The 54180-nt window shown below is 74.9% G+C and carries 60 protein-coding genes and 2 pseudogenes (1 of these 62 only partly in view); 33 read left to right on the top strand and 29 right to left on the bottom strand.

The window, feature by feature from the left end; genetic code table 11:
* The 8 genes from ACWD4P_RS18330 to ACWD4P_RS18295 form a co-directional block, all read right to left on the bottom strand.
* A protein-coding gene (locus ACWD4P_RS18330; RefSeq protein WP_449780246.1) for an ATP-binding cassette domain-containing protein crosses the window boundary here: on the bottom strand, window positions 1–589 show its 5' portion. 257 nt of this gene lie to the left of the window's left edge; only the first 589 of its 846 coding nucleotides appear in the window; its start codon is at window positions 587–589; its stop codon lies off the left edge, out of view.
* 105 nt (window positions 590–694) lie between these two features.
* Complete coding sequence (locus ACWD4P_RS18325; protein WP_449780245.1) at window positions 695–1795, bottom strand: substrate-binding domain-containing protein; 1101 nt, start codon at window positions 1793–1795, stop codon at window positions 695–697.
* A gap of 168 nt (window positions 1796–1963) precedes the next feature.
* Window positions 1964–2917 (bottom strand): DUF4331 family protein, encoded by a 954-nt coding sequence (locus ACWD4P_RS18320; protein ID WP_449780244.1) that lies wholly within the window; start codon window positions 2915–2917, stop codon window positions 1964–1966.
* Window positions 2918–3127: 210 nt separating this feature from the next.
* The gene (locus ACWD4P_RS18315) at window positions 3128–4363 is read right to left on the bottom strand and encodes a cytochrome P450 family protein (RefSeq protein ID WP_449780243.1); all 1236 of its coding nucleotides are present in this window, start codon (window positions 4361–4363) and stop codon (window positions 3128–3130) included.
* Window positions 4364–4581: 218 nt separating this feature from the next.
* Window positions 4582–6924 carry a protein translocase subunit SecD gene (gene secD, locus ACWD4P_RS18310; protein WP_449780242.1) on the bottom strand — a complete coding sequence of 781 codons (2343 nt, stop codon included), beginning with the start codon at window positions 6922–6924 and terminating at the stop codon, window positions 4582–4584.
* Between the two features lie 178 nt (window positions 6925–7102).
* Entirely contained in the window at window positions 7103–7528 is a 426-nt protein-coding gene (locus ACWD4P_RS18305; RefSeq protein ID WP_449780241.1) for a hypothetical protein, read from the bottom strand.
* A gap of 261 nt (window positions 7529–7789) precedes the next feature.
* Complete coding sequence (locus ACWD4P_RS18300) at window positions 7790–8830, bottom strand: hypothetical protein (protein ID WP_359818074.1); 1041 nt, start codon at window positions 8828–8830, stop codon at window positions 7790–7792.
* Window positions 8830–9399 (bottom strand): RNA polymerase sigma factor, encoded by a 570-nt coding sequence (locus ACWD4P_RS18295; RefSeq protein ID WP_449780240.1) that lies wholly within the window; start codon window positions 9397–9399, stop codon window positions 8830–8832. Before ACWD4P_RS18295 ends, ACWD4P_RS18300 begins: the two co-directional genes overlap by 1 nt.
* On the opposite strand from ACWD4P_RS18295, the gene ACWD4P_RS18290 reads away from it, so the two are divergent.
* The gene (locus ACWD4P_RS18290; RefSeq protein ID WP_449780239.1) at window positions 9398–9529 is read left to right on the top strand and encodes a hypothetical protein; all 132 of its coding nucleotides are present in this window, start codon (window positions 9398–9400) and stop codon (window positions 9527–9529) included. The genes ACWD4P_RS18295 and ACWD4P_RS18290 overlap by 2 nt on opposite strands.
* Before the next feature lie 766 nt (window positions 9530–10295).
* On the opposite strand, the gene ACWD4P_RS18285 is transcribed toward ACWD4P_RS18290, so the two are convergent.
* Both ACWD4P_RS18285 and ACWD4P_RS18280 read right to left on the bottom strand, forming a co-directional pair.
* Complete coding sequence (locus ACWD4P_RS18285; protein ID WP_359818079.1) at window positions 10296–10841, bottom strand: GNAT family N-acetyltransferase; 546 nt, start codon at window positions 10839–10841, stop codon at window positions 10296–10298.
* 8 nt (window positions 10842–10849) lie between these two features.
* A complete protein-coding gene (locus ACWD4P_RS18280; RefSeq protein WP_449780238.1) occupies window positions 10850–12298 on the bottom strand; it encodes an ATP-grasp domain-containing protein in 1449 nt (482 codons plus the stop codon).
* A gap of 163 nt (window positions 12299–12461) precedes the next feature.
* On the opposite strand from ACWD4P_RS18280, the gene ACWD4P_RS18275 reads away from it, so the two are divergent.
* The 6 genes and pseudogenes from ACWD4P_RS18275 to ACWD4P_RS18250 all read left to right on the top strand — a co-directional run bounded on the left by ACWD4P_RS18275 (window position 12462) and on the right by ACWD4P_RS18250 (window position 16856).
* On the top strand, window positions 12462–13103 hold the full coding sequence (locus tag ACWD4P_RS18275; protein WP_449780237.1) for a putative glycolipid-binding domain-containing protein: 642 nt from the start codon (window positions 12462–12464) through the stop codon (window positions 13101–13103).
* An 81-nt stretch (window positions 13104–13184) separates the two neighbouring features.
* Window positions 13185–13682 (top strand): SRPBCC family protein, encoded by a 498-nt coding sequence (locus ACWD4P_RS18270; RefSeq protein ID WP_449780236.1) that lies wholly within the window; start codon window positions 13185–13187, stop codon window positions 13680–13682.
* 148 nt (window positions 13683–13830) lie between these two features.
* Window positions 13831–14064: pseudogene (locus ACWD4P_RS18265) on the top strand (helix-turn-helix domain-containing protein); the annotation flags it as partial.
* A gap of 270 nt (window positions 14065–14334) precedes the next feature.
* The gene (locus ACWD4P_RS18260) at window positions 14335–15444 is read left to right on the top strand and encodes an RCC1 domain-containing protein (protein WP_359818087.1); all 1110 of its coding nucleotides are present in this window, start codon (window positions 14335–14337) and stop codon (window positions 15442–15444) included.
* 86 nt (window positions 15445–15530) lie between these two features.
* A complete protein-coding gene (locus ACWD4P_RS18255; RefSeq protein ID WP_449780235.1) occupies window positions 15531–16031 on the top strand; it encodes a peptidylprolyl isomerase in 501 nt (166 codons plus the stop codon).
* A 162-nt stretch (window positions 16032–16193) separates the two neighbouring features.
* The gene (locus tag ACWD4P_RS18250) at window positions 16194–16856 is read left to right on the top strand and encodes a GNAT family N-acetyltransferase (RefSeq protein WP_449780234.1); all 663 of its coding nucleotides are present in this window, start codon (window positions 16194–16196) and stop codon (window positions 16854–16856) included.
* Between the two features lie 33 nt (window positions 16857–16889).
* Here the strand turns inward: ACWD4P_RS18250 and ACWD4P_RS18245 are convergent, their stop codons facing one another.
* Complete coding sequence (locus tag ACWD4P_RS18245) at window positions 16890–17069, bottom strand: hypothetical protein (protein ID WP_359818095.1); 180 nt, start codon at window positions 17067–17069, stop codon at window positions 16890–16892.
* Between the two features lie 1042 nt (window positions 17070–18111).
* Here ACWD4P_RS18245 and ACWD4P_RS18240 point away from each other — a divergent pair.
* Window positions 18112–18708, top strand: a complete 597-nt coding sequence (locus ACWD4P_RS18240) for a TetR/AcrR family transcriptional regulator (protein WP_359818101.1) — start codon at window positions 18112–18114, stop codon at window positions 18706–18708.
* A gap of 283 nt (window positions 18709–18991) precedes the next feature.
* Here ACWD4P_RS18240 and ACWD4P_RS18235 read toward each other — a convergent pair whose 3' ends face one another.
* Window positions 18992–19792 (bottom strand): SDR family NAD(P)-dependent oxidoreductase, encoded by an 801-nt coding sequence (locus ACWD4P_RS18235; RefSeq protein ID WP_449780233.1) that lies wholly within the window; start codon window positions 19790–19792, stop codon window positions 18992–18994.
* Window positions 19793–20069: 277 nt separating this feature from the next.
* Here ACWD4P_RS18235 and ACWD4P_RS18230 point away from each other — a divergent pair, with 277 nt between their 5' ends.
* Window positions 20070–20285, top strand: a complete 216-nt coding sequence (locus ACWD4P_RS18230; RefSeq protein ID WP_449780232.1) for a hypothetical protein — start codon at window positions 20070–20072, stop codon at window positions 20283–20285.
* Window positions 20286–20323: 38 nt separating this feature from the next.
* On the top strand, window positions 20324–21070 hold the full coding sequence (locus tag ACWD4P_RS18225) for an RNA polymerase sigma factor (RefSeq protein ID WP_449780231.1): 747 nt from the start codon (window positions 20324–20326) through the stop codon (window positions 21068–21070).
* An 83-nt stretch (window positions 21071–21153) separates the two neighbouring features.
* On the opposite strand, the gene ACWD4P_RS18220 is transcribed toward ACWD4P_RS18225, so the two are convergent.
* From ACWD4P_RS18220 to ACWD4P_RS18210, 3 genes are all read right to left on the bottom strand, one after another.
* The gene (locus ACWD4P_RS18220; protein ID WP_449780230.1) at window positions 21154–21531 is read right to left on the bottom strand and encodes an SCO4402 family protein; all 378 of its coding nucleotides are present in this window, start codon (window positions 21529–21531) and stop codon (window positions 21154–21156) included.
* Window positions 21532–21607: 76 nt separating this feature from the next.
* Entirely contained in the window at window positions 21608–21985 is a 378-nt protein-coding gene (locus ACWD4P_RS18215) for a hypothetical protein (RefSeq protein WP_359818114.1), read from the bottom strand.
* Between the two features lie 32 nt (window positions 21986–22017).
* The gene (locus ACWD4P_RS18210; protein WP_449780229.1) at window positions 22018–22413 is read right to left on the bottom strand and encodes a copper chaperone PCu(A)C; all 396 of its coding nucleotides are present in this window, start codon (window positions 22411–22413) and stop codon (window positions 22018–22020) included.
* 294 nt (window positions 22414–22707) lie between these two features.
* On the opposite strand from ACWD4P_RS18210, the gene ACWD4P_RS18205 reads away from it, so the two are divergent.
* Complete coding sequence (locus ACWD4P_RS18205) at window positions 22708–23382, top strand: CAP family protein (RefSeq protein WP_449780228.1); 675 nt, start codon at window positions 22708–22710, stop codon at window positions 23380–23382.
* Window positions 23383–23400: 18 nt separating this feature from the next.
* Here ACWD4P_RS18205 and ACWD4P_RS18200 read toward each other — a convergent pair.
* The 4 genes and pseudogenes from ACWD4P_RS18200 to ACWD4P_RS18185 all read right to left on the bottom strand — a co-directional run.
* Window positions 23401–23568: pseudogene (locus ACWD4P_RS18200) on the bottom strand (DUF397 domain-containing protein); the annotation flags it as partial.
* A 132-nt stretch (window positions 23569–23700) separates the two neighbouring features.
* Complete coding sequence (locus ACWD4P_RS18195) at window positions 23701–23949, bottom strand: hypothetical protein (RefSeq protein ID WP_359818124.1); 249 nt, start codon at window positions 23947–23949, stop codon at window positions 23701–23703.
* Window positions 23950–24115: 166 nt separating this feature from the next.
* A complete protein-coding gene (locus tag ACWD4P_RS18190; protein WP_449780227.1) occupies window positions 24116–24325 on the bottom strand; it encodes a DUF397 domain-containing protein in 210 nt (69 codons plus the stop codon).
* Window positions 24310–25149 (bottom strand): helix-turn-helix domain-containing protein, encoded by an 840-nt coding sequence (locus ACWD4P_RS18185; RefSeq protein ID WP_449780226.1) that lies wholly within the window; start codon window positions 25147–25149, stop codon window positions 24310–24312. The genes ACWD4P_RS18190 and ACWD4P_RS18185 overlap by 16 nt, the downstream gene beginning before the upstream one ends.
* Before the next feature lie 119 nt (window positions 25150–25268).
* Here ACWD4P_RS18185 and ACWD4P_RS18180 point away from each other — a divergent pair, with 119 nt between their 5' ends.
* Genes ACWD4P_RS18180 through ACWD4P_RS18170 form a run of 3 tightly spaced genes read left to right on the top strand, consistent with a single transcriptional unit; the run spans window position 25269 to window position 26206 of the window.
* Window positions 25269–25469: a hypothetical protein gene (locus tag ACWD4P_RS18180; protein WP_359818131.1), complete on the top strand. Its 201-nt coding sequence runs from the start codon at window positions 25269–25271 to the stop codon at window positions 25467–25469.
* Complete coding sequence (locus tag ACWD4P_RS18175; protein ID WP_449780225.1) at window positions 25469–25711, top strand: hypothetical protein; 243 nt, start codon at window positions 25469–25471, stop codon at window positions 25709–25711. Before ACWD4P_RS18180 ends, ACWD4P_RS18175 begins: the two co-directional genes overlap by 1 nt.
* A gap of 27 nt (window positions 25712–25738) precedes the next feature.
* Window positions 25739–26206, top strand: coding sequence for an NUDIX hydrolase (locus ACWD4P_RS18170; protein ID WP_359818136.1), 468 nt, complete (start codon window positions 25739–25741; stop codon window positions 26204–26206).
* Between the two features lie 108 nt (window positions 26207–26314).
* Here ACWD4P_RS18170 and ACWD4P_RS18165 read toward each other — a convergent pair whose 3' ends face one another.
* Complete coding sequence (locus tag ACWD4P_RS18165) at window positions 26315–27442, bottom strand: hypothetical protein (RefSeq protein WP_449780224.1); 1128 nt, start codon at window positions 27440–27442, stop codon at window positions 26315–26317.
* Window positions 27443–27698: 256 nt separating this feature from the next.
* Between ACWD4P_RS18165 and ACWD4P_RS18160 the strand changes: the two genes are divergently transcribed.
* The 6 genes from ACWD4P_RS18160 (at window position 27699) to ACWD4P_RS18135 (ending at window position 31925) form a co-directional block, all read left to right on the top strand.
* Window positions 27699–28244, top strand: coding sequence for an NUDIX hydrolase (locus ACWD4P_RS18160; RefSeq protein ID WP_359818141.1), 546 nt, complete (start codon window positions 27699–27701; stop codon window positions 28242–28244).
* Between the two features lie 58 nt (window positions 28245–28302).
* Complete coding sequence (locus ACWD4P_RS18155; RefSeq protein WP_449780223.1) at window positions 28303–29169, top strand: sugar phosphate nucleotidyltransferase; 867 nt, start codon at window positions 28303–28305, stop codon at window positions 29167–29169.
* Between the two features lie 15 nt (window positions 29170–29184).
* Complete coding sequence (locus ACWD4P_RS18150) at window positions 29185–29916, top strand: phytanoyl-CoA dioxygenase family protein (RefSeq protein WP_449780222.1); 732 nt, start codon at window positions 29185–29187, stop codon at window positions 29914–29916.
* A 59-nt stretch (window positions 29917–29975) separates the two neighbouring features.
* On the top strand, window positions 29976–30167 hold the full coding sequence (locus ACWD4P_RS18145; protein WP_449780221.1) for a hypothetical protein: 192 nt from the start codon (window positions 29976–29978) through the stop codon (window positions 30165–30167).
* Between the two features lie 257 nt (window positions 30168–30424).
* Window positions 30425–31033, top strand: a complete 609-nt coding sequence (locus ACWD4P_RS18140) for a DUF2306 domain-containing protein (protein WP_449780220.1) — start codon at window positions 30425–30427, stop codon at window positions 31031–31033.
* A gap of 502 nt (window positions 31034–31535) precedes the next feature.
* Window positions 31536–31925, top strand: coding sequence for a hypothetical protein (locus tag ACWD4P_RS18135; protein ID WP_359818149.1), 390 nt, complete (start codon window positions 31536–31538; stop codon window positions 31923–31925).
* A gap of 81 nt (window positions 31926–32006) precedes the next feature.
* On the opposite strand, the gene sigJ is transcribed toward ACWD4P_RS18135, so the two are convergent.
* Complete coding sequence (sigJ, locus tag ACWD4P_RS18130) at window positions 32007–33020, bottom strand: RNA polymerase sigma factor SigJ (protein WP_449780219.1); 1014 nt, start codon at window positions 33018–33020, stop codon at window positions 32007–32009.
* 173 nt (window positions 33021–33193) lie between these two features.
* Here sigJ and ACWD4P_RS18125 point away from each other — a divergent pair, with 173 nt between their 5' ends.
* Together ACWD4P_RS18125 and ACWD4P_RS18120 are read left to right on the top strand one after the other, a co-directional pair.
* Window positions 33194–33670: a carboxymuconolactone decarboxylase family protein gene (locus tag ACWD4P_RS18125; RefSeq protein ID WP_449780218.1), complete on the top strand. Its 477-nt coding sequence runs from the start codon at window positions 33194–33196 to the stop codon at window positions 33668–33670.
* A 100-nt stretch (window positions 33671–33770) separates the two neighbouring features.
* Window positions 33771–34157, top strand: a complete 387-nt coding sequence (locus ACWD4P_RS18120) for a DoxX family protein (protein ID WP_449780217.1) — start codon at window positions 33771–33773, stop codon at window positions 34155–34157.
* A 125-nt stretch (window positions 34158–34282) separates the two neighbouring features.
* Here ACWD4P_RS18120 and ACWD4P_RS18115 read toward each other — a convergent pair whose 3' ends face one another.
* The 3 genes from ACWD4P_RS18115 to ACWD4P_RS18105 form a co-directional block, all read right to left on the bottom strand.
* Window positions 34283–34741 carry a hypothetical protein gene (locus ACWD4P_RS18115; RefSeq protein WP_359818155.1) on the bottom strand — a complete coding sequence of 153 codons (459 nt, stop codon included), beginning with the start codon at window positions 34739–34741 and terminating at the stop codon, window positions 34283–34285.
* A gap of 351 nt (window positions 34742–35092) precedes the next feature.
* Window positions 35093–35896: a hypothetical protein gene (locus ACWD4P_RS18110; protein WP_449780216.1), complete on the bottom strand. Its 804-nt coding sequence runs from the start codon at window positions 35894–35896 to the stop codon at window positions 35093–35095.
* A 178-nt stretch (window positions 35897–36074) separates the two neighbouring features.
* The gene (locus ACWD4P_RS18105) at window positions 36075–36671 is read right to left on the bottom strand and encodes a histone deacetylase (RefSeq protein ID WP_449780215.1); all 597 of its coding nucleotides are present in this window, start codon (window positions 36669–36671) and stop codon (window positions 36075–36077) included.
* 554 nt (window positions 36672–37225) lie between these two features.
* On the opposite strand from ACWD4P_RS18105, the gene ACWD4P_RS18100 reads away from it, so the two are divergent.
* The 7 genes from ACWD4P_RS18100 (at window position 37226) to ACWD4P_RS18070 (ending at window position 45294) form a co-directional block, all read left to right on the top strand.
* A complete protein-coding gene (locus ACWD4P_RS18100) occupies window positions 37226–41215 on the top strand; it encodes a Pls/PosA family non-ribosomal peptide synthetase (protein ID WP_449780214.1) in 3990 nt (1329 codons plus the stop codon).
* A gap of 98 nt (window positions 41216–41313) precedes the next feature.
* Entirely contained in the window at window positions 41314–41559 is a 246-nt protein-coding gene (locus ACWD4P_RS18095) for a DUF4287 domain-containing protein (RefSeq protein WP_449780213.1), read from the top strand.
* A gap of 469 nt (window positions 41560–42028) precedes the next feature.
* Complete coding sequence (locus tag ACWD4P_RS18090) at window positions 42029–42151, top strand: lasso RiPP family leader peptide-containing protein (protein ID WP_359818167.1); 123 nt, start codon at window positions 42029–42031, stop codon at window positions 42149–42151.
* A gap of 10 nt (window positions 42152–42161) precedes the next feature.
* A complete protein-coding gene (locus ACWD4P_RS18085; protein ID WP_449780212.1) occupies window positions 42162–44036 on the top strand; it encodes an asparagine synthase-related protein in 1875 nt (624 codons plus the stop codon).
* Window positions 44021–44278 (top strand): lasso peptide biosynthesis PqqD family chaperone, encoded by a 258-nt coding sequence (locus ACWD4P_RS18080; protein WP_359818172.1) that lies wholly within the window; start codon window positions 44021–44023, stop codon window positions 44276–44278. The genes ACWD4P_RS18085 and ACWD4P_RS18080 overlap by 16 nt, the downstream gene beginning before the upstream one ends.
* On the top strand, window positions 44275–44784 hold the full coding sequence (locus ACWD4P_RS18075; protein WP_449780211.1) for a lasso peptide biosynthesis B2 protein: 510 nt from the start codon (window positions 44275–44277) through the stop codon (window positions 44782–44784). Before ACWD4P_RS18080 ends, ACWD4P_RS18075 begins: the two co-directional genes overlap by 4 nt.
* A 36-nt stretch (window positions 44785–44820) precedes the next feature.
* Window positions 44821–45294, top strand: coding sequence for a hypothetical protein (locus ACWD4P_RS18070; RefSeq protein ID WP_449780210.1), 474 nt, complete (start codon window positions 44821–44823; stop codon window positions 45292–45294).
* 82 nt (window positions 45295–45376) lie between these two features.
* Here the strand turns inward: ACWD4P_RS18070 and ACWD4P_RS18065 are convergent, their stop codons facing one another.
* On the bottom strand, window positions 45377–46402 hold the full coding sequence (locus tag ACWD4P_RS18065) for a questin oxidase family protein (RefSeq protein ID WP_449780209.1): 1026 nt from the start codon (window positions 46400–46402) through the stop codon (window positions 45377–45379).
* Between the two features lie 152 nt (window positions 46403–46554).
* Window positions 46555–47817, bottom strand: a complete 1263-nt coding sequence (locus ACWD4P_RS18060; protein WP_449780208.1) for an alpha/beta hydrolase — start codon at window positions 47815–47817, stop codon at window positions 46555–46557.
* An 85-nt stretch (window positions 47818–47902) separates the two neighbouring features.
* On the opposite strand from ACWD4P_RS18060, the gene ACWD4P_RS18055 reads away from it, so the two are divergent.
* Window positions 47903–48856: an ArsR/SmtB family transcription factor gene (locus ACWD4P_RS18055; RefSeq protein WP_449780207.1), complete on the top strand. Its 954-nt coding sequence runs from the start codon at window positions 47903–47905 to the stop codon at window positions 48854–48856.
* Between the two features lie 584 nt (window positions 48857–49440).
* Window positions 49441–50031 (top strand): hypothetical protein, encoded by a 591-nt coding sequence (locus ACWD4P_RS18050; RefSeq protein ID WP_359818186.1) that lies wholly within the window; start codon window positions 49441–49443, stop codon window positions 50029–50031.
* Window positions 50032–50212: 181 nt separating this feature from the next.
* Here ACWD4P_RS18050 and ACWD4P_RS18045 read toward each other — a convergent pair whose 3' ends face one another.
* From ACWD4P_RS18045 to ACWD4P_RS18035, 3 genes are all read right to left on the bottom strand, one after another.
* Window positions 50213–50845 carry a flavin reductase family protein gene (locus ACWD4P_RS18045; RefSeq protein WP_359818188.1) on the bottom strand — a complete coding sequence of 211 codons (633 nt, stop codon included), beginning with the start codon at window positions 50843–50845 and terminating at the stop codon, window positions 50213–50215.
* Window positions 50846–51086: 241 nt separating this feature from the next.
* Window positions 51087–51665 (bottom strand): carbonic anhydrase, encoded by a 579-nt coding sequence (locus ACWD4P_RS18040; protein ID WP_359818209.1) that lies wholly within the window; start codon window positions 51663–51665, stop codon window positions 51087–51089.
* Between the two features lie 216 nt (window positions 51666–51881).
* Window positions 51882–53081: a PP2C family protein-serine/threonine phosphatase gene (locus tag ACWD4P_RS18035; RefSeq protein ID WP_449780206.1), complete on the bottom strand. Its 1200-nt coding sequence runs from the start codon at window positions 53079–53081 to the stop codon at window positions 51882–51884.
* A 247-nt stretch (window positions 53082–53328) separates the two neighbouring features.
* On the opposite strand from ACWD4P_RS18035, the gene ACWD4P_RS18030 reads away from it, so the two are divergent.
* Together ACWD4P_RS18030 and ACWD4P_RS18025 are read left to right on the top strand one after the other, a co-directional pair.
* Window positions 53329–53766, top strand: a complete 438-nt coding sequence (locus ACWD4P_RS18030; protein ID WP_449780261.1) for a helix-turn-helix transcriptional regulator — start codon at window positions 53329–53331, stop codon at window positions 53764–53766.
* 5 nt (window positions 53767–53771) lie between these two features.
* On the top strand, window positions 53772–54180 hold a 409-nt coding region (locus ACWD4P_RS18025), incomplete at its 3' end, for a VOC family protein (protein ID WP_449780205.1).

Genomic DNA, 54180 nt, shown 5'->3' with positions numbered 1-54180 from the left:
CGACCGCCAGGCCGCGTTCGCGCAGCCGCTCCACCAGGTCGAGGACCTGGGCGGTCTGCTCGACGCCGAGCGCCGCGGTGGGCTCGTCGAGCACCACCAGGGCCGGTTCGCCGACCAGGGCGCGGGCGATGGCCACCACCTGCCGCTGCCCGCCGGACAACGCCGCCACGGGGGTGCGCACGTCGGGGATGCGGATGGCGAGGGTGTCCAGCAGCCGGCGGGCCTGCTGCTCCATGGCGACCTCGTCGAGCAGGCCGCGGCGGCGTTTCTCGCGGCCGAGGAAGAGGTTGGCGATGACGTCGAGGTTGTCGCACAGCGCGAGGTCCTGGTAGACGGTCGCGATGCCGAGGGCGGCGGCGTCCTGGGGACGGGCCAGGCGTACGGGCTCGCCGTGCCAGGCGAGGGTGCCCTCGTCCACGGGGTGGACGCCGGCGATGGTCTTGACGAGGGTGGACTTGCCGGCGCCGTTGTCGCCGACGAGGGCGAGGACCTCCCCGGCGTGGACGGCGAGGTCGACGTCGGTGAGGGCCTGGACGGCCCCGAAGCGCTTGGAGACCGAGCGCAGCTGCAGGACGGGTGCGCCTGTCACGGGAACAACCACCTTGGGAGAGCGGCTACTTGGGGGATACCTACGTGCTCGGGCGGGGCGTGCCCGGGAGGGCGGGGCGTGCCCGGGAGGGCGGGGCGTGCCGGGCTACTTGAGGCCGGCGGCGGCGCACGCGGCGGCGTAGTCGGCGGTGCAGATGTCGGAGGCCTTGTAGATGCCGTCGGCCATGACGGTGGTGGCGATGGTGTCCTTGGTGACGATCTTGGCGTCGAGCAGCTTGGTGGGGATGTTCTTGGCGGTGGCGCTGTCGACGCTGGAGGTGGCGACGGCCTTGACGTCCTTGCCCTGGAGCAGGGCGACGGCCAGTTCGGCGGCGGCGTCGGCCTGCTGGCGGTACGTCTTGTAGATGGTGTACGCCTGGTCGCCGGCCACGACGCGCTGGACGCCGTCCAGGCTGGCGTCCTGGCCGCCGACGGGCACCTTGATGCCGGCGCCCTTGAGCTGGGTGATGATGGCCGCGGCCATGCCGTCGTTGGCGGAGTAGACGGCCTGGAAGCCGCTCTTGCCGAACTCGGTGACGGCGGCGGAGATCTTCTGTCCGGCGACGGTGGGGTTCCACTGCCCGGACTGCTCGTAGACGACCTTCTTCACCTTGCCGTCGAGGGCCTTGTGCGCGCCGGTCTTGAACTCCGCGGCGTTCGGGTCGGCCTCGTCGCCGTTGATCATGACGATGTTCGCCTCGCCGGCCTGCGGGCCGAGCGCGGCCAGCAGGGCCTGGCCCTGCAGTTCGCCGATCTTCTCGTTGTCGAAGGAGGTGTACGCGGCGATCGGGCCGGCCGCCAGCCGGTCGTAGGCGACGACCTTGACGCCCTTGGCGGCGGCCTCCTGCACCCAGCTCTGGGTGGAGGCGGCGTCGTACGGGTCCAGGACGATCACCTTGACGCCCTGGGTGAGCAGGGTGTCGAACTGCTGCTTCTGCTTGGCGGCGCTGCCCTCGGCGTTGTTGTACAGCACCTTGCACTGCGCGCACAGCGCCTTGACCTTGGCCTCGATGAACGGCCGGTCGAAGGACTCGTAGCGCACCGAGGAGGCGTTCTCCGGCAGCAGCAGGCCGATGGCGTTCGGGTCGCCGGCGGCCGAGGAGGAGCCGGACTTGGCGCCGCCGGCCTTTCCGCAGGCGGCGGTCACGGACAGGGTCATGGCGAGGCCCACGGTGCAGACGAGGGCGCGACGCAGGACGGCGTTCATACGGGTTGCCTCTCCCTGGGGTCGCCGCGGCGGTGCGGCGGGGTGGGGGGAGTCAACCCTGGACGCGTACATGACGTCAATAAGTAAAACCAGACTGCCGGGAATCCACCTCCACTCGTTATCTTCGTGAACACGCCATGGAGACAAGCACCCGAACGACGCCCGCACTCAGTGCGGGTGCCCCAGATACGGGAACGCCGGCAGCAGATCGGTGTGCGGGCCGATGCGGTCACCGGAGACCGCCCCGTCCGTCAGCATCGTCAGCCGCGCCGAGGTGACGTCGTCCGTCAGCGTCCGCCCGTTGGGGTAACCCGCCGGACGGGAACGGTCGTAGCGCAGGACGTCCGGCAGCACGATCCGCAGCTGCGCCCGCGCCGCGTCCGTCGTGTACCCGCCGAAGTGCTGCAGCTTCGCCGTCCACGGATCCCGGTAGTTCTCCCAATCGTCCACCGGATCACCGGCGTTGTACGCGTCCTTCACGTCCTCCTCGTTGAAGTACGCCGTCAGCGACGGATGCGCGCCCCGGTCCACCGACACCAGCCCGCCGTCCTCGCGCACGCTCACCCGCGCCCACACCCCGAACTCCGCGGCCTCCCCGAACGCCGCGTCCGGAGCCTCCAGCACGATCCCGAACACGTTCTTGTCCGCGCCCCAGTCCACGCCCGTCCACTGGAAGTCCTTCACGATCCCGTCCAGGTCCGCGAAGAACGGGTCGCTGCGCAGCCCCGCACTCACCCGGTACGACCCCGCCTCCACCACCTGCGGCGCCCTGGAGAAACTCACCGGCGCGTCCGCCACCAGCACCTCGCCGACCGCCTCCAGCCCGCGCGCCCCCTCACCCGTCGCACGGCGCACCGTCATCGTCTGCGCCCCGCCCACCGGCTCGGAGAACGTGAAGGCGTACGCGATGTCCGAGCGGTTGTCGCCGTCGGTGTCGATGTCGATCCGGTACACCGCCCGCGGGTGGAAGGCCTGCCCGCCGGACGGCGCGACCGGGTTCACGTTCATGATCAGCACCGTCCGGCCCGGCTCCGGCGCGGCGAACGCGAACAGATCGGTCAGGTCCAGACGCGCGTCACCCCGCGGTGAGCGCAGGTTCGGTCCGCTGAGGTGGTGCGACAAGACGGCCTCCGGTCTCGAGTGCTCCGCGCGCGTCCGCACGCGCACCCCCCGCCCCCGGCCAATTGCTAACACGCCCCGCCCGCCACCGGCCCGCCGCGCTGCGCCACCCGGACGACGGCGACGACGACGGCGACGACGACGGCGACGGCGACAATGACGGCGACGACGGCGGGCGGGCGGGAGGGGGCCGGGGGGCGGTTCGGCGCGCGGTCAGCAGGCCCGCGGCGCCTGCGGGCCGAGCAGCACCGGCAGCGCCCGGTGCCCGTTGGAGATCAGCGAGTCGACCGGCTCCAGCCGCGCGCCCGGGGCGAACGCGAGGTCGGGGAAGCGCTCGAACAGCCGGCTCAGCGCGGTGCGCCCCTCCAGACGGGCCAGCGGCGCGCCCAGGCAGAAGTGCACGCCGTGCCCGAAGGCCAGGTGGTCCTTGACCGGCCGGGTGACGTCGAAGTCGGCGCCGGTGTCGCCGTAGCGCGCCGGGTGGCGCCCGGCGGCCGCGTAGGCGGCCAGGATCGCCTCCCCGCGGCGCACCGTCACCCCGCCGGGCAGCTCGATGTCCTCCACCGCGTAGCGCATCGGCAGGTGCGCCACCGGCGCGTTGCGGCGCAGCGCCTCCTCCACCACGTCGTCCCAGCCGGCCTTGCCCGCGCGCACCAGGGCGAGCTGGCCGGGGTGGGTGAGCAGGTCCGTGATGCCGTTGTCGATCAGGTTCACGGTCGTCTCGTAGCCGGCCGAGACGATCAGCAGCACGGTGTCGCGCAGCTCCTCCTCGCTCAGCGCCCGGGAGTCGCCGTCGCTCTCGGCGTCGCGGGCGGCGATCAGCGCCGAGGTCATGTCCTCGCCCGGCTCGCGGCGCTTGGCGGCGATCAACTCCTCCAGCAGGCCCAGGAACGTGGCCGCGGTGGCCGCCGACTCCTCGGGGGACAGCACGGTGGAGAAGACCTTGTCGACCAGGCGCCGGAAGGTGTCCGTCAGGTCGTCGGGCAGGCCCAGCAGCCGGGAGATGACCTGGATCGGCAGCGGGTAGGCCAGGCGCTCGCGCAGGTCCACCACCTCGCCGGGGGCGGTGGCGGCTAGGCCGTCCAGCAGGGTGTCGGTCAGCTCCTCGACGCCTGCGGTCATGGTGGCGACCTGGCGGGCGGTGAAGGCGCTGCCCACCAGGCGGCGCAGCCGCCGGTGGTCGGCGCCGTGGGCGTTGAACATGTTGTGCGCGCTCACCCAGATCGCCAGCGGCCAGGTCCGCACCACCTCGGCGAAGTCGGGCCAGTGCCGCAGGCCGTCCTTGGAGATACGCGGGTCCTTGGTCAGTTCCTCCAGCAGCTCCGGGTCGGACACCGACCAGGCCCGCACACCCAGGATGTCGACGGGCGTGGCCGGTCCGCGCGTGCTCAGCTCGATGCTCTCGGCATCGCGGGCACGGCCGGTCGGGTCCAGTACGAGACGCTCCACGGGGGTTCCTCCACTCGGCGCGGCGACGGCGCGCGCGGCCGCACGCCGCGCACCCGGGACACGATGCTCCCGGGCGCCGGGGCGCGTCGAGAGGGCGCGTGCCGCCCGCACCCGGCGCGCGAACCGCCGTACCCGCCTTCCGCGTTCGTGGTGCGCCCGGCGCCCGGCGCCCGGAGCCGGGCGCCGGGCGGGGTTTGTCACGCGGCGGGCGGGGCCGCTCAGACCACCGCCCCGTTGTGGTCGCGCCCCCGCGCCGGGCCCGCCGCGTGCGGCGCCCGGGCCTCCCGGGCCCGTCCGGGCTCGCGCGGCTGCTCCGGGGAACGCCCCTGGAGCAGCACGACCACCGGCATCGCGGTGAACACCGTCGACGCCGTGCCCAGCAGGACCCCGGCCAGCAGCGCCACCGAGAAGTCGGCGAGCGAGTCGCCGCCGAGGAACGCCAGGGCCAGCAGCACGAACAGCGCCCCCATGCCGGTGTTCACCGTCCGGGGGAGGGTCTGCGCCACGGCCCGGTCCGCGAGGTCCGCCCAGCTCGCCTTCGTCCCGGTGCGGCGCAGCTCGCGCAGCCGGTCCAGGACCACCACCGTGTCGTTGACGGAGTACCCGACGATGGTGAGCAGCGCGGCGAGGAAGACGCTGTCCACCGGCCTGCCCAGCCAGGCGAAGAGGCCGAGGACGAGCAGCAGGTCCTGCGTCATCGCGACCACCGCGGCCGCCGCGAAGGTCCACCGGAAGCGGACCGTGAGGTAGAGCAGCTGGGCGGCGACCGCCAGCCCGAGCGCGGCCAGCGCGTAGCCGCGCAGCTCGCTGCCCAGGATCGGGCCGATCAACTCGTCGCGTTCCACGGACAGTTCGCCCGCGACGCCGGTGAGCGCCGCCCGGATGCGCTGCTGCTCGTCGTCACCGGTCTCCTTGGTGCGCACGGACACGCCGGTGTCGCCGGTGGTCTGCACCACGGCCTGCGGGAACCCGGCGCCGACCACCGCCGTACGGGCGGCGTCCGCGTCGACCCGCTGCGCGGCGGTGTACTGCGCGACCCGGCCGCCGGTGAACTCCACGCCGAAGTCCAGGCCGCGCCCGCCGATCCCGGCCAGGGCGAGCAGCAGCAGCCCGGCGCAGGCGCCCAGCCAGCGCCGCCGGTGGCGCATCAGCCGGGGCGGCCGCCGGGTCAGCCGGGTCCGCAGCCGCCCGACGCCGGCCATGCCGGTCAGGGCGGGGCGCCGGGCGACGGCGGGCCGGCGCACCGCCCACTCGGCGAGCAGCCGGGTGATCAGCATGGCCGAGAACATCGAGGCCAGCACGCCGATCGACAGCGTCACCCCGAAACCCTTGACCGGGCCGGTGGCGAACACGAAGAGCAGCCCGGCGGCGAGCAGCGTCGTCACATTGGAGTCGGCCACCGCGCTCCACGCCTTCGCGAACCCGACGCGCAGCGGGCGCCGCAGGTCGCGCTCCCGGCCCCGGCCGGGCACCCGGGAGGCGGCGTACTCCTCCCTGGCCCGTTCGAAGACCAGCACGTTGGCGTCCACCGCCATGCCGACGGCGAGCACGAAGCCCGCCAGCCCCGGCAGGGTGAGCGTCGCGCCGAGCGCCACCACGGCGGCGTACGAGATCAGCCCGTACAGGACGAGCGCGACGGTGGCCAGCACCCCGAGCAGGCGGTACACCGCGATGATGAACGCCGCGGTGCACAGCAGGCCGACGGCCGCGGCCAGGGCGCTGGCCCGGATCGCCTCGGCGCCCAGGGTGGGGCCGACCGTGCTCTGCTCGATCACCGTCACCGGTACGGGCAGGGCGCCGCCCTTGACCAGGGCGGCGAGGTCGCGGGCCTCGTCGGCCGAGAAACCGCCGGTGATCTGCGTCGAACCGCCGGTGATCCCCTGCCCGCAGGGCACGCTGTCCTGCACACCGGGGGCGGACAGGACCCGGTCGTCGAGCACGATGGCGACCCGGCGGGCCGGATCGCCCGGCGCGGCGCACGCCGCCGCCCCGGTGAGCCGGGCCCAGGCGTCGCCGGCCGAGCCGCGGAAGGACAGGTCGATGCTCCAGCCCAGGCCCGTCCGGGTGTCGAGGACGGCCGAGGCGTCCTTGACGCCGTCCCCGCTCAGCGCCGGCGGACCCAGCCGCAGGTGGCCGCCGGGCAGGGCGGGGTCGGCCAGGACCAGGGAGCCGTCCGCCGCCGGGGGCCGGGCCGGGCCGTCGGCCGTCGCGGTGACGGGGTGGAAGGTGAGCTGGGCGGTGCGGCCGATGACCCCGGCGGCCTCACGGGGGTCCTGCACACCGGGGAGCTCGACGACGATGCGCCGCTCCCCGGCGCGGGCGAGCGAGGCCTCGGCGACACCGAGGCCGTCGACCCGGCGGCGCAGCACCTCCAGCGCCCGGTCGGTGGCGTCCGCGTCGGCGCGCACGGTGGGCGAGTCCTGGGTCTCCAGGACGATCCGGGTGCCGCCGCGCAGATCGAGACCGAGGCGCGGCGGGGTGGTCAGGGCGATGCAGAGCGAGACACCGACGACGGCGAGCGCGACGAGCGCGCGCCAGAACACGGCACGGCGAGAAGACATTGGGTACTCCACGGGCGGTCCGCGGGAGCCGGGCGTCCACGGCGGGACGCCGCACCCGGGACGGGCGGACGCGAGGGGACGGCGCGCCGCCGGGAACGCTCCGGGCGCGGTGGCCGGAGCCCTCCCGCCCGGGCCGCGGGCAGGCCGCGGCACCCGGGTCGGCGGGCGCGGTGGAACGTCAGCTGGACCGGGTGGAGGGGGGACCGCGGGTGTGGCGGGGATCGTAGCGGCCGGCCGGCGGCGCCCGCTCCTGGCGCGGCCCCGCGGCGTACAGTCCGGGTTGCGGCGGGGGGACGTCCGTCCCGGTGGCCGGGAGCGCGGCCGGCGGCAGCGCGGGCAGCCGCACGCCGGGCTCGGCGGCGACCGTCCGCCGCTGGACGGCGTCGACCCGGGGACGCTCCGCGGCCCGCCGGACCTCCGCGCCCGCCGGGCCGGGCCGTCCGGCCGCCGGTGCGGCGAGGGCGGCCGGGGCGGCGAGGGCGGCCGGGGCGGCGCCTGGCGCCGTGCCTGGCGCCGTGCCCGTCACCGTGCCGAGGAGGACCTGGCAGACGGCCCAGACCGCGAGGAACGCGCAGGACAGCGCGGCCGCCGCGGCCCGACGCACGCGTCGCTCCACTCGGTCCCCCTCCCCGCTCGTGCCGTCACCCGGTCCCGTCCGCAAGAAGCCCCCACTCTAGGCGACGGCCCCACCGCGCAGGGAAGCCCGGGCGACGCACCGGAGGGGCCGGGACCGACGCCGGGGCCGAAGCCGGGGCCGAAGTTGGGGCCGACGCCGGGGCCACGGACCGGCCGTGGCCCGCGCGGTGGCCTCCGCGCGCAGGGCGGCCGGCCGGGGCAGGTCGGCGGGCACAGCGGTGGCGGGAGGTCAGACCCTGGTCACGTCCCGCGTTCCGGTTCCCGGTCGGATGATGTAGACCCCGGAGCCGGGCAGCGTTTCTCGCGAGTCCTCCCGGAGCCGGTCGATGCTGACTTCGGTCGGCCACCGCGTGCGCAGCTCGGACCAGCGCACTCCCGCGAGGTCGACGTGCGTGAGGTCGGCGGTGCTCAGGTCCGCGGTGGTGAAGTCGTCCAGGATCTCGGAGAGGAATTCCAGGTCGAGAGCCTCGGGTTCGCCGAGCCCGAAAAGTTCTCCGACCCGGGAGGCCAGCGCCCGGGCGAGGTACTCCACTTCCTGGACGGCGCGGATCAGATCGCCACCGCGTACCGCGTACGTGAACACCTGGCAGGCCCGGAGGAACTCCGCGATCGCCGGATGATCCGCACTCCGCACGCGCTGGTCGATCGTCGAGACCATTTCCCGGACGAGAACCCTTCCGACCCTGCTCGCCTGGTCGATCGCCGGATAGTGGGGTTCGAGCAGAGCCACGATCTCGTGAGCCATGTCCCGTAGTCCCCAGGCCAGAGCGGCCCGCCCGTCCAGCCCCTGGGCGATTCCTTCCGCGATTCCCTGCGCCGCGAAAGCAGCCCTTTTCAGGGGCATGCCGTGATAGCGGCCGAAGCCGAGGCCGTCGGTGAGATCCTGGGCCAGCGTGACCGTCCGGATCAGGAGATCGGCCAGGATGGCCGCTGTGACCAGGGGATGCTCGCGCAGTTCGAGCCGGCGCTCAGGGCCGAGCAGCTCGAAGCGCTGGTGCAGCCGGCCGACGTCGTAGAGGGGCGCGGCCGTCTCCTCGAACTCCGTCCTGGCGCTGTTCCGGGACGTGATGGACGCCAGTCCGGCCTCGATGTCCAACACCTCGTTCAGACCCTCGACCAGGTCCCGGTGGTTGGCGGACAGCATCACCTCGCGCAGGCCGGCCTCCACGTCCAGGTGACCACCAAGCCCTTCCAGGAACTGCGCCTGCATGTCTGTCAGCCGGCCCGAGAATTTCCGGGTACGCGCTCCCGGAACAAAACGATCGTCCATCAGTCCCCCTCTCGATCCCTCATCTTGCTGGAAACGGCCAGTCGTGCTTTGAATAAACTGGCCCGGACCGCCGCGGCCTTCAGTCCCAGCTCGGCCGCGATCTCCGCCGGCTTGTAGCCGTCCAGCGTCCAGGCGAGAACCTGCCGCTGGCGGGCCGGGAGGTCGCGCAGCAGGTGAAGGATCTCCTGCGTGTCCTCCCATTCAGCGGCTTCATCCGGCGCCGGCAGCAAGGACGTCGGCTCGAGAGCGAGTTCGCCGATGCTCTCCTCGACCTGACTGAAGGCCCGCACCAGCTCGCGCGAGGCCACTCTTCTGCTCCACGCCTCCGGCGACTGGATTCGGTCCCACCGTTCGTATGCCTTGAGCATCGTGTCCTGGGCCAAGTCCGAAGCCAGAGCGGCCGGTGCGCCCTGCCACATCAGGAACGCGACCAGCCTGATCATGAACGTCCGGTAGAAATAGTCGAATTCCCCGTTCCGGGAACTCGTCTCACTCCCGCTCCCGGAAGCCGAAAGGTGCCCGAGGGAGGCCGCCGAGGCAGCCTCCCCGTCCGGACCGATCTCACTCATGTGCGCCGCGACCCCGTTCATCCTGCTGCACCGCTCGTACCGAGCCGATCCCGTCGGCATCGCGGCGGAACGCCAGGACGACCACGACCGCGGGTGGCGGGGGCGGGGGAGGCAGATCCCGCTGCCGTGACCGCCGCACCTGTCCCAGGAGGGTGGCCAGGGCCCCCAGCAGTCCCAGCAACGCCGTTGCGACCGAACCTGTGACAGGGTCCACATGTACTCCTCGATACCGTTCGACACTTCCACCATCAGGAGTCATCAGGGAGCCGCAGCGTTAACCGGCCCAAGGATCCTGTTACACACGGCACAAGAGGAAGCCGGCCGGCCGCTCCGCCACCTCGGCGGGGAGCGAGCCGCCGGAGCCGGTCCCGGGAGGTGTCGGCATCCCGGCCCGAGCCGCCCGTCACGGTCGGGTGGCCGCCGGTCCCGCTTGTCAAGGGGCGCCACAACTGCCTTGCGGAAGCGGCATGATGGGCGTCCCTTCCCGACGACCTCCGGTGCCGGCCGACCGCCGGCCCGGCGAAGAACGCCGGTGTCGAGGACGTGTCGTGGTCGACACCGGTCAGCCCCAAGGGCCGGCGGCTCGCCCGCCGGCTGTCGCCGGACGGCGTCTGGGTCAGCTGAGGGACAACACCTTCCGCGCGGCCGGAGCGGACCGCTGCGGACGACCGCGCGCCTGTGCGGCGGCCGGGGTCCCGGGCGACGCCGTACGGCGGTTCGCCGGAGCTGGTGGGGAGCGTGGCGGCGTCGGGGGTGCGATGGCCGTCCACCGGCAGGCCGCCGGGCCCGAGGTCCGGGACCCGGGCTCCGCCGTCGGGCCCGACCGGGTCCGGCCCGTCCGCGGCGGGCCCCGTCCCGGGAGCCCGCCACGGCACGGCGCGCGCCGTCGCCTCGTCCTACGCGCGCAGGCGGCCCGCCTCGTGGACGTGGGGTGGCGCCGCCGCCCGTGCGGCGCGTTCGAACAGGGCGCCGCTGCGGCTGCCGGGCACCGTGCGCACCCAACGCCAGCCCTGCGCGCGGTAGTAGGCGTGCAGGGCGGTGTTGTCGCTCCACACGTTCACCCGCAGCAGGGCGGCGCCCGAGCGGGCGGCCCGCCAGGCGGCCCAGTCGCCCAGGCGGGCGCCGATGCCGTGCCCGGCGTACCGGCGGTCCACCGTGAAGGAGCTCAAGTAGCGGGCGGGCCGGGCGAGTTCCTCCTCGGTCCACAGGCGGGGGCTGCCGGCGGGGCGCAGGGTCACGGTGGCGACGGCCTCGCCGCTGGGCGCCAGCGCGGCGACGGCGGTCGCGCCGCGGGCGATCAGTGCCAGGCCGCGCTCGGAGTCGTACGGGGACGACCACTGGGCGGAGCCGTGCTCCAGGGCGATCCAGGCGGCGGCCTCCGCGCGCAGGGCGGCCAGCCGGGGCAGGTCGGCGGGCACCGCGGGGCGGACGTACAGCGTCACGGGCGGGCTCAGCACGGCGCGCCGTGGGGGGCGAGAGGGCCGTCGGCGGGTCCTTCGAGGGGGTCTTCGAGGGGGTCGAGGGGTTCGAGGGTGAAGCCCGCGCGCAGGGCGTCCACCAGCCGGCGCCCGGAGGCGGTGAGCGCGGTGCCGTCCGGGGTGGTCAGGCAGTGCCGGGCGACGATCCGGGCCAGCGGCACGCCCGGGAGCAACACCGTTCCGGGGGAGGGGAGTTGCAGGAGCACGCAGTCGTCCGGGCCGCATTCCAGCAGGCCGAACCCGGCGCCGCAGTACCGCAGCAGCCCGTCCTTGAGCCGGTGCAGCCCGCCGCCGGGCGCGGCCGTCACCCGCACCGGGCCGCCGGTGTGCCGCACCACCAGCTGCACGGCCCCGGCCGGGTCGGTGCGCGCCTCGCCGCCGGTGGCGTGGCCGTACAGCTCCAGGACGTGGCGCAGCGCGGACGGCAGCGCGTGCTCGGCCAGTTCGAGTTCGCCCAGCAGCCAGGTCGAGCCCTGCATGCGGCAGTTGAGCTCCAGCAGCAGCGGGTGCTCGCCGTCCAGGACGAAGTCGGCGCCGAACAGGCCCCGGTAGCCCAGCGCCGCCAGCGCCTCGCCGATGCGCCGCGCCGCGGACCCGGCCCGGGCCAGGGCGAGCGGCGCCAGCAGGGCCGGGGCCGCGAAGTCGCAGCCGGAGTAGGTGCCGAAGGGCGCGCCGATGCCCTCGACGCGGGTCAGCTGGACGGACGGGCGCAGCACCCGTACGGCGCTGTCCGCCGACACCAGGACGTGCAGGTTCAGGGCCGCGCCCTCGACGTAGCCGCTCACCAGCCAGGGCCCGCGGCCCGCCCGGCGGATCTCCCGCAGGTCGCCCTCCTCGGTGACCAGGTGGGTGCCCCGGCCGCTGGAGCCGCGCGGCTCCTGCACCACGTAGCGGTCGCCGAAGCGCCGGCGCAGCTCCCGGTGGTCCAGCGCCGGGACCACCGCGTCGGGCGGGGTCGCGGCGCCCACCGACCGCAGCCACGCGCGCTGGGCCCGCTTGTCGCCCAGCACCGGCAGGGCCAGGCGGGTCGGCGGCTCCTCCAGGCGGGCGCCGAGCGCGGCGAGTGCGGTGCGCCACTCGGGTTTCATCGCCGTGTAGGGCAGCAGCGCCAGCTCCCGGCCCCGCCAGCCGCCCGCCGCGCCGTCGGCGGCCCCGGCGGCTTCGGCGGCGGCGATCCGGCGCAGCACCTCGTGCACGCCGTCGCCCAGCGAGGTGTGGTCGCGCACCCCGCTCACCGGCTCCAGCGCGTGGAAGCCGGCCCCGAACTCGCCCGCCCAGCCCGCGTCCGCGCCCTCCACGCTCAGCACCGCGGACAGACAGCCGGTGCGCAGCAGGGGCAGCAGGAACAGGGGGCGGGCGCAGAACGACAGCCCGGGTACGGCCCGCAACCGGGCCACCGCTTCGTCACAGGATGTGATCACCCACGCGATTATGGAGAGCCCGGGACGCGCCGCGCGCCTGCTCCGACCCCCTCCGCGCCCCACCACGTGGCACGCCCCGCCCCCGCCCTCACCCGTACGAAGGAACGCCCCGCGTTGACGGCCCGTCGGGGCCGTTGTCGGACCTCGGGCGTACCGTGCACGAATGAACAACCGCACCGACCGGACCGCCGACGCCGCGTGCACCGCCGCCGACGCTGACGCCGCCCGCACCGTCGTCCCCACCTGGCGGGTCACCGAGACGGCCGGCCTGGAGACCTCCTGGATCGACCTCGGCCCCACCGCCCTCACCGCCCGCGGCCGCGTGGCCGCCGCCGAACCCGCCCCGTACTGGCTCGACTACCGGCTCGACACCGGCGACGGCTTCACCACCCGCCGCATGCACGTCACCGCCCACACCCCCGACACAACCCGCACCCTCGACCTGCGCCGCGACGAGGCCACCGGCCGCTGGAGCGTCGACGGCACCCCGCGCCCCGACCTCGACGGCGCCCTCGACTGCGACCTCGGCCTGTCCCCGCTCACCAACACCCCGCCCGTCCTGCGCCACGCCCTGCACCGCGGCCCGGGCGAGCACCACTTCCTGATGGCCTGGATCCGCGTGCCCGATCTGGTCGTCGTGCCCTCCAGCCAGACCTACACCCACCTGCACCGCCACGAGGACGGCGGCGCCACCGTCCGCTACGCCGCCGGCGACTACCGGGCGGACCTGCGGCTGGACGCGGACGGCCTGGTCGCCGACTACCCGGGCCTGGCCCACCGCCTGACCCCCCACCACCCGGCCTGACGGCCCGCGCCCGCTACGCTCGGGGGCCGTTTCCCGCACCCGCACCGCACCCCCCGCACCCGCCGCACGAGGAGGCCCCCGATGCCCCGGTTCGCGCTGGAGCGCTTCGACGCGTCCTTCTTCGACACCGCCCCGCACCGCCACCGCTTCACGATGGACCTGCCCGTCGCGCCCGCGAGCGTGTGGGAGGGCCTGGCCGGGCCCACCCCGCTGCCCTGGTGCCGAGGCCTGGCCGGCGGCCGCTACACCTCGCCCGCCCCGCACGGCGTCGGCACCACCCGGGAGGTCACGGCACTGCGGATCCTGCGGCTGCGCGAGGAGTTCGTGCACTGGGAGGAGCGGGAGGAGGGCCGGCGCCACGCCTTCTGCGTCACCCGGGCCAGCCTGCCGCTGTACCGGCGCTTCGGCGAGGACTACCTCGTCGAACCCCACCCCGCCGGCGGCACCCGCTTCACCTGGACCTTCGCCTACGAGCCGAGCGCGCTGCTGCGCCGCCCCGCCGCGCTGACCGACCTGCCCGGCACGGGGTTCCTGCGGACGCTCATCGCCGACACCAAGCGCCACTTCGGCGCGGGGTAGGGCCCCCGGCGCCCCGCGAATCCCGCGCCGTCGAATCCCGCGCCCCGGGTCGTCCGGCACTCCGAGCCGCGGGGTGTGCGCCACCACGGCCCTATCCCCGCGGGTAGAACACGAACAGCGTGCAGCCGCCGGCCGTCGACGGTACGTGCCGCGCACCCTGGCCCGGCGCTTCGCCGAGCGGCTCGGCACCAGCCCGGGCGCCTGGCTGCTGTCCCGCCGGCTGGCGGCCGCCCGCACCCTGCTGGAGGACACCGACCTGCCCGTCGAGGCGATCGCCGTGCGGGTGGGCCTGGTCTCCGCCGTCAACCTGCGCCGCCGCTTCCGTGCCCGCACCGGCACCACCCCCGGCGCCTACCGCCGGGCCTTCCGCGCCGCGCGGTGAGCCCGCCCGGTGAACCCGGGCAGGGATCCCGCGCGGCGAGCCCGGGCAGGGATCCCGGGCGGTGGGCCCGCCCGGTGAGCCCGCAGGACTCGTACGGGGCCCGCCCGGGCGCCGCCGGGGCCGTCATCACCCGATCGAGTGGCCGACGTTGCCGTTCCCCGTGCCGTGGCGGGTGCGTGGGTAGCGTCGGTCCATGATCGTGGAATCGTCAACCCGCCTGACGTATCGACGATTTGACTTATTGTCGTATCAGTAAAGAGGCATCGTCGCATGGCAGAGAAGCGCCTGAAGTCCTGGGGCAACAACCGCTCCGGCCAGCTCGGGGACGGCACCTGGGCCGACCTCCGCACCACGGCCACCGCCGTGCTCGGGCTCACCAGCGCCGAGGTGGTGAAGATCGCCGCCGGCGGGTTCGGCGCCGCCACCGGCCACGGACTGGCCCTGCTGACCGACCGTACGGTGCGGTCCTGGGGCGTCAACGGCTCCGGTCAGCTGGGCGACGGCACGGTGTTCAGCCACAACGCGCCCGGGCAGGTCACCGGCCTCACCGCCGCCGCCACCGACGTCGCCGCCGGCGGCGCGCACAGCCTCGCCCTGCTCGCCGACGGCACCGTGTGGGCCTGGGGCCGCAACGACCACGGCCAGCTCGGCAACGGCACCGCCGCCGACAGCGCCGTCCCGGCGCGGGTCGAGGGCCTGGCCGGGGTCGTCGCCGTCGCCGCCGGTCTGCACCACAGCCTGGCGCTGCGCGAGGACGGCACCGTGTGGGCCTGGGGCTACAACGGCAACGGCCAGCTGGGCGACGGCACTTCGACCAGCCGCGGCATCCCCGCGCCGGTCATCGGCCTGAGCGGCGTGAGCCGGATCGCCGCCGGCGCCGGCCACAACCTCGTCCTGGTCGGCGCGCCGGGCGCCGGCGCCGCCGTGAAGGCCTGGGGCTACAACGCCACCGGCCAGCTCGGCGACAACACCACCATCAACCGCTACACCCCGGTCACCACCCAGGCGACCTGGACCGGCGGTGTCACCCAGATCGCGGCCGGCTGCAACCACAGCATGGCGGTGGTCGACGGCGACCACCGCCTCAAGGCCTGGGGGCAGAACACCGCCGGCCAGCTCGGCGACGGCACCACCGTCTTCCGCGTCCTGCCCGTCACCGTCCCCGGCCTGACCGGTGTGCGCCTGGTGGCCGCCGGCCGCGAACACACCGTGGCCCTGTCCGGCACCAGCACCGTGCACTCCTGGGGCAGCAACGGCTCCGGCCAGCTCGGTGACGGCACCACCACCGACAGCAGCACCCCGGTGCCCACCCTCACCGCGCTCACCGGCATCGACAAGCTCGCCGCCCCCGTCGGCGGCGACTTCAGCCTCGCCAACTGAGCGCCTCGACCGTGCCCGGCAACCCCTCCTGTCACAATGCCTCATGAGCATTCCGTAGTCATCACCATGCAGACAGTGAGGTCATCATGTCGAAGGTCAAGCTGAGCACCAACCACGGCGACATCGTCCTGCGCCTCGCCGCGGACAAGGCCCCGGCGACGGTGGAGAACTTCCTCCAGTACGTCCGCGACGGCTTCTACGACGGGACGGTCTTCCACCGGGTCATCGACAACTTCATGGTCCAGGGCGGCGGACTGGAGCCCGGCATGAAGCAGAAGAAGACCCGCGCCTCCATTCAGAACGAGGCCGACAACGGCCTGAAGAACACCAAGTACTCGGTGGCGATGGCCCGCACCGGCGACCCGCACTCGGCCACCGCCCAGTTCTTCATCAACGTCGCCGACAACGCCTTCCTCAACCACAGCGGCAAGAACGCCCAGGGCTGGGGCTACGCCGTCTTCGGTGAGGTCGTCGAGGGCCGGGACGTCGTCGACGCCATCAAGGCCGTACCCACCGGCTCTAAGTCCGGCCACCAGGACGTCCCCAAGGACGACGTGGTCATCACGAAGGCCGAGGTCGTCGAGTAGGACGGGCGCGGCGCGTCACGCTGGGGCAGGGCGCGCGGCGTGGGAAGTCGGCCCGGCCGACTTCCCACGCGCGTGACGCCAGGCGGGCGGGCCGATGGGCGGGCGCGGTCCCCGGCGCGGAAACCGGATGACCGGAGCCGCCACCACCACCGACAATGACGCATGCTGACCGACCACTGGCCGCTGCTGGGCCTGCGCCTGCACACACCCCGCCTCGAACTGCGCCTGCCCGCCGACGGCGACCTCGCCGCCCTGGCCGACCTCGCCGCCCGAGGCGTCCACGAACCGGACCGCATGCCGTTCATCGTGCCGTGGACCGACCTGCCGCCCGCCGACCGTGCCCGCTCCGTCGTCCAGCACCACTGGCTGCGCCTGGGCACCTGGACCCCCGACGACTGGGCCCTGAACCTCGCCGTCCTCCACGAGGGCCGCGTCGTCGGCCTGCAGACCCTCTCCGCCCGCCACTTCGCCGTCCTGCGGCAGGTCACCACCGGCTCCTGGCTCGGAACCGCCCACCAGAACCAGGGCATCGGCACCGAGATGCGCGCCGCCGTCCTGCACCTCGCCTTCGCCGGCCTGGACGCCGCCGAGGCCAGATCGGGCGCGTTCGAGGACAACCCGTCCTCCTACGCCGTCTCCCGCAAGCACGGCTACGAACCCGACGGCACCACCCGCCACGCCGTGCGCGGCCGCCCCGTCACCGAACGCCGCCTGCGCCTGACCCGGCACCGCTGGCAGGACCACCGCACCGCGCCCGTCACCGTCGACGGGCTGACACCCTGCCTGCCGCTGTTCGGCCTGCCGCCGGCCACCACCGGGGCCTGACCCGGCCGCCCCGCGCGTCACCGCGTCACCGCGTCACCGCGACGGCTTGTCACCGACCAGGCGCCGGTACGCCCGACGGACTTCGTCCGCGTCCTTCAACAGCCTCGTGACCTCGCGGCTCACCACGGACACCTGGGCAAGGGCGCGCCTGAGCAGGCCCGCCTTCTCCTCCATGACGGCAACGGCCGTCGCGGCCCATCCGACGTTCGACACCCGGCTGACACCTTCCCCTGCTCCCAGTGACCCGTCCGGGCGGCCCGGCCCGGCCAGGGCCACCGGCGCGCGCGGAGTCGACGGCACGCTAGGGCGAATCACCGACGGCGCACAACTCGACCGTCAACAAGGGGAGATGAGCCAACCCGGCCGACCTGCCAGGCTCGACCGCATGTCCGAACGCACCCCCCGGCGCCCAGCCGGACGACGCCCCGCGCCCGTACGCGGCCCACCGCCCCGAAGCCCCGCAGGCACAGGCGGCCGGGGGACCGGCCGGCGCAGGTCCGCACGGCGCCGGGGGGCGAGGCTTCACCGTCAGCTACTGGGCCGACGGCATCCACACGGCCACCGGCAGCACCGACGACCTCGCCGAGGCGGCCCGCGCCATGGACACCCGGCAGCCGCCCGGCGCCCGCATCGCCGAACTCCTCGCCCGCCACCCCTTCCCGCGCACCTGGGAACCGGCCGAAGCCCACGAACGCGGCGACGCCATCCCCGTGCGCCGGCGCCAACCGCGCGAGCACGCCGCGAACGAGCGCACCGCCGCGCTGCGGGAACCCGTCGAGGCGGCCCGCGCCCACCCGCGCCTGCGCGCCCTGTCCCCGGGCCGAAGGTCGCCGCCCTGCCCGACGCCGCCGACCGACCTCGCGCAGCACCCCGGCGAGGCCCTGCTCGCCACCGCCCCCGGCCGCCGGGGACCGCCGCCCGCCGTGCCCTGCCGCACAAGGCCGCACGGAAGGCAGCAGGGGAGGAGTGGGAAGTCGGCCCGGCCGACTTCCCACTCGCAACGACCCCGCCGGGCCCGGCCGACGACGAAAGGATCACGGTTCGCGCGGTAGACGCCCCCGGCCCCCGCACACCACTTCCGGTCGGCCGCCCGGCCGCCCGGCCACCACGTCCGCCGGCGAACTCGTCCTCACCTTCCGCTTCTCCGGCCGCGGCCCCGTCGACGCCCCGGAGGCCGGCGGCGACCGCCGCGCCCCGGCTCCGGACGCCTGACGGCCCGCCGGGCGCACCGCGACCGGCCCCGTATGCTCCTGGCATGAGCAGCACCGCACCCCCCACCCGCAAGCGCGACGGCGCCGCGACCCGCGAGGCGATCCTCGCCGCCGCCGTCGTGGAGTTCACCGAGCACGGTTACGCCGCGGCCGGGGTGCGGCAGATCGCCGAGCGGGCGGGCGTCACGGCGATGATGATCAACCGCTACTTCGGTTCCAAGGAGGGCCTGTTCACCCAGGCCGTCGACCGCGCCTTCGCCCCGCCCACCGTCGTCGGCGACGAACCCGCCGCCCTGGCCCGCACCCTGGCCCGCAGCCTCGCCGAACGCACCGCCGCCGGAGCCGAGCGACTCGACCCCTTCCTCCTGCTGCTGCGCTCGGCCCCCGACCCGGAGGCGGCCACCGTCCTGCGCCAGGGCGTGGAGACCCACGTCGGCGCCCGCCTGACCGCACTGCTCGACGGCCCGGACGCCGAACTGCGCGCCCAACTCGCCCTCGCCCTGGTCGCCGGGACCTGGCTGCTGCGCAGCGTCGTCGCCACCACCGCACTCGCGAGCGCCGACGACGAGCGCCTGGCCGCCCTCCTCGCCGACATGCTCGACCCGCTCGTCACCGGCACGGACGGCGCCGACCTCGGGTGACTCCCGCCGGGCCACGGGCGCTCAGGGCGTCTCCTGCGGGTCTCCACCGGGTGCGCGACGCCCCCGAGCCTTCGGCCGGGAGGTGTCCCCGTCCCCGCCTCGCGATGCGTGCACCCCGACGCCGCGCCCTGATCCTCCAAGGCCCACAGACGCCCCTTCCGCGCGCCCGCTCGCGGGCCCGCCGGCGACGTGGGCGGGGGAAGGCCGTAGGGCGGTGGGCTGGGTCTCTCCTGCGGGTCTCCACTGGGTGCTGAACTCGTCGCCGGCCACCGGGCGCGGAGACTCAGAACGCGGAGCGGACGAGCCCGCCGTCGACGCGGATGGTGGCGCCGCTGACGTACTGGGCGTGGGGGCCGCACAGGTAGGCGACGGCGGCGGCGATCTCCTCGGGTTCGCCGAAGCGCTCCTGGTCGTTGGGGGCGATCGCCCGTACGGCGTTGGGCCGGATCTCCTCCCAGGTGTCGCCCCAGCCGTGGCCGGGTCCGATGCCGGTGATGAGTTCCCGGGTGGCGTCGACGAGTATCGCCCCGGGGGAGACGACGTTGGAGGTGACGCCGGTGCCCTTGAGTTCGCGGGCGAGCGAGACGGCGAGGTTGTGCCGGGCGGCGAGGGTGGCGTTGTACTGGGGGAGGGCGTCGGTGGGCTGGGAGGCGAGTCCGCCGCCGATGGTGACGACGCGTCCCCAGCCGCGTTCGCGCATGGCGGGGACCAGGTGCCGGATCATCCGCACGCCCGAGACGACGTTGACGTTGTAGGTGTCGCGCCACTCGTCGGGGGTGGCCTCGGCCCAGGACAGGTGCCGGTAGAAGCCGGCGTTGTTGACGAGGATGTCGACGGGCCCGTGCGCCGTGGCGGCGCGTGCGACGTGTTCGGCGCCGCTGTCGTCGGCGAGGTCGCCGACCACCGCGTGCGCCGTTCCGCCCGCCTCGCGGATCTCCCGTGCGACGCCTTCGGCGCGTTCCCCGTCGCGGCCGTGGACGACGACCGCGGCCCCCTCCGCCGCCAGCAGTTTCGCCATGGCTCGGCCGAGCCCCGCGCTCGAACCCGTGACGAGTGCGCGTTTTCCGGTCAGTTCGAGGTCCATCCGGTGTCTCCCCTCTGGTGGGCGTGCTTCGCGAAGTGCCCGCCGACCCCGGAAGTATACAGCTGTAGACATCGAGGCCCGACGGCCGAACCACCCCCGGACGCCGAAGAGTTCCCCGGTCGGCCGCCCGCCGCCCGCCGTGCCCGGCCGACGGCGGTGAAAAGATCATGGTCCGCGCGGTAAACGCCCCCGCCCCCGCACGCCACTTCCGGTCAGCCGCCCAGGCGCCCCGGACCGGGAGCCGCCGAGGGCGGGATGCACCGGAAGGTACGCCGCCATGATGGATCCCGTGACCCTGCTCCTGCTCGGAACCACCCCCGCGGTACTGAAAGTCGCCGACGCCCTCGCCCGGAGCCTGCTGCTGCGCGCCCGCGCCGACCTGACCCGGGCTCAGACCCAGGCCCAGACCCGGACCCGGGCCCGCTGCGCCCGGCAGACGGGGAACGGTGCGGGGAACCGCGCGGGGAACGGGCCGGCGGGCGGTGAACGGTGAGCGGTGAGCCCTGCGGCGCGTGCGGAGCCGCGCCGGCGATGCCCTTCGAGACGGCGTACGGCCTGTACTACGGCGGGCTCGTGCGCTCGGTGCGCGCGCGGGCCGCCGCGCTGGGACTGTCCGAGCGGGACGCCGACGCCGAGGCCATCGTCCAGGACACCTTCGAGGAGGCCCTGCGGGTCTGGGACACCGTCAGGATCCCCCGGGCCTGGCTCCGCACCGTGGCTTGGCGCCGCGTGGCCGGGTGCGTCCCGGGGGCGATGCGCCGGGCACACGGGGACCCGGCCGGGCACGCCGAGCTGGGGGCCGTCCGCTGGAGCCCGGCCGTACCGGCCGCCGGCGCCGAGGACTTCGCCGCCGCCCGGGAGGTCACCGCCGTCATCCGGGGCATGCCGCAGCGGCGCCGGCGGCAGGTGGCCTACCTGCGCTACGTGATGGGGTGGGACTACGGCGAGATCGCCGAACAGCTGGGCTGCTGCCCGGCCACCGCCCGCGTCCACGCCCGCAACGCCCGCCTCGCCATCGCCGGGAGCCGCCTCGTGGGCGGCGGTGTCGGCCCGGCCGGCGACGACCCCGAGGCCGGTTCGGCGTCGCTGGGGACCGTCCTGGTGATGAGCGTCGTCCTCGGGGTGCTGGGGGCGGGGTGCCTGGCCGGCTGGCCGTGGGCGACGGTCGTGGTCGCGGCCGTGGCCGTGGCGGCCCTGCCGTTCCTCGCCCGGGCCCGCCGGTTCACGCCCGAACGACGCCGGTGGCGCTACCGGACCCGACGGACCCGACAGCGCTGACGGCGCCGACGGCCCCGACAGCGGGAAGCGGGAAGCGGGACGCCGGCCCGGCCGGCGTCCCGCTCACGCGTGTGCGGTGGGGCTCACGCCGCCAGGTCGTTGGCCGCGAGCAGCGGGGCGAGGCGGGCGGCCGCGGCGACGACGGCGGGCCAGCCGGGGGCGTCGAGGTGGGCGGCGTCGGGGGCGCAGGGGCCGAGCGCGTCCTGGACGGCGGTGTAGGCGACCCCGAGCGCGGCCATCAACTCGACCTCCTCCTCGGTGCGCAGGCTCTGCCCGAGCCAGGGGAAGGGCTCGTCGGTGTCGCAGAACTCGTCGAACAGGACGCAGACGGTGTAGTCGAGGTCCTCGAACCTGGCCGGATCGAGCCGCACTTCGCGCGGTAGCGCGGGATCGGCCAGCGCGGAGACCGCCTGGACGACCTGGCGGCGGAAGAGGGGCTGGGCGATGCCGTGGTCGGTCATCTCCGGAGCGTACCGGCCCCCTGCGCGCGGGGAAGGAGTGGGAAGCCGGCGGGGTCGAAGTCCCGCTCCGGTGCCGCTACTTCTCGATGCTGATGTCCTTGAAGCTGATGACGAAGGCGTCCGGGTCGTCGTCCTCGTCCAGGTGGTAGGTGGTGCTGGCCCAGGCGTCGGCGAGGCGGACGCGGTGGGAGGAGGGGTCGGCCGGGTCGCCGGCGATCAGGACGACGTCCTGGTGGGTGGCGGTGTTCTCGACGTCCTCGGCCCAGGCGGTGGTGGCCGGGTGGCGGTCGTCGCCGCGGGTGAGCAGCACGTCGCCCCACAGCGGGACGGGGGCCCTGACGCCGGTGGTGAGGAGGGAGTCGAGGTCGAGGTCGCTGCCGACGAGGGTGAGCTTGGTGACGGAGTCGAGTGCTTCGGCCCGGTTGTCGCCGAGGTCGAGGTGGTACGTCGTCATGTCCGGATCTCCAGGGGGCGGGGGCGGCGGGGTCAGTACAGCTCGGGGGAGGTGCGGACGGGGATCCTGACCTTGAGGACGGTGCCGTCGTCGAGGAAGAAGATGAGGCGGGCGTTGTCGCCGGGGGTGATCAGGTGGGTCGGCTTCTCCAGCATGAGGTGGAACTGGCCCGGCACGAAGGCGAACCCGCCCTTGGCGGAGAGGGTGACCTTGTCGAGCTTCACCATCTTCGAGGACTCGCTGTCGGTGACGGTCTGGTAGATCGTGATGCGCTGGTAGTCCGGGCTCTTGATCTTGGTGATCTCGTAGCGCTTGTCGGCGGTGTTGTCGAGCGTGATGTAGCCCGCGGCCGGCAGGGCGTTCGGCAGCCAGCGCACCCAGGCGGACTTGTCCCTGACCTTGACGTCGGTGGTGACCGGAGTCTTCATGGTGTGGCTCCCCTCGGTGGGGTCGTCCCTCGACCCGTGCGGCCAGCACACCGCGCGGGGTGATCAGGGCACAAGGAAGCCGGGCAGAAGATCACCTGATCCGGTGATGATCCATCACATGGCTTGCCCGTGCGAGAGGAACCCTTCAGGTGGAAGGGCCGGGACGGCGGTGTGCTCCGGCGGGGCGGGGCGCGCCGCCTCCGCGCCCGCCGACGGGCCGCCGCGGGTCCGTGCCCCGGCGGCCCCCGGCCGCGTTGATCGGTGCAGCGAGATCAACGCGAGAGGGAGAACACCGTGACGACACCCCCGATCCGCAGGACCGCCCGGGCCGCGGCCGCCACCACCCTGGCCACGGCGATGGCGATGGCGACGATGACGGCGGCGCAGCCCGCGACGGCCGCCGGACCGACCGCCGGCGCGGCCCGGCGCGCGTTCACGGAACAGGCCGACAGCGCGTTCCAGAACGAGTGCCTCACCGCCCTCAACGCCGCCCGCGCCAAGCACCAGGCGCCCCCGCTCACCGTCGACCCCGAGCTGGTGACCTACGCCCGCGCGAGGGCGCAGAAGGTGTCCCAGCCCGGCGGCTTCAACCATGACGGCCTGGGCACCGCGTACGGCGAACTCCTCGACTGGGGCGCCTACCTCAGCGACCACTCCGACGCCGCGTACACCCCGCGCACCTGCAAGGAGTCGGTGGACGTCTGGTACGGCGAGATCCAGCACTACGACTTCGGCAAGCCCGGCTTCACCAGGAAGGCCGGCAACTTCACCCAGCTGGTGTGGAAGTCCACGACGAAGGTCGGCTGCGCGCGGGTGGGCGGCCTGCGCCCCGCGAGTACCCGGGCGGACGGCGACTTCTGGTTCGACACCTACATCGCGTGCGACTTCACGCCGCCGGGCAACTCCTACCGGCTGGGCCAGGAGGCGCAGGACTTCGCGGCCAACGTGCTGCCGGCGGTGAAGTCGTAGGCGCGGCGGCCGTGATGGTCAGCGGGCGTCGAACTCGCCGGTGCGGACGGCGGTGACGAAGGCCTGCCAGGCGGGGGCGCGGAAGAGGAGGGCGGGGCCGGAGGGGTCCTTGGAGTCGCGGACGGGTGCGAGGCCGGGGATGCCGTCGGCGACCTCGACGCACGCGCCGCCACCGGTGCCGCTGTACGAACTCTTGCGTCAGGTGGTGATGCCGGTGGTGTCCATCGGGGTGTCCTCCTGAGGCCGCGCCGCCAACCGACCACCAGGGTAGGGGAGGAGCGGGAAGTCGGCCATGCCGACTTCCCGCTCCGGGGCCGGCTAGAAGAACCAGACGGAGAGACGGGCGGTGTTCGGCGCGACGTCACAGAAGTAGGAGACGGCCTCGCCCCGGGCGACGTACGCCTTGCCGGCGGCCTCGCACGCGGCGCCGCTCGGGTACATGCCGACGTAGGTGTAACCGGTGGTGCGGGTGGTGGACGCCTGGGCGGCGGGGGAGGCCATCAGGCCGCCCGCGACCGTCAGGAGTCCGGCCAGGGCCATGGTGGAAACCGCCTTGCGAAGAGCCATGTCGGTGTCTTCCTCACCTCGAACGAGAACGCCGGAGTCCGCTTCCCGGCGTTCGGCGGCGAGCCTTCCGGAATCCCGGATTCGGGGCAATGGTAGAGACCAATTTGGCGGAAAGCAGCCGGCCCCGCCGCCCCGGGGGACGGGGCGGCGGGGCCGGTCGCTGCGGTCAGCGGACGTCGAACTCGCCGGTGCGGACGGCGGTGACGAAGGCCTGCCAGGCGGAGGAGCGGAAGAGGAGGGCGGGGCCGGAGGGGTCCTTGGAGTCGCGTACGGGCATGACGCCGGCGAAGCCGTCGGCGACCTCGACGCATGCGCCGCCGCCTGTGCCACTGTACGAACTCTTCCGCCAGGAAGCCTCCGTCAGGTCGACATCCACTCCAGGTCCCTCCTTGCCGCACGGATGAAAGCCAGCGATTCGGCCTGGCCATGGGCCTCGACCGTGAGTCGATCGTAGCTCTTGGTCAGCGAGGCAACTGACTTGGTATCACGATCGATGTATCCACGCTGTTCAACCTCGCCATAAGCGAGAACCTTGCGGTTCGGCATGGTAAGGAGGTAGGCCATGTGCGTGAACGGCCGGTTCTCGCCGAGGGAGTACGGTGCGATCTGAATGATCACTTCGGGCCGTTCGGCCAACTTCTCAAGGTGAAGCAACTGCTCGACCATGACGTCGCGCCCGCCAACGACCCTTCTGAGGCAGCTTTCGTCCAAGACCACATGCACGAGTGGAGGATGAGCCCGCTCCATAATCGTCTGGCGGGCAAGTCTGAACTCGATGCGCTCCTTGGCCAGCTTCTCGGTCGCGGTGCCTTGCCTGACGGCACTCATCTCGATCGCGGTCGCATACGCCCGGGTCTGCAGAAGTCCGGCGATGACGTTGATCTCCAGGATCCTGATCTGCTCCGCCACGAGCTCGTACCGGGCGTACTCCGGAAAGCCCTCCAGGATCGCGGCGTTCTTCAGCTGATACCACATCAGCAGCATGGTGCCGCCCGTGTCGAGCGCGATGTCGGAGAGCTCGGCGAGCTTGCGGCTCGGCGGCCGGTGCGCAAGTTCGATGTAGGAGAGGTGCGAGGTGGAGCACCCGATGAGCGGGGCCAGCTCCTCCTGGAGCAGGTCCCTGGCCTCCCGAAATGCGCGGAGCTGGATTCCGAACGGCGCCCAGGGGCTCGACTCCGGGTCAATGGTCTTCTTGTTCATGGCAGCCCTCAACTCCCGTGCGACCTCATGGCAAGTCGCAAGCCACTTCTGATCCTAGAGGCTCGTGCGCCACGATGTGCACAGAACGTGAAACTCCGATCGCAGAGGGTTCCCTTCCCATGGCTCACGACCAAGCACCCCTCCTGCCCGGCTACGGCGTCCGCTGGGACACCGCCGCCGACCGCTACCGGGTCCGCAACGAGACGACCGGCGAGTGGCTGCGCCGGCCCGGTGGCGAACTGGCCGCCTTCGTCTTCTTCGGCGACGCCTACAGCGCCTGGCGCACCTTCGAGGTCCACAAGCGCCCCGGGGAGCGGTGATGTCCGCCCTCTCCCGTGCGACCGCCGAGCAGCGACGCCAGGCCGCCGACGTCCTGGACGACCTCACCACCGTCCTCGCGATCGGCGGCGTCACCCTCCCCACCCTCGAAGTCGACTGGGACACCGGTCGACTGACGTGCAGCTACCTCCTGCGGATCACCGCCCGTCCCCTCGACCTCCTGCGCATGGTCGACCTGCTGCGCAAGGGCCTGCGTTACGAGCGCCTCACCTTCGACGACTGAAGACGACCGAAAGCGACGACCACCCCCATGCAAGACCCCCGCCTGCTCGCCAAGCCCCCCGTCTGCCGGCTCGGCTGCCTCGTCCTGATCCGCAACCAGCGCGGCGACGTCCTGCTCGTCGACCCGGACTACCTGGACGGCATGATCCTGCCCGGCGGCTCCGCCCGCCCCAACGAGCCCCCGCACCGGGCGGCCGCCCGCCACCTGCACGCCGAGACCGGCCTGATCGTGCGCGTCAGCCACATCGTCGCGGTCGACTACACCCCGGCCGACCGCTACCTGGAGCGCCTCAACCTCGTCTTCGACGGCGGCACCGTGCCGGACAGCACCCGGATCACGGTCCCCTCGCGGCGCAGGAGCGGGCTGCTCGGCGCCCGCTTCGTCGCCGTCCAGGACCTGCGGGACTTCATGGCGCCCTCCCAGGCCGCCCGCGCCGTCGAGGCCCTCGCCAACCGCTCCCTGCCCGTCCTCCTCCACGGCGAGCGCGCCGCCTGACCCCGACCGCGACCCCGCACACCACCCCGGCCCGGCGCGGAAGTTCGCGCCGGGCCGGGACGTTCGCGCCGGATCCTCCGGCCTTTCCGGTCCTGTGCTCCCGAAGTCCTACCGCAGGGCGGCGTGGTGCATGACAGTGAGCGCGGTGGCCAGGCGGGCGGAGCCGATGGTGGCCGCCAGGTCGTGGGCCCGGGCGGCGTGCCGGTCGGCTTCCGCGCGCTCGCCCTGACGGTAGAGCACGGTGGCCAGGCGGGCGGTGGCCATCGCCCGTACCCGGGCGGCCTGGGCGGTGTCGGCCTCGGCAGCCCGGCGCAGATCGGCGACGACCCGGGGGTTGTCGCGGCCGGTGGCGGCGGACAGCAGGTAGAGGGCGAAGCCACTGTCGCTGCCGACCTTGGCCGCCGTGATGCTCTGCGTCCAGGCCGGGCCGGAGGCGAGGTCGGTGACCTTGTCGTAGGCGTGCTCGGCCGCGACCAGATGGCGGGCCACCTGCCGCTCGTCGCCCGCCAGGGCGTGGGCCTGGGCCCGTACGGCGGAGAGCATCGCCCGCGCCGCTGCAGGGAGACGCCCGCCCACCTGGCCGGCCAGTTCCAGAGCCCGCTCGGGGCGGCGCAAGTGGATCTCCTGACGGGCCGCGTTGGTGGCCAGATGGCACAGCAGCCCGGTGCCGCCGTGCTCGCGGCCGGCGGTCAGGCCGAGCCGGAACAGCGGGTGGGCCTCGTCGAACAGACCGGCGTCGAACGAGGACCACGCGGTCAGGTTCGCCAGGCGGGCGATCGCGCCGAGCAGCGCGCCGCGTACGGCCGGGCTGGTCGACGCCGCGGTGAGCCCGACCGCGGTGTGCAGCTCGCGCAGCGCGAAATCACGCACGGCCCGCCCTCCCGAGGTCCGGTCCCAGTGCTCCAGGACGCTGGTGCGCTCGGTGATGGCGCGGATGTCACCCATGCGCAGGCGCGAGAGAGGCGGTGCGGACGGCAGCAGGGCGGACAGCGCGGCGGCCAGGACGTCTCGGCGGTTCGAGGAACTCACCTCATCGGGCTCGTGTTGGTGGACCTGCTTGGCGATCAGGCCCAGCTCGGCCGCCGTCCCCGCCCCCAGCACGATGCAGAGGGCCTGCCGGTAGTGCCCGTGCGGCCAGGTGATGAGGCCACGTTCTATGCGCGAGACGTAGGCGGCGTCAAACGGCGATTCCCGCCCTGCGGCCGCCTCGACCAGCGCCCGCACTCGCTCCGCCACCTGCCGCTGTGTCAGGCCCAGCGCAAGCCGTGCGCGTCTGAACAGCACGTTCGCCACGGTGCCCCGCCCCCAACCCCCGGTCCAGGCAGAGAAATCAGCGTACCGAGGCGGCCACGGACTGCCTACCGATCTGCCCTGCCGCCGTCACCCGATCCGGTGGTCTCCTGGACGTGCCCCACCCGCCACCAGGCACCGGCCGACAAGCGACAGCGGAAACGGCCACCCGTGCCGGGGACGGGGCCGTACAGTCCCGGCCATGACGACCGACACCACCAGCGCTTCGTGGCGCGAGATCGAACGCACCACCGTGTTCAGCAAGTTCGGACGATCCGTGGACCGCGTCGAGTTCGAGCTGCCCGACGGCCGGAAGGAGGAGTTCTACCTCAAGAACGAGCGTCCGGCCGGCGCGGTACTCGCCCTCACCACCGACCAGCGGGTAGTCCTCGCCCGCCAGTACCGGCCCGGCCCGGACCAGGTGCTCTACGAACTGCCCGGCGGCTTCCTCGAACCCGGCGAGGAAGCGCCGGACGCCATCGCCAGGGAACTGCTGGAGGAGACCGGCTACCAGGGCGAGGTCCACGCCGCAGGCCCCTACTGGCTGGACGCCTACTCCAACGCCCGCCGCTTCGCCTTCTACGCCACTGGGTGCGTCAGGGTCGCCGAACCCGCCCCCGAGCGCACCGAGTTCATCGACGTCGTCACACTCGACCTCGCGGAGCTCCGCCGCGGTGTGCTCCGCCGCGGTGAGATGACCGACACCGCCGCCGCCTACCTCGCCCTGGACGCACTGAACCTCCTGTGATCCCGGAGCGGGCGGGCCGGCACCCCACGCCCACCCACCCGCCGTCCGGGAGGACCCCGTGACCGAACGGAGCACCACCGAGACCCCCGCCCCGTACTACAGCAGCACGCTCGTGTCCCTGCCCACCCGCGCCGTCGCACTGCTCCTGGCCGGAGGAAAGGGCAGCCGGCTGCGGGACGCGGCCGACACCGAGCTGCGCCGCACGCCGAAGGTGCTGGTGCCGATCGACACCGACGCCGGCCGCACCCCGATGCTCGGCCACGCGCTCGCCCAGCTCACCGTCGCCGGGTTCCGCCGGATCGCCGTGCTCACCAGCACCCACCCCGTCGCCGGGGCCGAAGCCGTTGAGACCTACGCCCTCACCCACCCCTGCGCCCGGCAGGTGGAGCTGACGATTCACCGCGAACAGAACCCGCTCGGCACCGCCGGCGCCGCCTATGCCGCCCTGACCCACCTGTCCGATGCCCCGGCCGCGGTGGTCCTGCCCGCCGACACCCTGTTCCCCACGCCCCTACTGCCCCCGGCCGTCGCCGAGCACCGCTCCCGTCCCGCGGCGGCGACCTGGACCGTGACCACCGCGCCCGGCCGCTCCGCGCAGAACGCGGGCCGGCTCTTCCTCGACTCCGACGGCCGGCACGTCGTCCACGCCTTGGAGGGCATTGACGCCACCTTGCCGCCCGGGAACCGCGGCGGGCTGCGGCAGGCCACCAGCACCGGTGCCGTCATCCTCACCCCCACCCCGTTCCGGACCCTGTTCGAGGAGTACGCCCGGTGCCTGGTCCACCCCGGCGAAGCCGACCTGTACCGGCAGTTCATGCCCTGGGCGATCAGCCAGGGCCATCCCGTCGGTGCCTTCGACATCCGCACCTCGGCCCCGGACCTCGGCACCCCCGAGCGTCTGGCCGCCTTCGGCCGCAACGCCTGAGAGGAGACCGGCACCGTGCCCACCCTCACCACGTCCGCGCTGACCGAGCAGCAGGCCCGCCACTTCCGCGACCTGGGCTACCTGCGCCTGCCCGCGCCCGGCCTGCCCCGCGGCCTGCTGGACGAGGCCGCCGAGGCGGTCCGTGTCCGCGCCGTCCACCTACCCGCCGGGCAGACCAAGGTCTACCGGCTCTACCAGCACGACCGGGCCCTGATGCACCGCCTCGTCGCCCACCCCGCTCTGACCGGGCCGCTCGCCTCGCTGCTCGGCCCGAACGTGGTCTACGTCCTCAACAGGCACAACCAGGGCTCGCTGAACGCCCCCGGCGCCCAGCCGGTGAGGCTGCACCGCGACATTCTCCAGCCCACCCGCGGCCTGCTCACCGTCGTCGTGTACTTCGAGGACGCCACCGTGGACACCGGCTGCACCTGGATCGTGCCGGGCTCCCACCGCGCGCCGTACGTCGGAGTCCCGCAGCCCGACGGTGGTGGGACGTGGATGGACGAGCACCCCGAACTCGCCGATCTCACCGACCAGGCCGTCCCCGTGCCGGTCCCCGCCGGCGGCATCCTGCTCTTCGACGCCACCGTCTTCCACACGGTCGGTCCGAACACCGGCGGGACGACCCGTACCAGCGCGGTCCTCGGCTACCGCAGCGCGGACGAACTCGACGCCCACCCCGACCCCGACCGGCAGATCGTCGTCGCCGGCGCCCAGCTGTACCGGGGCAACGACCGGCCGAACTGAGTGGCGCCCGTCGAACACCGGTTCAGGAGGCGGTACGAGCGAACCGCCTCCGTGCCGATGTGCCGACCCCATCGTCCGCCGATGATCGGATCACGGTCCCCTCGCGGCGCAGGAGCGGGCTGCTCGGCGCCCGCTTCGTCGCCGTCCAGGACCTGCGGGACTTCATGGCGCCCTCCCAGGCCGCACGGGCCGTCGAGGCCCTCGCCAACCGCTCCCTGCCCGTCCTCCTCCACGGCGAACGCGCCGCCTGACCCCGACCCCGCACACCACCCCGGCCCGGCGCGGGAGTTCGCGCCGGGCCGGGGTGCGGCCGGCCGGGGCGTGGTGCGGGCGGTCGCCGGCGAGGTGAACCCGGCCGGCAGCGGGGCCGGGGCGCGGAAGCGGCCGAATCGCGGATGGTGCGGGAGGCCAAACACCCCTCCCCGCACGGGAGATGGGGGTCCACTGGGGGATCGTGTCAGGGTTGACCCGGATGCCGTCCCGTACCGCCGGGCCCGAGACTCGACCCATGCGCATCACCCGGGCCGGTCGGGCCGTCATGACGGTGCTCTCCCTCCTCATCGTCGCCGTCTCCGCGAAGTACCTCAGCTTCGACTCCTCGACGTTCTTCGAGAACCAGCGCGCCACCTACCTGAGCCACCGACTCCCGCTCTACGTCCACATCCTGGGCGCGGTCACCGCCCTGGCCGTCGGGCCGTGGCAGTTCTCCCGGCGGCTGCGCGAGCGCCGTCCGCGCCTGCACCGGGGGATCGGCGTCACCTACCTGCTGGGCTGCCTGGTCGGCGGCGTCGGGGCGCTGCTGATGGCGCCCGTCGCGTACGGGGGAGCGGTGTCCGGGCTCGGCTTCGCCTGCCTGGCGGTGGCCTGGCTGGTGACCGGCGGGGCCGGGCTGCGGGCGATCCTGGACGGGCGGGTCGCCGACCACCGCCGCTGGATGGTCCGCAGCTTCGCGCTCACCTTCGCCGCCGTCACCCTGCGCCTGATGCTGCTCGCCGTGGCCGCCGCGCAGCTGGACTTCCGCACCTCCTACACCGCGATCGCCTGGCTGTGCTGGGTGCCCAACCTGCTGCTGGCCTGCTGGTTCACCCGCACCCGCCGAACATCTGCGGCGGCCTGAGCGGCACTCGGGCCGTCAGGCCGCCCCGAGCGCCGCGGCCACGGCGTCGCGCACCGCCGGGGATCCGCATGCCGGTCGAGGCGGCCTTCCGGCGCTCCGGCGTCCACACCCCGACCAGGCTCTGCGCCCGGGCGGGGTGTCCCGGCGGACGGCCGGCAGGCCCGGCGAGCCCAGGGCGGCGGTCAGACCCTCCTCCAGCCGGCGCACGACGTCCCCGCCGCCGCGCTCGCGCAGGTCGACCACCGGGTGGCCGATCAGCGGCCCGGGCCGGCCGCCCCGCGGTCCGCTGTCCCGCCGCCGGGCGCCCGCCGCCGGCGCGGCGCGGACACGCTCGCGGGGAGCCGGCGGCCCGGGGTTAGCCCGGCCGGGCAGCGGTGTTCCTCCGGCCGAGTAGCCGCGGCCGTTTCCTCCCCCGGCGGGCCGGGTGGTTCGGGTACGCATCGGGGGCCGGTGCGGGGAGTGGCCCCCGCCGACGAACCCTCAGACGCCCCAGGAGGCCGCCGTGGCCCGCACCAAACCCCTCGCCCTGACCGCCCTCGTCGCCGTCACCGTCCTGGCCGCGAGCGCCGCGGCCGCCTTCGCCGACGGCAAGCCCGGCGGCAAGCCGAGCATCACCGTCCCGCACGACCAGGCCGCCGCCAACCCGTCGATGCTGGCCGCGCACGACCAGGTCTTCGGCGACTTCGTCGACGTGGCCCCCGGCGCGAACGGGTACGCCACGGTGAGCTGCCCGTCCGGCGAGGTGCCGACCGGCGGTGGCGGCCAGACCAGCGCCTTCCGGATCTTCGTCACCGACTCCTACCCGAGCGGCAGTTCCTGGGTGGTGCGCGGCACCAACACCGGCACCGCGACGGAGTCCATCCTGGCGACCGCCGTCTGCACCACTCCCTGACCTGCCGGGGCGAACGGCCCGGGCCCGCGATCCGGGCCCGGGCCGTTCGCCGTGTGCGGGCCGTTCGCCGTGCGGCGCGGGCTACTCGGGCGGCTCGGGCACCGGGAGCAGCCCGAGCCGCGAGAGCGGCCCGAGGTGGGCGAGCTTGTCGGGGTTGGACACGGCGTGGACCGCCCGCACCGCGCCGTCGGCGTCGACGTCCAGCTCGACGACGCTGAGCACGAGCCCCTCGGCGTCGCGGACCACCGCGCCCGGGCGGCCGTTGACCCGCGCCGGTTCCAGGCGCGCGCCCAGGCGGCGCACGCGGCGCAGGCCCCCGGCGAGCAGCTGGGCGACGACGCGCGCGCCGCTGAGGGTGCGGGCGAGCGCGCGGGCCTTGCCGCCGCCGTCGCCCTGGAGCACGACGTCGGGGGCCAGCATGCCGAGCAGGGCGTCCAGGTCCCCGCCCTCGGCGGCCGCGAAGAATCGGCGGGCCAGCTCCTCGCCCTCCGCGCGGCGGGCCGGCGCGGCGGGAGCACCCCCGGGGGCACCTTCGGTGCCGGCCCCGGACGCGGCCAGGCGCTTGCGGGCCCGGGCGAGGATCTGCCGGCAGTTCGCCTCGCCGCGGCCGACCATCCGCGCCACCTCCGGGTATCCGTACCCGAAGGCCTCGCGCAGCGTGAACACCGCGCGCTCGACCGGGGAGAGGGCCTCCAGCAGCACCAGGAACGCCATCGACAGGGTGTCCGCCAGCTCGGCGTGCTCGGCCGGCCCGGGGCGCCCGGCCGTGGTGACGACGGGCTCGGGCAGCCACTGGCCGACGTAGCTCTCGCGGCGCACCCGGGCGGACGCCAGGTGGTTGATGCCCAGGCGGGTGACGGCCGTCGTCAGGTACGCCCTGGGGTCGGCGACCGCGGTGCCGGCGCTCTCGGCGCGGGCCAGAGCGAGGAAGGTGTCCTGGACGAGGTCCTCGGCGTCGCCGACCGAACCCGTCATCCCGTAGGCGATGGAGAACAGCAGCGGCCGGTACCCGGCGGCCCCGCCGTCCGCCGCGTCCGCCGCGTCCGCCGCGTCCGTCGAACCCGTCGCGCCCGTCGCGCCCGTCGTACCCGTCATGGAATCCCCCTGCTCCGAACGTCCTGGCCCGAACGTTGCGGGCAGGCTAGTGCGGAGCGGGCCGGGGCGCGGCGGCGGGTGGTGTGACGCGGGTCACGGCGGGGGCTGTCACAAAGCGGCGGGCTGTTCTGTCTTAAAGGGCAGCAACGGAAGCCGACCGAGGAGCAGCCGCCGTGGAACCCCGCCTCAACCCCTTCACCAGCCCCGTCATGGGCAAGGTCTTCAAGCACATCATCGCGGCCAACAAGCCCATCGCCGAGTCGAGCCTGCCCTACGCCGTGCAGGAGCTGGTGCGGCTGCGCGCCAGCCAGATCAACGGCTGCGGCGCCTGCGTCGACATGCACTTCAAGGAGGCCGTGCACGCCGGGGAGGACCCGGTGCGCCTCAACATGGTCGCGGTCTGGCGCGACGCCACCGTGTTCACCGACGCCGAGCGCGCCGCGCTGGAGCTCGCCGAGCAGGGCACCCGGCTCGCCGACGCCGCCGACGGGGTCGGCGACGAGGCGTGGGCGAACGCCGCCAAGCACTACGACGAGGAGCAACTGGCGGCGCTGGTCTGCGTGATCGCGATCATCAACGCCTTCAACCGGGCCAACGTGATGACCCACCAGCCCGGCGGCACCTACGAGGTCGGCATGTACGCCCACTGACCAGGCACGCCCGCCGACCAGGCACGCCCGCCGGCACGGGCGGCCGCCGGCAGGACGGCGGCCGCTGACCGGTCCGCCCCGACACCGGAGGGAGAACACCGTGAACGTCGCGCTGTGGATCGTCGCGGGGCTGCTGGCCACCGCCTACCTGCTGGGCGGGGTCTTCAAGCCGGCCGTGCCCAAGGAGAGGATCGCCGCGGCCGGGGCCGGCGGCCGCTGGGTGGAGGACTTCAGCGCGGGCGGAGTGAGGGCCATCGGCGCCGTCGAGGTGCTGGCGGCGGTGGGGCTGGTGCTGCCCGCCGTGCTCGGCGTCGCGCCGGTGTTCGTCCCGTTGGTGGCCCTCGGGCTGGTGCTGCTGATGGCCGGGGCGGCGTTGGTGCGGTGGCGCCGCCGGGAGTACCGGCTGGTGGCGGTGGACGTGGTCTACGTCCTGCTGGCCGCCTTCGTGGTCTGGGGGTGCTTCGGGCCCGAGCCCTTCCTCAACTAGCCCGCCGGGCACGGGCGGTGGGGGTTCGGCGGGCGGTGCTTCACCCGCGCGGGTGGATCTCGACGCGGCCGCCCCGCCGGTCCGGGCCCAGTGCCCGTTCCGCGCGCGTCAGCGGCCGCGTCCGATCACGCGGCGGGGCACACCAGCGTGCTGTGGGCGATCGACTCCGGGGGGTCGAAGACCTCGGCGGTCTGCCCCTGCCCGAACTCGTAGTACGAGTACCAGACCCGGAAGGTCGCGGTCCACTGCGAGACGCAGTCCAGGTCCGCGCGGAAGCGGAAGGGCAGCCGGACGGTCCGGCTCTCCCCCGGGAGGATCGGGACCAGCGGCGCGGCCAGGTTGAACACCTCCGTGCCGGTGTTGTCCTGACTGAACGAGCACCAGCTCGCTCCGGTGCAGCCGAGGAACTCGGCCTTGAACTCCCGCAGCATCACGTAGACGAACCGGACGGGTTCGCTCTCCCGGTTGGTGAAGGTGACATTGACGCTGGAGATCTGGCCGGGCGTCATGGTGGCGTCGTCGACGGAGACCACGAAGCGGGGTGGGGGCGGCTCGACGGCGGCGGCCGGCCGGCTCAGGGTCACGAAACAGAGAAGGAGCGCGATGACGGCGGTGAGGCCTGTATGCCTCACCGCCGGGGCGGAGGTCCACATGGCGCCTCAGGGTAGGCAACCGGGCCCGCGCCGTGCGCCCACGGTCATGGGAACCGGCCATGATCCGTAGTGTGTCCGGGGCGCCGACACGGCTCGGTCGCACAGCGCGAACCCCGGGGGGAGCTCCGCATGGGCCATCGGGATGTCGACACGGCCGTGGCGGAGGTGCGAGGACGCTCGGTCATCAGCGCGACCGGGACGGCCGCCGGCGGGAAGAGGACCGTGGGCCCGGGTGCCGAGGAAGCCGTTCAGCCACTTCGGCGCCCAGGGCCGGCGGCGGGGTCAGCGGCGCGGGCCGGCGACGAGGTCGCCGAGGCGGACCACGGTGACGTCGAGCTGGCCGTGCCCGTCCTCCCAGCCCGCGACGGCTTCGCAGCCCTCGTCCTCCAGGCCGCCCGCGGTGGCGTCCTCCAGCAGGGGCATCAGGCCCTCGTCGCCGTCGGTGCAGAAGAAGCCGAGGTGGGCGCGGAGCCCGGGGTGGGGTATCGCGGCCAGTTCCTGCTCCCAGTCCTCCTCGGGCTCGGCCGAGAAGGGCACCAGGTCCTCGGGGGTGCGGCCGGTGCCGAGGGCGGCGCACAGGGCGTCCAGCAGGGTGCCGTCGCAGACGAGCAGGGCGAAGTGGACGGTCCAGGCGCCGGCCAGGGCGGGGGAGGCGAGGTCGACCCCGTACCGCTCGGCCAGGGCGCCGAGGTCGGCGCCGCGCAGCAGCGCCCCGCGGAAGCAGGCGGCCTCGACGGCGGCGGCGAAGCCCTCCGGCAGGTCCGCCTCCGGCGCGTCGGCGGGCCGGAATTCGAAGACCGAGCGGCTCGCGTCGAAGTCCGGGGTCCGCTCGGCCTCGTCGTACAGGTAGAGGTCCGCGGCGACCGGCCGCTCGCCGCGCAGGGCCGCCGGGTGCACCCAGGCGGCGTCCCGCCCGAAGCCGGACTCGTCGAACAGGTTGCCGCCGACGCGGGCGGCGTAGACGGCCTTCGGGTCGTACTCCTCCAGCGGCCGGCCGAGCAGGACGGCGAAGGCGTCGGTGAGGTCGCGGTCCCAGTCGGACTGCGGCGCGGGGGAGTTCACGGATGCGGTGGGGTCGGTGGTCATGGGCGGCACCGTAGCGGTGCCCTCCGACAGGCCCGGCCCGGGGGGCCGTACCCCGGGCCGTCGCGGGCCCGCCGCGGGGGCCGGCCTGCCGAACGGCCCGGTGGGGAGGGGACGTTCGGCGGCGCGGGCACCGCCGTGCGGGCGTCACCCGGCAGGGGAGTCCGGGCCCGCCGCCGGTTCAGTCCAGCAGCGCCGCCACCGCCCGCGGCGTCCAGTGCCCGGCCGCGCCGGGCCGGGTGGCGAGGTAGCCGGCGGTGCGCCAGGGGCCCCAGCCGTGGGACTCGGCCAGGCCGACGGCCAGGTTGCGCAGGTAGGCCGGGACGGGGGAGGTGGGCTCGTCCCCAGCCACGCCCGCGCGGGAGGTGAAGGTGAGCAGCGGGTGCCCGTCCAAGGTGCCGACGTGCAGCAGGGTTTCGTAGCGGCCCGGGCCCAGTTCGGCGCGCCCGGTGGCGAGGACGGGGGCGAGGTCGAGGTCGGTGCCGGGGGAGCGGCGCATCTCCTGGGCGGCGATGTCACTGAACTGAGCGAGCGTCACCAGGTAGGCGCGGCAGGGGACTTCGCCGACCGGTGCCGGGTCGTAGAAGGCCGTGCCGCCGCCGCCCCAGGTGAGCGAGTGCCCGGCGAAGTAGAGCGTGCCCGGCAGTGCGGTGGCCGCCGACCGGCGCGGCGGGCGCGGGTCGCGGCTGCCGGGGTGGGCCCGCACCGCGCCCTGGGGGCGTCCGCCGCGCAGGTAGTGGGCGAGGCGGGCGGCGTGCAGGTTCGAGCCGTACGCCACGTACCAGACGAGCGTGCTCCCTTTCCGGCCGGGGCGTCCGTTCCGCGGTTCGTCGTCGTCAGCGGAATTCCAGCCGGAAGGGCCTTCGCCCGGCCCGCTCACAGGAAGGCGCCGCGGTGCGGGGTGCGAAAGGCTCCCACACGAAGATGTGAAAACCGTGAACAGCCCGATGATCCGACCGGAATCCCCCTATTCGGCAGCGAGCCCCTCACTACCGGTACGGTGCCGGTCGCCATGGCGTTCATCACTCTTCGCTCTCCCGTCGGGCCGCTCCGGTATTCGGCGATTACTCTTCACCAGCGAAAACGATCGAAAACCCGCGAAATGCCATTCGATTCATACCGTTGTCGCCCTATTGCGGCATCGATGATGAGAATTTCCTTTGATCGAACCTTCGCTGCATCCAGCCGACTCCCAGCGGAGTCATGGTGAGTGGGCGCTCCCGCACCCGAAGAACCCGAAGAACCCGAAGAACCCGAAGAACCCGAACGACGTACGGCCGAAACACCCCAGAACACGCCTCCCCAGGACCCCGGAGCCAAGGAAACCCATCCATGGACGCACGCCACGAAACGGCCGGCCCAGGCACGCTGCCCCGCCCCCACCAGGGCCCCGCGGCCGGCTGGCCGGTGGCCCAGGCCGCCCACCCCCGCAGCCTGCTCGACATCGTCGCCGCCACCGCCGACGCGCACCCCCACGCGCCCGCCCTCGACACCGGCGACACCGTCCTCGACTACCGCTGCCTGCTCCACGAGGTCGACACCCTCGCCGGGCAGCTCGCCGCACACGGCATCGGCCGCGGCGACCGCGTCGGGGTCCGCATCCCCTCCGGCACCGCCGACCTCTACACCGCCATCCTCGCCGTCCTGCGCTGCGGCGCCGCCTACGTCCCCGTCGACGCCGACGACCCCGACGAACGCGCCGAGATGATCTGGCAGGACGCCGCCGTCTGCGCCGTCCTCGGCCCCGGCCGCGCCCTGCACCCCGGCCCCACCGCCCGCCCCGGCGGCTCCCCGGCCTGGCCCACCCCGGCCGACGACGCCTGGATCATCTTCACCTCCGGCACCACCGGCCGCCCCAAGGGCGTCGCCGTCACCCACCGCAGCGCCGCCGCCTTCGTCGACGCCGAAGCCCGCCTGTTCCTGCCCGAGCGCCCGCTCGGCCCCGGCGACCGCGTCCTGGCCGGCCTGTCCGTCGCCTTCGACGCCTCCTGCGAGGAGATGTGGCTCGCCTGGCGCCACGGCGCCTGCCTCGTGCCCGCCCCCCGCGCCCTCGTCAAGGCCGGCACCGACCTCGGCCCCTGGCTCGTCGAACGGCGCGTCACCGCCGTCTCCACCGTCCCCACCCTGCTCGCCCTGTGGCCGCAGGAATGCCTGGACGCCGTCCGCCTGATCATCGTCGGCGGCGAGGCCTGCCCCGCCGAACTCGTCGAACGCCTCGCCGTCGACGGCCGCGAGTTCTGGAACACCTACGGCCCCACCGAGACCACCGTCGTCGCCACCGCCGCCCGCCTGCTCCCCGGCCACCCGGTGCGCATCGGCGCCCCCCTCGACGGCTGGGAGATCGCCGTCGTCGACCAGGCCGGAAACCCCGTCCCCTGGCACGCCACCGGCGAACTGCTCATCACCGGCGTCGGCACCGCCCGCTACCTCGACCCCGCCAAGGACGCCGAGAAGTTCAGCGCCCACCCCGCCCTCGCCTCACCCCGCGTCTACCGCAGCGGCGACCTCGTCCGCAACGACCCCGACGGCCTCGTCTTCCTCGGCCGCGCCGACGACCAGGTCAAACTCGGCGGCCGCCGCGTCGAACTCGGCGAGATCGACGCCGCCCTCCAGGCCCTGCCGGACGTCCGGGCCGCCGCCGCGGCCGTCCGCAGGACCCCCGCCGGCGCCGACCTGCTCGTCGGCTACCTCGTCGCCCACCCCGGCGCCACCCCCGACCTCACCACCGCCCGCACACAGCTGCTGGAACGCCTGCCCGCCCCCCTGGTGCCCGTCCTCGCACTCGTCGACTCCCTGCCCACCCGCACCTCCGGCAAGGTCGACCGGGCCGCCCTGCCCTGGCCCCTCACCACCACCGCAACCGCCCCCACCGCCCAGCCCCTCGACGGCACCGCCGGCCGGCTCGCCGCCCACTGGCAACGCCTGCTCGGCACCACCCCCGGCCCCGACGACGACTTCTTCGCCCTCGGCGGCTCCAGCCTCACCGCCGCCCGCCTCGTCTCCGAACTGCGCACCCGCCACAACGGCGTCTCCGTCGCCGACCTGTACGCCCACCCCGTCCTCGCCGACCTCGCCGCCCACCTCGACGGACTCACCCCCGCCACCCCGCCCGACCGCACCGCCGCCACCGAGACCACCGCCACCGCCCGCACCCGCACCGTGCGCCGCACCCCCCGCAGCGCCGGCCTGTGGCAGACCCTGCTGCTCCTCGGCATGTTCTCCCTCGCCGGACTGCGCTGGATCCTCGTCCTGATCGCCCTCGACAACCTCACCGGCGACCACCTCGCCTGGGCCCCCCACAGCTCCTGGTGGCCCGTCGGCGCCGGCCTGCTCCTGCTCTACAGCGCCCCCGGCCGCACCCTGCTCGCCGCCACCGGCGCCCGCCTGCTCACCGCCCGCATCCGCCCCGGCAGCCACCCCCGCGGCGGCCACGTCCACCTGCGCCTGTGGGCCGCCGAACGCTACACCGCCCTGTTCGGCACCGCCGCCCTCGCCGGCACCCCCTGGGCCCCCCGCTACGCCCGCGCACTCGGCTGCCGCGTCGGCCCCGGCGTGCGCCTCCACACCCTGCCGCCCGTCACCGGCCTCGCCCGCCTCGGCGCCCACGCCTGCGTCGAACCCGAAGCCGACCTCGCCGGCTGGTGGCTCGACGGCGACACCCTCCACCTCGGCCACATCGACATCGGCGAAGGCGCCCGCGTCGGCCACCGCGCCACCCTCATGCCCGGCGCCCGCGTCGGCGCCGGCGCCGAGATCGCCCCCGGCTCCTGCCTCACCGCCACCACCGCCGTCCCACCCGGCGAACACTGGACCGGATCCCCGGCCCGCCCCGCCGCCGAAGCCCCCGCCGACTGGCCCACCACCGCCCCTGCCCCCGCCCCGCGCGGCTGGAACCTCGCCTACGGCGCCGGCTTCGCCGTCTTCGGCCTCGTCCCGATCATCGCCGCCCTGCCCGCCCTGCTCATCGTCTACCCGATGATCGACACCGACGCCACCCTGGCCGGCGCCGTCATCCAACTCCTGCCCGCCACCATCCCCCTCGCCGCCCTCACCCTCGCCTGCTACGCCACCCTCATAGCGCTCCTCGTCCGCCTCCTGTCCCGCCCGCTGCGCCCCGGCTTCCACCCCGCCACCGGCCGGGTCGCCTTCTGCGCCTGGGCCGTCAGCCGCCTCAGCGACACCGCCCGGCGCACCCTCTTCCCCTTCTACGCCAGCCTCTTCACCCCCGTGTGGCTGCGCCTGCTCGGCGCCCGCGTCGGGCGCCGCGTCGAAGCCTCCACCGTGCTCGCCCTGCCCGGCCTGATGCGCGTCGACGACGGCGCCTTCCTCGCCGACGACACCCTCGTCGCCCCCTACGAACTGCGCGGCGGCTGGCTCCACCTCGGCCCCGCCCACGTCGGACGCCGCTCCTTCGTCGGCAACTCCGGCATCGTCGGCCCCGGCCGCCACCTGCCCGACAACTCCCTCGTCGGCGTCCTGTCCGACACCCCCGCCCACGCCCCCGAAGGCTCCTCCTGGCTCGGCCGCCCCGCCTTCGCCCTGCCCCGCGTCGCCGACACCGGCACCGAAGCCCGCACCTACGACCCGCCCCGGCGCCTGATGTGGGCGCGCGCCGGCGTCGAACTGTGCCGACTGCTGCCCATCGTCCTCGCCGCCCTGCTCGGCGACCTCGTCCTCGCCGCCCTGCAGGAACTGCGCGACGACTACGGGCTGGGCGCCGCCCTCGCCGCCGCCGGACTCGTCCTCACCGCCGCCGCCGTCATCGCCTGCGCCGTCACCACCGCCGCCAAATGGCTGCTCGTCGGCCGCTTCCGCGTCGCCGAACACCCGCTGTGGTCCTCCTTCGTGTGGCGCAACGAGCTCTACGACACCTTCGTCGAGGAACTCGCCATGCCCTTCGGCGGCCACACCATCACCGGCACCCCCTACCTCAACGCCTGGCTGCGCAGCCTCGGCGCCCGCATCGGACGCGGCGTGTGGTGCGAGACCCACTGGCTGCCCGAGACCGACCTCGTCACCGTCGAAGCCGGCGCCAGCGTCAACCGCGGCACCGTGCTGCAGACCCACCTCTTCCACGACCGCGTCATGCGCCTGGGCCCCGTCCACCTCGCCGCCGGCTCCACCACCGGCCCGCACTCCATCGTGCTGCTCAACTCCACCCTCGGCGCCGGCACCACCGTCGGCCCCGCCTCCCTGGTCATGCGCGGCGAGAGCGTCCCCGGCGCCGGCCGCTGGCTCGGCAACCCCGTCGCCGCCTGGGACGCCGACCCCACCCCGCCCGCCGGACGCCGCCGCCGCGGCCGGGCCACCGCCGGGGTGTGACGGGGATCACCCGGCGGGGGCGATGAGTTCGCGGTGCGGTCGCGGTCCTCATCCGTGACCGCACCGCTTCCCGCTGTGCCCTTCGAGAGGAACCGCTCATGACCGCCGCCGCTGCCGAGGCCGCCACCGTTGCCAAGACCGCCGCCGTGAAGGGCCCCGCCTCCTACTTCCCGTCCATCGAGAAGAAGTACGGCCGCCCGATCGCGGAGTGGAAGGACCTCATCCGCGCCTCCCCGCTCACCAAGCACATGGAACTCGTCGCCTGGCTCAAGGCCGAGCACGCCCTCGGCCACGGCCACGCCAACGCCCTCGTCGCCCACACCCTCGCCGAGCAGACCGCCTGAGCGGGCCGCAGGCCCTGGAACACCCTTCCCGCACGCGAGAAGTCGACCCGGCCGACTTCTCGCGCACGCCCGGGATCAGGGGCGTAGCCGGGATCGAGGGGCGCGCCCGGGATCGAGGGGCGTGCCCGGCACCGAGGGGCGTGCCCGGCACCGAGGGGCGTGCCCGGGCTCAGGGGTGCCGGGCCGCGAACACGAACTCCCGGCCCGGCCCGGGCCTGCCCGGCGTCCGGACAGGTCTACACCACTTCGCCGCAGGCTGGCCGAAACCGGCCGCACCTCCCGCCGCCACCGCCGCCCCGCCACCCCGGGGCCCACCAGTCCCGTCAGCGCCGCCGACCACACCCGCGCGCGCCGACGGGATCCGGCCGAAGCCCCCGGCAGCGCTTGTCCGTCGGCGAACCGAGAGGGAAGAGTGGAGCCAGCCGGCCGGCGATCGTGTCCAACTCCCCGCCAACGAGAGGACATTGCCATGACCGACGACGACGTGTACGAGCCCCCCATGCTGATCGAACTCGGCGACTTCGCGGACCTCACCCGAGGTTTCGACATCGGCAACCAGTCCGACGTCCACGGCTACTACCTCGCCCCCTGAGGACCGGGCCGTGAGCGGTCACCGGCAGACCCGGTTCGTGGTCCTGCCGGACACCGAAACCGGGCCCGCCGCGGCCGCGTTGACCCCGGTGCAGGGCGCGGCCGAACGCCGCGCCCTGCACCACCCGAGCGGGCGCCCCTGGATCCTCGGCCACTGGCCCGACGGCGAGGTGCTCACCGCCCGCGCCGGGCCCGTCGCCCTCGCCGTGATCGGCACCAGCGACACCGACACCGACCGCCTGCGCCGCCACGCCGAACGCGTCCGCGACCCGTACGACGCCCTCGCCCTCGCCGACACCCTCGCCGGCAGCTTCCACCTGATCGCCACCGTCCACGGCACCGTCGCCGCCCGCGGCACCCTGTCCGCCCTGCGCCGCCTCCACCACGCCGAGATCCACGGCATCCCCGTCCTCGCCGACCACGCCGACACCCTCGCCGCCGCCGCCCGCCTCACCCCCTCCGTCGAACGCCTCGCCCTGCGCCTGGCCCACCCGCTGCCCCACCCCGCCGACACCCTGCCGCTGTGGCACCGGATCACCCCCGTACCACCGCACCACACCGCCGTCCTCACCCCCGGCCACCCCGCCCGCACCCGTGCCCACTGGCACCCGCCGGCCCCCACCCGGCCCCGCCCCGAAGCCGCCGCCGCCCTCGGCCACGCCCTGCACCGCGCCGTCGCCGCCCGCACCCGCGCCGGCGGACTCGTCGCCGCCGACCTCTCCGGCGGCCTCGACTCCACCCCCCTGTGCTTCCTCGCCGCCACCGGCCCCGCCGACCTGCTCACCGTCACCCTCGGCTCCCTCGACCCCCACCACGAGGACGCCGCCTGGGCCGACCGGGCCGCCCGCCACCTGCCCGGAACCCGCCTCGTCCTGCCCGCCGAGCAACTCCCCGCCATGTTCGCGGACATCGACACCCCCGGCCCCCAGGGCGACGAACCGTTCGCCTGGACCCGCACCCGGGCCCGCGACGAAGCCGTCACCCGCCTCCTCGCCACCCGAGGCGCCCGCCTCCGGCTCAGCGGCGAAGGCGGCGACGAAGTCCTCCAGGCCCTCCCCGCCTACCTGCGCACCCTCCTCCCGCGCCACCCCGCCACCGCCGCCCGCCACCTGCGCGGCCACCGCGCCCGCCTGCGCTGGAAACTCCCCGACGCCCTCCGCGCCCTCACCGACCCCCGCCCCTACCCGGCCTGGCTCGCCCACGCCAGCCACCGCCTCACCCACCCCGACCCGCCCCCCACCACCCAACTCCTCGGCTGGGGAACCGAACCCCGCCTACCGCCCTGGGCCACCGCCACCGCCGCCGACCTCGTCCGCCGACAACTCGCCGCCCTCGCCGACGAAACGGAGCCACTCGCACCACGGCACACCCAGCACCAGACCCTCCACATGGTCCGGCACAGCGCCTCCGCCCTGCGCCAACTCGCCGACACCACCGCCCACTTCGGCGTTCCCTACAGCGTGCCCTTCCTCGACGACCAGGTCCTCGACGCCTGCCTGGCCGCCGACCCCGCCACCCGCGGCACACCCTTCGCCTACAAGCCGCTGCTCACCGAGGCCCTCACCCCCCACATGCCCGCCGAGCTCCTGCGACGCACCGGCAAAGGCGACTTCACCCCCGACACCCACCAGGGACTCGCCCGCCACCGCCCCGCCCTCGCCGCGCTCATCGAGGACAGCGCCCTGGCCCGCGCCGGACTCGTCGACCCCGACGCGCTGCGCCGCGCCTGCCTCGGGCTCTACCCGCCCGGCACCCCCTACGCGGCCCTCGACGCGACCCTCGCCTGCGAGCACTGGCTGCGCGCCCACCCCGCCGCCGCCCACCCCGCCGCCGCCCACCCGACCGCCGCCCCCTCGCCCAAGGAGCGCGCATGGCCGCCGAACTGAGCCCCGACGTGACCCTCACCGCCACCGAGGACGGCGCCGTCCTCCTGCACGAGCGCACCGGCCGCTACTACCAGCTCAACCGCACCGGGCTGCTCATCCTGCGCGCCCTGCTGGACGGCCGCACCACCGACGAGATCGCCACCGACCTCGGCCGCCGCCACCCGGTCACCGCCGAGCGGGCCCGCTCCGACGCCCGACGGCTGCACGAGGACCTGCGCACCGCCGGACTGGTCACCGGATGAGCCTGCACGCCCACGCCACCCGAACCGGCCGCCCGCCCTGGCACCGCCGCCCCGCCGCACTCGCCGCCATCGGCGCGGCGCGGCTGATCGAACGGCTCCCCCCGGCCCGCATCCGCCGCGTCATGCTCGCCCTGCGCCGCGGCGCCCGCCCCGCCGACCGCCCCCAGGCCCAAGCCGCCCGGCAGGCCGTCGTCGCCCTCAGCATGCGCTGCGCCGGCCAGGGCTGCCTCCAACGCTCCATCGCCGCGGCCCTGTTGTGCCGCGCCCGCGGCACCTGGCCCACCTGGCGCACCGGCGTGCGCACCGCGCCCTTCCGCGCCCACGCCTGGATCGAGGCCGAGGGCCACCCCGTCGACGAACCCGCCGAAGTCACCCACTACCACCCACTGATCACCGTGCCCCCGCAGGAGCGCCCCGCCGGGCCCGCCCCCGCGCGGGAAGCCGGCGGGCCCGGCGTCCCGCGTACGGCCAAGGGCTCCCGGCACCCCGGCGAGCCGGCCTCATGATCGTCACGACCCTCATGGCCGCCGCCCGAAAGGCCCATGCCGCGCAGACGGCCAGCCGGGCTCCGCACCGACCACCGACACGAGCCGCGCACCTGGGACGATCCGCCACCGGCGCGCATCCCCTGGCTCTCGACCCGCGCCGGCCCGGCGATACACCGGGTCGAACAGCTCTCCACCGACTACTGCGTGCACCCCGGTGCCACGGACCGGGCCCTGCGCCGCCACCGCGCCTTCACCCTGCCGGCAGGGCGCCGCCCCCGCTACCCGCAGGGCGCGCACGGCTCGTGCCGAGGATGCTCCTTCGACGACGTGCGGCACGCGCGGGACGTCCTCGACCAGGTGCTGCGGGAACTGCCCGCCCGCGCCCGCGAGGAGCCAGGACGCCGCGCGGCCGTGCCGGAAGCGGCCTGCCTCCGGCGCACCCTGCCGGATCCCTTCGCCGACCGGCGGCAGCGGCGGCCCGACCCGTGGTGGCGCCGCCGTCTCGCCGACGGCAGGGAGGGAACGTGAACCGCGGCACCGCCACGCGACACCCCCCCGGGGCCCGGGCCCGGAGCCTCCTACGGTGTCCCGCGCGGACGGGAGGCTGTGGTCATCCCATCGGAGGGGTCAGCTCCATGGAGCGCAGAGCGGCCGCCAGGGCCGGCGCGTCGCCGACGTCGAGGGCCGTGTCCGTCAACTTGATGACGTGCTCGTCGCCGTGCGACAGGGCGAGTTCGAAGACCTCCTCGGGAGCGAGGCCACCGGGCGCGGCGCACGGGACGGCCACGGCCGGCGCGTACATCGCGGTCACCGCCGCGCAGGCCGTCCAGGCGGACCGGAGGCTGGAGGGCCACAGGTCGCGCGGGAGGGCGGGCAGCACGCGCAGCACGGCGTTGGGAGCCGTGGCGGCGTGCACGAGCATCGTCTCCTCGCCGTGGCCGTGGGTGGCGTACCGGTGGGTCGCCGCCCGCACCAGCTCGGTGAGGCGGCGGTGCGCCTCGGCGGGCTCCACCACCGCGCCCGCCCACACCGGCAGCACCTCGACGCGGTCGAGCCGGGCGGGGAAGCCGCCGTCCTGGACGGCGATGCGCGGCACCGCGTCGAGAGCGGCGGCGGCGCTGTCGGCGTCGGCGCCGGCGGTGCGGGCCGGCGGGGCGAGACCCGTGACGGGCCGGTGGCGCGCGGCCCAGTAGCCCAGGCCGTGGGCGAGTTCGGACAGCCGGGGCTCGGTGGCCTCGCCGGACAGCAGCGTGCGGACGGCGTGACCCACCCGGATCACCGGATGCGTGGAGCCGCCGTACAGGCCGGGCAGAAGACGGGGCCACCACCGGCCGAGCACATCGCGCCAGGGACGTTCGGAGACCTCGCGCTCGAAGAAGCCGATCCAGTCGGCCACCCGGCCCGGTTCACCGAGGGCCGAACGCCAGTCGGCGGCCGTGACCGGCTCGACGCGGGACGGGAACTCCTCCAGCTTGCGGGCGTACAGGTCGAGCCAACGGTGCACCGCACCCGCCCGTCCACGGGCCGCGAGGGCCTCGACGGCCATCGGCGCGTGGTTGGTGAGCCGCCCGAGCCGCTCGGGCCCCGAGCGGTGCAGACGCTCGAGCGCCTCGTCCAAAGTCCCTGTGACATCCATGACGGGGACGGTACGCGGGCGGGCACGGCGGGCGTAACGGGCTGCGGACGTAGGCCGGTCGGTCCCAGGACCTGGTGCCACGCCCGTCGTGTGCGGCGGGCGCGCGGGAAGTCGGCGGGGCCGACTTCTGGCGCGGGACGGGGCGCTGGGGGTCAGGTGCGGGTGGGGGTGTGGTGGGTGAGGAAGCGGCGGACGGTGGTGCGCAGGAGGGGGACGGTGGTGGCGGCGGGCAGGGGGCCGACGAGGGTGGTGCGGTGGGCGGGGGTCAGGAGGCCGGCCCGCTGGAGGCGGGGGACCATCGCGGCGTAGTCGGTGAAGGCCCAGTGGTTGGTGGCGGGCAGGAGTGCGCGGCGGACGCGTCCGGGCGAGCGGGCGGCCAGGACCGACCAGGAGCGGTCGAGTTCCTCCCGGTGGGGGAAGAGTTCGCTGCCGAGCAGCAGGAGCGGGCGGTCCGTGCCCTCCGCGGTGATCCGCAGTGGTTGCGGGTCGGCGCCCGGGGTGGTGGGCGGGTGGTCGAGGTAGCCCTCCAGGTTGACGGCGGCGCGTACGCGGCGGTCCTCGTGGAACACCTCGGTGGCGGCGCTCGCCCCCGCCGAGTGCCCGTACAGGCCGAGACGGCCGAGGTCGAGGGCGGCGGCCAGGCCGGGTGGCAGCGGCAGTTCGGCGGCGTGGTGGAGCCGGTCGACGACGAAGCGCAGGTCGGCGATCCGGGTGTCGACCACGGTGCGCCACAGCGCCGGCTCGTCGCGGGGGTCACCGCGCAGGACGGTGGCCCGTACGGGCTCGGTGCGGAAGGCGGTGGTGCCCGGGAACTCCACCGCGAGCGCGTCGCCCGGGTGGTCGACCAGGACCACCATCGCGCCGTGGGAGGCCAACTCCTCGCCCAGGCAGGTCCCGAGGCCGCGCGGATCGCCGCCGCCGGGGCTGTACACCAGCACCGGTCGGCGGCCCCCGGACGCGGGGGCGGCGTCGGGACGGGCGTGGGTGCGGGTGGCGGCCCAGTCCACGCCCGTGGCGGGCAGCCGCAGCGGGGTGAGCGGGGCGATCCGCCCGAAGCAGGCCGCCGCCCCGGGCGGCAGCTGCGGTGCGGGCACGGCGGGGGAGTGGGCGGCGGCCGGGTAGAGGAACGTCACCATCAGCTCCCGCACCGGGAGTTCCGGCGTCAGCGGGTCGGGCCGGGAGGAGTCGACCAGGTACACGGACCGGCAGCCCACCGGGTACGGCCCGGTCGGCGCGGGCAGGGACAGGACGACGCCCGCCGGGGACGGGACGGAGGACGAAGACGAAGACGAGGACGGGGACGGGGCCGAGGACGCGGCGGGCGCCGGCAGCAGGAGCGCGGCGGGCGCCGCCGTCGCGGACCTGATGAGGGCGCGCCGGCTCAGGGGGAGACGGACGTCGAAGTCGCGGTTCATGCGGCCAGGTTCGGCCGGGCGGCCGCCCCCGGGCCATCCTTGAGGCCCAGGACTCAAGGATGGACACCGGCCGCGAGGAGGCACCGTGCTGCGGATCCACTTCACCCCGCAGGACTTCACCCGCATCACCCTCGCCCCCCGCCCCGCGCCGCTCCAGGAGCTCAACACCGCGCTGGCCACGATGTGCCGCACCGACGCCGACCCGCTGCACGCCCCCTGGCGCCGCCGGGCCCTGCACGCCCTGCCCCCGTCCGCCGCCCCGCTGGCCGACCTCGTCCCGGCCGGCCGCGCGCCCGCCTTCCTCGACGTCTTCGCCGACGGCCTGCCCGAGGCGCTGGAGCAGGTCCGCACCGCTCCGCCCGGGTACGTCCGCACCGAGCTGCGCCGCGCGTACGAGCCGGTGCGGGGCGCCCCGCCACCCTGGGTGCGCGACCTCGCCCGGGGTGACGCGCCGGCCCGCCGGCTGGTCCACCGGGCGCAGCGCGCGGCGTACGAGACGCTGCTCGCCCCGGTCTGGGACCAGGTGCGGGACCTGCACCGCGCCGAATTCGCCCGCCGGGCCGTGCAGTTGGCGCAGGACGGCGCGGCGGCGCTGCTGGCCGCTCTGGTGCCCGGCGCGCGCCTGCGGGAGGCGGTGTGGGAGCTGCCGGGCGCGCCCGGGGAGATCCGCCTGGCCGGGCGCGGGCTGCTCCTGCTGCCGACCTTCCACTGGTACGGCCCCGCGCTGCCCGCAGAACCCCCCGGCCGCCCGGTCGCCCTCACCTACCCGGCCGGGACCGGGCTGCTGCCCCGCCCCGACGGCCGTTCCGGGGAACGCGCCCTGGCCGCGGTGCTCGGAGCGACCCGCGGCGAGCTGCTGCACCTGCTCGCGCGCGAGCACACCACGAGCGAACTGGCCCGCAGGCTGGGCGTCAGCGCCGCCACGGTCTCCGCCCACGCGGGGGTGCTGCGGGGCGCGGGGCTGATCACCACCGTGCGGGCGGGCAAGGCGGTGCTGCACCGGCGGACGGCACTGGGGGACCTGCTGGTCGGTAATTGACGATGCGTCAGATGCGGTCCCGGGGCTGGGGTGGATTGCCGACCGTCGTCCTCGCGGCGGTGAAGTGGGGGAAGCCCTGCCGAGGCGCCGGGGCGGGTGCCCGCAAGGGCAGCTGGGTTTCCGGTGGCTGAGGCCCGCCCAACACGAAGGCCCCCGACCAGGGAAAGTGGTCGGGGGCCTTTCTCCGCCCGCGGTAGCGCACCCGCTCGTGCGGCGGAGGTGTGCGGGAGGGCCTGCCAGGTGCGGTGCGAGCCCCCTCCGTGATCGGCGCGGCGGCGCTGCGGGTGGCGGCGACCGGGCGGGAGGGGCGCGGGGGAGGGGTGTACGAGGGCCGGGGCCGCCGTCGGCACGATCAGGAAGGCGGCGGCCCCGGGCCCCGGTACGGGTGCCGTACGGGCGGGGCATCGACCGCGATGCCCGTACGGCTGCGGTCGGCACCCATTCCACGACTTCAACAGCACTTGAAGTCAAGTCCGGCCCGAGGCGAGGCCCCGCCGGAAGGTGGCGTCCGGGGGCCGGGTAGCCTCGCTCCCGGCGGGGGCCTGCGGAGGACAGACACGGACAAGACGGACAGGGGCGGGCGGATGACGGAGCAGCACAGCTACTGGCGGGCGTCGGACGGCGCGGCGGTGAGCGCCGGCCAGGCGCACATCGTGTGGACCAGGGCGGCCTACCCGGCCCTGGTGGAGGTGGCGGGCCGCTACCACGCGGTGATCAGCTACGCGGACCTGGCCGAGGCGGTCCAGGAGGCCTCCGGGGTGCGCACCCGGATCAACCAGCGGCACTGGATCGGCAAGGTGCTGTCCCTGGTGATCCGCGAGGCGCACCGGCGCGGCGACCCGCCGCTGACGGCCCTGGTGGTGCACGCCACGGACGGCAGGGTCGGCCCCGGCTACCAGGAGGTGCTGGCGGTGGCCGGACAGCCGCCGGTGGCCGCGGAGATGGACCGCGAGCAGCACGCGGCCGCCGCCCGGCTGGCCTGCTACCGGCACTTCGGCGCCGACCTGCCCGCCGACGGCGGCATACCCGCCCTGGCCCCGCGCCTGCGCGCCTCGGTGGAGCGCAAGGCCGCCGCCACCGCCGTGCCGCGCCCGCCGGCGATCTGTCCGAACTGCTTCCTCGAACTGCCCGCGACCCGGGTGTGCGACTCCTGCGGCGCGACCGTCGCCCCGTGAGCCGGGGCACCCGGCGGTGAGCGGCGCGGTCGGACGGCCGTGAGCGGAGCGGTCGGGCGGGCCGCGGACACGGCAGGGACACCAGCACGAGCACCAGCACCAGCACCAGCAGGAACAGGAACCGGAGCCGGAGCCGGAGCGGGAGCCGGAACGGCGGGCGCGGGACCGAGCCGAGGCCGCGTCACACGGCGGCGGGCATCCGCCCGGGCATCTGCCAGCCCTCGGCGAGGCGGGAGGGCGTCAGACGCCGACCGTCGCCGAAGAACTCGCAGAACTTCATGATCAGCGGGTCCCAGCCGACCGGGTCGACGTAGTGGTCGCTGCCGGGCACCAGCAGGCTCTCCTCGACGTGGGCGCGCACCACCGTCACCTCGAAGGCGGTGCGCCCGCCGCCCGTCAGTGCCGTCGCCGACTCCACCCGGCACTCCAGCTGCACCGGGCACTCGGCGGCGCGCGGCGCCTTCACCAGCTCGCCGGGCAGCTCGGTCAGGCCGGCGGCGGCGAACTTGCGCCGCTCGTGGCGGTAGCCCTGCTTCTGCCGGTACTCGGCGATGTGCGGGTTGGCGGTCAGCAGCGCGAGGGCGTCCACGGAGCCCACCTGCGCGGAGGACGGCAGGTTGAGCACGCACTCGCCCTCGCGCCGCAGGTTGGCGGCGGTCTGGGAACTGTCGCCCAGACCCAGCACGCACGACTGCCCCAGCCACCACGCCGAGGACATCGGCATCAGGTTGGCGCTGCCGTCCTCGTTGCGGGAGCCGATCAGCACCACGGGGGTACCGAAGTACAGGACCTTGAGATCGATGACCTTGTGCACGGGAACTGCCGTCCTCGGAAACTCGGGAAACTCGGAACCCGGCGACGCGGGAGATCCGCGTCGCCGTCGGTCACCGACTCTGCCCCCGCCCGCCCGGGGGCGCTGGCGGTGATCGGACATCGCGTTCCGAGCGGTTCCGTACGTTCCCGTACGTTCCCGTACGTTCCCGTACGGCACCGAAGAGCCCCGAAGAGCCCCGAAGAGCCCCGAGGACGGCCGCCCCGCTACCGCGCGCCGCCCGTCAGCCCACCGGCCCGCGGGAGGCGACCAGCCGGGCCCGGCCGTCGAGCAGCCGGTAGGACAGGCCGACCACGGCCACCTTCCCCTCGGCGATCCGCGCGGCCAGCGCCTGCGAGCGCTCCACCAGCAGGTCCACGGTCTGGCGGATGTGCTCGTCGACGATGCCGTCCCGGTCCTCGATGCCCGCGGCCTTGGCGGACAGCACGCTCGGGGTGACCCGCTCCACCACGTCCCGCACGAAGCCGCCCGGCAGCCGGCCCTCCTCCAGGGAGTCCAGCGCGGCCGCCACCGCACCGCAGGAGTCGTGCCCGAGGACGACGACCAGCGGGCAGTCCAGCACGCTCACCCCGTACTCGATGCTGCCCAGCGCCTCGGCCCCGGTGACGTGGCCGGCGGTGCGCACCACGAACAGGTCGCCCAGGCCCTGGTCGAAGATGATCTCGGCGGCCAGCCGGGAGTCCGAGCAGCCGAACAGCACCGCGAAGGGCCGCTGGGCCGGGGCGAGCGCCGTGCGGCGCCCGGCGTCCTGGTTGGGGTGTTCGGGGTTGCCCGCGACGAACCGGGCGTTGCCCTCCATCATCACCCGCAGGGCCTGGACGGGGTCGGTCAGGAAGTCGTCCGTCGGACCGTCGGTCAGGTCGCCCGTCAGGCCGTCGGTCGGGTCGGGCTCGGAACCGGATATCGGTGTGGGGATCATGCCAGCACCCTAGATCGCCGCAGGTGGAACCCGCAGCCGGGGGTCAAGGGTCGGACGGCCCCATGGATGGCCCGATGGTCCCCGCGGACGGCCTGGGGCCTACGGGGCGGGGCGGCGCAGGGCGAGGACGGTGACGTCGTCGCGGCTGCGCCCGCCGCTCCAACGGCGGGCCCGCCGGTCGAGGGCCTCGGGCAGGGCGTCGGCGGGGACGGCGGCGAGATCGGCCAGGCCCTGTTCGACGGGGTAGAAGGCGCCGGAGGCGTCCTGGGCCTCGGTGATGCCGTCGGTGAGCAGGACCAGCACCCCGTCGCCGGGCAGCGCGAAGCGCCGTACGGGGCGCGGTTCGCCGGTGCCGGCCAGGGCGGCGAGGCCGAGCGGGATGCCGGCGTCCAGGGTGACGGGCTCCACGCGGCCGTCGGGGTGCAGCAGGTAGGGGGAGAGGTGGCCGCAGTTGACGGCCCGTACCTCGGTGGCGCCCTCGTCCCCGCCCGCGCCCGCACCTCCGGCCGCGTCCGCCCCGGGGCCCGCAGAGGGGCCCGGGGCGGGGCCCGCGTCCGCCTCGGGGCCCGCCCCGCCGACGCACAGCACCGTGGCGGTGACGAACCGTTCCTGCTCGCCGCTCTGCACCGCGTAGGCGTTGTGCCGCTCCACCGCCGCCTCCAGGGCGTCGGCGACATCGGGCAGCCGCGCCTCGCGGAAGGCCGCCTCCCGGAAGGCGCTCAGCACCGCGAAGCCCGTCCCGATCGCGGGCAGGCCCTTGCCCTGGACGTCGCCGACCAGCACCCGGGTGCCGTGCGGGGTGTCGGCGACGTCGTACAGGTCGCCGCCGACCATGGCGTCCTGCTCCACCGGCCGGTACAGCCCGTCCAGGCGCAGGTCCGGGGTGGTGACGGGCAGCGGGCGCAGCAGCTGGCGCTGGAGGGCGACGGCGCTCTGCCGCATCCGGGACAGCTGCGTCTCGCGCCGCACCCGCCGGGTGCACAGGCCGATCACGACGGCCTGGGCGACCACCACGAGCAGCAGGGTGCCGAGGCGGGCCGTCAGGTCGCCGGGCGGGAACATCAGCGAGTGGACGACGATCACGGCGGTCACCCACACCGCGGCGGCCACCGTCTGGGCGACGGTGCCCAGGCCGGCCAGCAGCGCGGGCAGCAGCACCAGCTGCAGGACCAGGCGCGAGTTGGTGCCGGTGGCGGCCTGGACGAGCAGCACGGCGGCGGTGGCGGCCAGCACGGCGAGCGCCACCGTCCGGTTGCCGGGGGCGCGCGGGCCGGTGGGTCGCTGGTCGTCGCCGTGCACCCCGGTGTCGCCCTCTCCGCCGTCTCTCCGCCGTCCGGCCGTCCCTCCAGGGTGGTCGGTGCGGCGGGCCGGGCGCGAGCGGACTGCGCCGGGCGGGGGACCCCGGGCGGCGGCGCGCCGGCTGTCGGCGGGAGTCGGTACGGTGGCCGGTGTGTCCTCCCCGTCCCCGTCCTCGTCCGCCGGTTCGGCTCCCGCGAACCGGGTGCCGCTCGACGACCTGGTGCGGCTGCGCCGGGCCCGGGACCGGATGGACCGCGAGTACGCGCAGCCGCTGGACGTGCCGGCGCTGGCCCGCACCGCGCTGATGTCCTCCGGCCACTTCTCGCGCAGCTTCCGCGCCGCCTACGGCGAGACCCCGTACAGCTACCTCATGACCCGCCGGATCGAGCGGGCCAAGGCGCTGCTGCGGCGCGGGGACCTGAGCGTGACCGAGGTGTGCATGGCGGTGGGCTGTACCTCGCTGGGCTCCTTCAGCACCCGTTTCACCGAGCTGGTCGGCGAGAGCCCCAGCGCCTACCGGGCCCGCGACCACGAGCCGGGCGCGGCGATCCCGGCCTGCATCGCCAAGATCCGCACCCGCCCGGTGCGGCGCACCGAGACCCGCGGCACCCCGGGCACCCCGGGCACCCCGGGCGCCGGGCCCGCCGCCCCGGGGGACGGCGGCCCCGGCGCTCCCGTAGCGTGACGCCCATGAGCATCGAACTCGCACAGTGCTTCATCGCCGTCGACGACCACGACCGGGCGCTCGCCTTCTACCGCGACGTCCTCGGCTTCGAGGTGCGCAACGACGTCGGCTTCGAGGGCATGCGCTGGGTGACCGTCGGCTCGCCCGACCAGCCCGGCGTGGAGATCGTCCTGGAGCCCCCGCTGGCCGACCCGCACGCCGCCGAGGCCGACCGCCGGGCCGCCGCCGAACTGCTGGCCAAGGGCCTGCTGCGCGGCGTCATCTTCCGCACCGACGACTGCGACGCCACCTTCGAGCGGCTGCGGGCGGCCGGCGCGGAGGTCCTCCAGGAGCCGATGGACCAGCCCTACGGGGTGCGCGACTGCGCCTTCCGGGACCCGTCGGGCAACATGCTGCGCTTCAACCAGCCGCGCA

Source organism: Kitasatospora sp. NPDC002543 (assembly GCF_053594915.1).
Note: the sequence above shows the minus strand (reverse complement) of the source record. Positions and strands in the feature narration are given on the sequence as shown.

Bases quoted from the DNA above. Each gene is read 5' to 3' on its own strand.
- ACWD4P_RS18325 (WP_449780245.1), bottom strand. From the start codon at position 1,795: ATGAACGCCGTCCTGCGTCGCGCCCTCGTCTGCACCGTGGGCCTCGCC.
- secD (WP_449780242.1), bottom strand. From the start codon at position 6,924: ATGTCTTCTCGCCGTGCCGTGTTCTGGCGCGCGCTCGTCGCGCTCGCC.
- ACWD4P_RS18300 (WP_359818074.1), bottom strand. From the start codon at position 8,830: ATGGACGATCGTTTTGTTCCGGGAGCGCGTACCCGGAAATTCTCGGGC.
- ACWD4P_RS18290 (WP_449780239.1), top strand. From the start codon at position 9,398: ATGTGCGCCGCGACCCCGTTCATCCTGCTGCACCGCTCGTACCGAGCC.
- ACWD4P_RS18295 (WP_449780240.1), bottom strand. From the start codon at position 9,399: ATGAGTGAGATCGGTCCGGACGGGGAGGCTGCCTCGGCGGCCTCCCTC.
- ACWD4P_RS18275 (WP_449780237.1), top strand. From the start codon at position 12,462: ATGAACAACCGCACCGACCGGACCGCCGACGCCGCGTGCACCGCCGCC.
- ACWD4P_RS18270 (WP_449780236.1), top strand. From the start codon at position 13,185: ATGCCCCGGTTCGCGCTGGAGCGCTTCGACGCGTCCTTCTTCGACACC.
- ACWD4P_RS18260 (WP_359818087.1), top strand. From the start codon at position 14,335: ATGGCAGAGAAGCGCCTGAAGTCCTGGGGCAACAACCGCTCCGGCCAG.
- ACWD4P_RS18255 (WP_449780235.1), top strand. From the start codon at position 15,531: ATGTCGAAGGTCAAGCTGAGCACCAACCACGGCGACATCGTCCTGCGC.
- ACWD4P_RS18250 (WP_449780234.1), top strand. From the start codon at position 16,194: ATGCTGACCGACCACTGGCCGCTGCTGGGCCTGCGCCTGCACACACCC.
- ACWD4P_RS18240 (WP_359818101.1), top strand. From the start codon at position 18,112: ATGAGCAGCACCGCACCCCCCACCCGCAAGCGCGACGGCGCCGCGACC.
- ACWD4P_RS18235 (WP_449780233.1), bottom strand. From the start codon at position 19,792: ATGGACCTCGAACTGACCGGAAAACGCGCACTCGTCACGGGTTCGAGC.
- ACWD4P_RS18230 (WP_449780232.1), top strand. From the start codon at position 20,070: ATGATGGATCCCGTGACCCTGCTCCTGCTCGGAACCACCCCCGCGGTA.
- ACWD4P_RS18225 (WP_449780231.1), top strand. From the start codon at position 20,324: ATGCCCTTCGAGACGGCGTACGGCCTGTACTACGGCGGGCTCGTGCGC.
- ACWD4P_RS18220 (WP_449780230.1), bottom strand. From the start codon at position 21,531: ATGACCGACCACGGCATCGCCCAGCCCCTCTTCCGCCGCCAGGTCGTC.
- ACWD4P_RS18215 (WP_359818114.1), bottom strand. From the start codon at position 21,985: ATGACGACGTACCACCTCGACCTCGGCGACAACCGGGCCGAAGCACTC.
- ACWD4P_RS18210 (WP_449780229.1), bottom strand. From the start codon at position 22,413: ATGAAGACTCCGGTCACCACCGACGTCAAGGTCAGGGACAAGTCCGCC.
- ACWD4P_RS18195 (WP_359818124.1), bottom strand. From the start codon at position 23,949: ATGGCTCTTCGCAAGGCGGTTTCCACCATGGCCCTGGCCGGACTCCTG.
- ACWD4P_RS18185 (WP_449780226.1), bottom strand. From the start codon at position 25,149: ATGAACAAGAAGACCATTGACCCGGAGTCGAGCCCCTGGGCGCCGTTC.
- ACWD4P_RS18180 (WP_359818131.1), top strand. From the start codon at position 25,269: ATGGCTCACGACCAAGCACCCCTCCTGCCCGGCTACGGCGTCCGCTGG.
- ACWD4P_RS18175 (WP_449780225.1), top strand. From the start codon at position 25,469: ATGTCCGCCCTCTCCCGTGCGACCGCCGAGCAGCGACGCCAGGCCGCC.
- ACWD4P_RS18170 (WP_359818136.1), top strand. From the start codon at position 25,739: ATGCAAGACCCCCGCCTGCTCGCCAAGCCCCCCGTCTGCCGGCTCGGC.
- ACWD4P_RS18160 (WP_359818141.1), top strand. From the start codon at position 27,699: ATGACGACCGACACCACCAGCGCTTCGTGGCGCGAGATCGAACGCACC.
- ACWD4P_RS18140 (WP_449780220.1), top strand. From the start codon at position 30,425: ATGCGCATCACCCGGGCCGGTCGGGCCGTCATGACGGTGCTCTCCCTC.
- sigJ (WP_449780219.1), bottom strand. From the start codon at position 33,020: ATGACGGGTACGACGGGCGCGACGGGCGCGACGGGTTCGACGGACGCG.
- ACWD4P_RS18110 (WP_449780216.1), bottom strand. From the start codon at position 35,896: ATGACCACCGACCCCACCGCATCCGTGAACTCCCCCGCGCCGCAGTCC.
- ACWD4P_RS18100 (WP_449780214.1), top strand. From the start codon at position 37,226: ATGGACGCACGCCACGAAACGGCCGGCCCAGGCACGCTGCCCCGCCCC.
- ACWD4P_RS18095 (WP_449780213.1), top strand. From the start codon at position 41,314: ATGACCGCCGCCGCTGCCGAGGCCGCCACCGTTGCCAAGACCGCCGCC.
- ACWD4P_RS18090 (WP_359818167.1), top strand. From the start codon at position 42,029: ATGACCGACGACGACGTGTACGAGCCCCCCATGCTGATCGAACTCGGC.
- ACWD4P_RS18080 (WP_359818172.1), top strand. From the start codon at position 44,021: ATGGCCGCCGAACTGAGCCCCGACGTGACCCTCACCGCCACCGAGGAC.
- ACWD4P_RS18075 (WP_449780211.1), top strand. From the start codon at position 44,275: ATGAGCCTGCACGCCCACGCCACCCGAACCGGCCGCCCGCCCTGGCAC.
- ACWD4P_RS18070 (WP_449780210.1), top strand. From the start codon at position 44,821: ATGCCGCGCAGACGGCCAGCCGGGCTCCGCACCGACCACCGACACGAG.
- ACWD4P_RS18065 (WP_449780209.1), bottom strand. From the start codon at position 46,402: ATGGATGTCACAGGGACTTTGGACGAGGCGCTCGAGCGTCTGCACCGC.
- ACWD4P_RS18060 (WP_449780208.1), bottom strand. From the start codon at position 47,817: ATGAACCGCGACTTCGACGTCCGTCTCCCCCTGAGCCGGCGCGCCCTC.
- ACWD4P_RS18050 (WP_359818186.1), top strand. From the start codon at position 49,441: ATGACGGAGCAGCACAGCTACTGGCGGGCGTCGGACGGCGCGGCGGTG.
- ACWD4P_RS18040 (WP_359818209.1), bottom strand. From the start codon at position 51,665: ATGATGGAGGGCAACGCCCGGTTCGTCGCGGGCAACCCCGAACACCCC.
- ACWD4P_RS18030 (WP_449780261.1), top strand. From the start codon at position 53,329: ATGGACCGCGAGTACGCGCAGCCGCTGGACGTGCCGGCGCTGGCCCGC.